We start from the raw sequence: 57,671 nt of genomic DNA, 5'->3' as shown, positions 1-57,671 counted from the left end.
CCAATCCGCAGGTGACGGTGGTCGACACGCGCCGCCACCAGCGCATGGAAAAGGCGCTGGACGCCTTCCTCGACGCGCTGGCCGAGCGTCCGCCGCAGGACGAGGCCACGCGCCGCGCGCTCGATGCGCTCACGGCCGCGCTGTCGCAGCCGGAAAGCGTGGATTACTGAATGGGCCTGCTCTCCGACCTGGCCGCGCGCTTCCGGCACGAACGCGCGACGCTGGCCCTGGACGACATCCAGGCGCTGATCCTGCGCAGCCGCCCCGAACCCTACGTGGGCCTGCACGCCATGCTGCGCTTCGACGATGCCGCGCGCGGGCGCGACCTGGTGCGCCGCCTGGCCGGCCACATCCCCTCGGCCGCGGGCTGGACCGGGGACCGCGCCGCCTGGATCGGCGCCGCCTTCAGCCACCAGGGCCTGCAGGCGCTGGGCGTGCCGCAGGCGTCGCTGGACAGCTTCCCGCTGCCCTTCCGCCAAGGCATGGCGGCGCGCGCGGCGCAGCTGCGCGACGTCGACGGCAACGCGCCCGCACACTGGGAAGCGGCCTTCGAGCCGGGCAACTGCCACCTGGCGCTGACCATCTATGCGCGCGACGAGGCGGCCCTGGCCGAGGCGCGTGAAAAAGCGCTGGGCGAACTGGCGCGTTCGCGCGGCGTGACCCTGGTCGGCAGCCACGCCTTCGGCGCCGACGCCGATGCGAAAAACCCGTTCGGCTTCCGCGACTCGATCTCGCAGCCGGCCGTGGCCGGCAGCGGCGTCGATCCGCTGCCGGGCCAGGAACGCGCCATCGCCGCCGGCGAATTCATCCTGGGCGAAAACAGCGAGACCGGCGCGCCGCTGGCGATGCCGCAGCCGCCCGAACTGGGGCGCAACGGTTCCTTCGTGGTGCTGCGCAAGTACGCCAGCCGGCCCGGCGCCTTCAACGATTTTGTGCGCGACCATGCCGACGGCGCGGATGCGCAGGAACGGCTGGCGGCCAAGATGGTCGGGCGCTGGCGCTCGGGCGCGCCCTTGAACCTGGCGCCGGAGCGCGACGATCCGGACCTGGGCGCCGACCCGGCGCGCAACAACGCCTTCGACTTTTCCGGCGACGCGCGCGGCTTCATCTGCCCGCACGCATCGCACATGCGCCGCCTGAACCCGCGCGACGGCAAGCTGACCATCCTCACCGACGTCAACATCCACCGCATCATCCGCCGCTCCTCCACCTTCGGGCCGAAGTGGCGCCCGGACCTGACGGCGGCCGACGACGGCAAGGAAGAACGCGGCATCTTCTTCATCTTCATCAGCGCGCGCGCCTACGACACCATCGAATTCCTGCAGCAGGAATGGATCAACCGCGGCAACTTCATCGACCTGGGCGAGGAGCGCGATCCGCTGGTCGGCCTGCACGAGGCGCCGGGCACGTTCACCATCCCGCAAGACCCGGTGCGGCGGCGCGTGGACGGCATCACCACCTTCAACCGGCTGCGCGGCGGGGAGTACCTGTTCATGCCGTCGCTGGCCGCGCTGCGCTGGATCGGCGCGGGCGGGTGGGCTTGAAGTCGGCGGGCGACTGAGGTAAGACGTCCGGCGGCGCAATGCCGTGACATTTCGTCATCACGGCGTCACATGGCGTGACTACAGTGGCGGCTTTCGCATTTACCGAGAGCCCCATGCAAGCGATTCCGCGCCGCCTTCCCCGACCACGCATCCTGGCCCTGGCGGTCTGCTGGGCGTGTGCCTGCCAGGCCCAGGCCCAGCAGGCGCCCGCCGACAACACCGTCACCGTCACCGGCCAGCGCGCCAGCATCCGCAAGGCCATCCTGCAACAGGAAGGCGCGGACAACATCGTCAGCGTGGTCAGCGCCGACGACATCGGCGCCCTGCCCGACATCAACGCCTCCGAAGCGGCGGCGCGCCTGCCCGGCATCTCGGTGCAGCGCGACCAGGGCGAAGGCCGCTACGTGACGGTGCGCGGCCTGGGGCCGGACCTGAACGCGGTCACCATCAACGGCGCGCTGGTGCCGGCGCCGGAGAACGGCCGCCGCGGCGTGTCGCTCGACGTGCTGCCGGCCGGGATGGTACGCTCGCTCGAAGTGACCAAGACCCTGACGCCGGACATGGATGCCAATTCCCTGGGCGGGACCGTGGAAGTCAAGACCATGTCCGCCTTCGATGTAAAAAACCCGCTGCTGAACCTGAGCCTGGGCGACGGCTACAACACGCTGGCGAAGCAGCATAGTCCGCAGGCCGGGCTGCTGTGGGCCGACCGCTTCGGGGGTGGGCGATTCGGCATCGCCATCGGCGCCAGCGCCGACCGGCGCAAGCTGGCCTCCAATGACGTCGAGACCGGCGGCGCCTGGAGCAACGGCCGCCTGGCCGGCGTCGAGCTGCGCGACTACCGGCCGACGCGCGAGAACAAGTCCGCTGCCGTCAACCTGGATTACCGCCCCGGACGCGATACGAGCCTGAGCCTGAAGACCTTCCACAGCAGCTTCAGCGACGACGAGATCCGCGACCGCCTCACCATCGGCAACATCACGGGCGGCTCGGCGGCCGAGGGCGCCACCTTCAGCGGGCGCGCCGAGCGCCGCCTGCGCCAGCGCAAGTACGTCCGCACCATCGATTCGGCCGTGCTGGCCGGCGAGCGCAGCGCCGGCGACTGGAAATTCGCCGGCAGCGTTGGCGTCAGCCACGCCGACGAAGACCAGCCGAATGCCCTCAACGACGTCCAGTTCCGCCAGAACGGCGTGGCTGGCCTCTCCTTCAGCGGCACCGAACTGCCGCTCATCGCCGGCCCGGCGGGCTTGTACGACGCCAGCCGCTACAACCTGAACGCGATCACGTACCAGAGCCGCGCCAGCCGCGACCAGGAAAAGCATGCGCAGTTCGACCTGAGCCGCCGCTTCGCGCTGGGCGAGCTCGAATCCACGCTGAAGTTCGGCGCCAAGGCGAGCCGCCGCAACAAGACCAACGACACCGACCAGTGGGCCTTCACCAGCGCCAGCGCGTCCAGTCCCAATTACTGGGGCGCGGGCGCCGCCACGCTGGCGAATTTCACCAGCGCTTCGCCGGTCGACTTCCCGCAACGGATCGGCTTGGCCATCGACCCGGAGCTGGTGCGCGCGCGCGTGGCCGGCCTGAACGCAGCCGCGGCGCGCAGCCTGTCGGCATCGGTCGTCAACGACTGGGCGCTGCGCGAAAACATCCGCGCCTGGTACGTGCAGGACGCCACGACCTTCGGCGACTGGCGCCTGCTGCTGGGCGTGCGCGGCGAGCACACCAGCTTCGGCGCGGACGGCAACCAGGTGTCGAGCACGAACGCAGTCACGCCGATACGCAGCAGCCAGTCGTATTCGAACCTGCTACCCAACCTGCAGTTGCGCTACCGCTTGGACGGCGACACCAGCATCCGCGCCGCGCTCACGCGCGCCGTGGTGCGCGCCAACTTCGGCCAGCTGGCGCCGGGCATCGCCTACGCCAGCCCGACCGAGGCCACCATCGGCAACCCGGACTTGAAGCCGCTGCGCGCGAACAACCTCGACCTCGGCATCGAGCGCGTGTTCGGCGCCGACGGCACGCTGTCGCTGTACGGTTTCAGCAAGGAGATCAAGGATTTCACTTACCAGACCAACCTGGCCGGCAGCGGCGCCTGGACCGGCTTCACCACCGCCACCGGCTTCGTCAACGGCGACGACGCTTCGGTGAAAGGCGTCGAGATCAACTACAACCAGGCGCTGCGCTTCCTGCCCGGCCCGTGGAGCGGCTTGATCGTCGGCGCCAACGGCACCCTGACCAGTTCCGATTCGCGCCTGTCGCGCTTCGACAAGAGCAGCGGCGCGCCGCGTTCGCGCTCGGTTTCCCTGCCGGGCCAGTCGGACCGCATCTGGAACCTGATGGTCGGCTACGAGACCGGCCCGCTGAGCACCCGCATCGCCGCCAACATGAAGTCGCGCTACCTGCTGCAGACCGGCGCCGACGTGCTCGACGCCGGCCAGGACAACTGGGTCGATGCCCAGACCCAGGTCGACTTTTCGCTGCGCTACCAATTGACGCCACGCGTCAAGCTCGGTTTCGAGGTGCTCAACCTCACGCGCGAACGCTACTACGTCTACCTGGGCAGCAAGCAATACAACGTGCAGAACGAGCAGTACGGGCGCACCTTCCGCCTGAGCCTGGTGGGGACCGTGCTGTGAGATGCACTGCCGCGGCCCGTGCCGCCTTGAACCGGAGCGCGCTCGCCGCGGCGCTGCTGGCCTGCCTCGGCACGGCCGCGGCCGCGCCTTCGTCCGCGACCCTGCGGGACACCGTGGGCGGCACCAAGCTGCCCTACGCGCCGCGCCAGGACCCGGCCACGTACGAGCCTGCGCCGGCCGGCTTCGTACCGGTGCAGCTGCAGCTGGTGGCGCGCCACGGCGCGCGCGGCCTGACCGGCATGAAGGGCGAGCTGGCATTGCTGAACCTGTGCCGTCGCGCGCGCGACGACCGGGCGCTGACGCCGCTGGGCGCACGCCTGCAGGCCGACCTGGAAGCGCTGATCCGCGCGAACGCGGTGCTGGGCGCCGGCGTCGACGGCGTCGCCAAGCCCGGCTACGGCAACCTGTCGCTGATCGGCATCGACGAGCACCGCGGGCTCGCCCGGCGCACGGTCGCGCGCCTGCCCGCGCTGTTCGACGGCGCCGGCGCCGGCGGCGGCGCCATCGTGGTCGAGCACTCGGGCGTCGACCGCGCCCGCGACAGCGCCGCCGCCTACGTCAAGGCGCTGCTGCAGGCGCGGCCGGCGCTGGCGCCGCAAGTACAGGAAGCCGGCGCCAACCGCTACACGCTGTACTTCCACAAGCTGAACGCGAAAACGGACAGCGGCGCCGGCGGCGACGCGCAGCAAGGCTGGCGCGCCGAGGTGTTCCGCGCCAGCCTTGCCTACCAGGCCTACCTCGCCGGCCCCGCGCTCGCCGCCAGGCTGGACGTCATCGAGGCCGACCCGCGCCTGCAGCCGGCCGCGCACGCGGTGCTGGGCCGCCTGTTCCGTCCGGCCTTCCTGGCGCGCCTGGAACGCGGCGCCATCCGCACCGCCAACACCGGCAGCGTCACCTTCACCGGCGCCGGCGGGTTCGATACCACGCTGCAGGGCGACGGCAAGGCCGTGATCGCGAATGCCGTCGATGCCCTGCAGGCGCTGGGCGAGGTGCACGACATCGCGCCCGGCCTGGCGCGCGAACTGGATGGCCGCGACTTCGGCGCCTACCTGCCGCCGCAGCACGCGCGCCTGCTGGCGCGCCTGAAGGATGCCGAGGATTTTTATGAAAAAGGACCGGGCCTGCGCGAACAGGACGGCGTCACCTGGCGCATGGCCGCCGGCCTGGTCGGCGAACTGCTGCGCGAACTGGATGGCGACGAGCCCGGCGTGCACCTGCGCTTCACCCATGCCGAGATCATGATCCCGCTGGCCGCCGCGCTCGGCCTGCCCGGCAAGTCCGAGCCGCTGCCGCAGGCGGCCACGTACGGCGCCGCCGCCCACCGCTGGCGCAGCGCCGACCTTGCTCCGTACAGCGCCAACCTGCAGTGGGACGTCTACCGCCACCCGGATGGCCGGCGCATCGTACGCATGCTGTGGAACGAGGCCGAGACCGACTTCAAGCCGGCCTGCGACGGCGCCCGCATCGCGCCCGCCAGCCACTACTACGACGTCGCCTCGCTGCGCGTGTGCTACGCGCGCTGAGCGGCGCTGCCGTCAACCGTTCAGTCCCAGCAGGTGGCCCAGGCGGTTCAGGTCGCCCTCCTCGCGGATGATCTCGGCCATCAGTTCCGGCAGCGGCATGCGGCCCCAGTTGACGGCGCGCCGCAGCAGGTAGGGCGTGGGGCTGTGCGGTTCGATCCGGTTCAGGTAATCGGCGATCGCTTCCAGCGCGGCGTAGGCTTCGTCGCGATTGCGCCAGCCGGCCTTGACCGGCGCCGGCGCCGCAGCCGCGACGCTCCCGGGCTGCGCATCCGGCGCCGCCGTCTCGTCCTGCTGTTCCATCGTGTCACCTCCGGCGGCGGGCGCCATCTGTTGCAGTACGCGCTCCATCGCGCGCAGCGTGTCGCGCAGTCTCGACATGTTCGGCGCCTCCATGCCGAGGCGGTCGTCGGTGAAGCCGGAAATCGACGAGAGCGCTTCCAGGCAGCCGCGCACCAGCCGGGTGCTGCGCCCGACTTCGGCGCCCAGGCCGGCCATGGCGCTGGCGATCAGGTCGGCGCGCGTCAGCTGCGCCTCGCCGCCCGCGGCGATTGCCTTGCGCGCCTCTTCCTGGCGCGCCGGCGACAGCTCGTCGCTGGTCAACCTCTCCCAGTCGGCCAGGGTGAAGCGGCTGGCCGGCGCTAGGTCGCGCAAGACCGGAATCTGCACGCGCAGCGTCGACGCCAGCGACGCATTCATCCACTCCAGCGGCGCCACGCGCAGCTCGGCGTCGCCGTCGTCGTCCAGCCGCGGATGCAGCGTGTCCCAGAAGCGCACCAAGAGGCGCTCGACCAGCACCAGCCCGCGGAACAGGCCGTCGAAGCCGTGCTGGCGCGTCCACGCCTCGGCCAGCCAGGCGGCGATCTGCAGGTCCTTCGAATGGTGCATCAGGGTGGTCTTGCAGCGCGCTTCGATCTGGGCCCAGTCGGCCCGCTTCAAGGGACGCTCCCACACGCCCATCGGCAGGTTCGGGTCGTCCTCTTCGCGCGCCAGGCGGATTTCGGTGAAGATCGGGTCGAAGCGGATCGGCGGTCCGCACGGCGCGTCCGCATCGATCGGCTGGCACAGCGCGTCGAGTTCGCCGAGCTGCGCGCTGCTCAGCAACCCGGTCGGCGGCAAAAAGCGGGAATCGTTCATGGGATGGCGGCGGCGGCGTCGATGGCGCGAGCAGCAGCGGCAGCGGCGCGGGCGCCGTCGCAGGCGGCCGCGTCCAGCAGTTTTTCCAGTTCCTGCATCGCGAAGCGGGCGGCGGCCGGCGACGAGATGCGGTGCAGGTCGACCACTGTGGCACCGGGCGGAATCCAGACCGGTTCCGACAGCGCCAGCAGCTTGCCGGTGTCGAAGCCGTCGTCGACGGCATGCATGGCGACCACGCTGTGGTCGGCGCCGGCGTCGATCAGGGCCTGGTACGGATTCGGGCCGGCGAAGGCGGACGGCCAGCCGTCGTCGATACAGGGATGCAGGTTATAGAAGCCCAGGCGCGGATAGCCGAACAGGCGCGCGTCGTAGCGCTGGCCGAACGTGGCGGACAGGCACACGTCGGGACGCCATTCCTCTTCGTAGAGGCGGTAGAACTCGGCCGTCTTGACCTTGCCCTTGTAGGCGCTCAAGCCATGCGCCGCGGCCAGCCGCTCGACCATGGTCCGTTCCTCGGGATAGTGCGGATACGACCACACGCGCCGCTCGCGGCTGACGAAGGCCGCCTCGATGTCGTCGGTGGCCACGCCGACCACCCGTACCCGGGCGCTCAGCGGTCCCTTGAGCAGTTCGCTCAGCACGTGGAAGCCGCGGTGGAAGCTGCCGAACACGGCGACGCGCACCGGTCCGCTCTTGTCTTCTGTATCTACCATGTCGGTACCTTGACGGGAAATGCGCTGGGCCAGGCCAGCGCGGTGCGTTTGCCCGGCGCGCTCAGCGTCAGGCGGACGAAAACCCTGGCGCGGCCGTCGCGCACCTGCACGCGGCCGCCCTCGCCCACCTGGCTGGTGGGGAACTCGAAGCGCAGCAGCTGCGCGCGCGCGCCCGAGTCGCCGTCGCGGTGGGCCGCGACGAAGCCGAGCAGCGCCCACGGGTCGTCGAAGCGGAAGCTGACGGTGCGCTGCTCGACCGCCAGGTCGGGCTGGGCCGGGTCCGCCTTCGGCACGGTCGGGCCGTCCTGCGCCAGGCGCAGCGTCAGCGTCACCGGCATGCCCGGCTCCCAGCGCAGCAGCCGCGCCGGATCGCGCTGGCGCAGTGTCTGGGCGCCGATGGCGAGGCTCCAGTCGATGATCTTGTTGCCGTCGACTTCCGCACCCTGGTTGGCGCGAAACTCGGCGGTCACGTCGATGCCGGCGGCCTGGCCGTCCTCGGCCGGATACAGCGGCGCCAGCAGGTCGTGCACCGCCTGCATCTGCTCGCTCACCTTGCGCAGGTTGGGCGGCGCGCCGGCGCGGGCGGCATTCGCCTGCACCGATGCCGGCACGCGCTCGAACAGCTTGAGCGCGCTGCCGACGTCGCCGGCATCGGCGGCGGACGCGCGCTCGCCCCTGGCAGCGGCGTCGAACGACGCCGCGCGGAACGGACTGCGGTTGGACAGGTCGCGGTTGAAGGCCGTGGCGAAGCGGTTCCAGGCATCGTCGAAACCGGCCTGGCCCAGTTCGCGGCAGCGCGCGGCCAGGCCGGACTGCAACGCCTGCAAGCGCTCGGCAAACAGGTCGGCGCCGCGCTGCTGGGCGGCGCGCGCCGACAGCTTGTCGAGGCAATTGCCGGCGTCGATGTCGACGGCGCCGTTCAGCACGAACTGTTCCAGCCCGAGCAGGCTGCTGGTCGGGCTCTTCAGGCGATAGCGCTGCAGGTCGGCCACCGTGGCCTGCCAGCGCGCCACCAGCGCATTGCCCGGCTGTACATTTCCGATCTGCAGCAGCAGCACTTCGGCATCCTTGCCGGCCGCCTCGATGAAGCTCTGCTGCTGCGCCACGTAGCCGTTCAAGCCGGCGGCGTCGACGGCGCCGAAGGCGTCCAGCAGCGGCCCCTTCTCGCCGCTCCAGCCGCGGAACGCGCGGTCGCGCGGCACGAACGGCTGGGCGCGCGCCAGCATCTCGTCCAGCACCTGCAGGCGCGACAGCGCGTCCCTGACCAGCACGCCGTTCAATTCCTCGGCGGCGGCGCCGGCCCCCATGTCTTCGAGCCAGCTGCGCAGGCGTAGCGCGCGTCCGCGCCCGGCTTCGCTGGCCGGCGCCTGGATCTCGCGCGCCGAGACGAAGTACGCCTGCGACAGCAGGTCGCGCGCGCTCTGCACCAGGCCCATGTCGGCCAGCGTGGCGGCGCTTGCCTGCAGCTGCGCCGGGAACCTGGGCAGCAGGTCGGTCTGGAAGCGCTTGCGCGCATCCGCCAGCGCCAGCGCCTGGTCCAGGCGCGTGGCGTCCCACGACACGGTGGAGCCGGGCGCCACCTCGGGCAAACGCACCGCCGCGTTGAATTTCATCCAGGGCTGGCCGAGCACGCCGGACAGGCCGTCCAGCAACGCCTTGCGGTCTTCCGCGAACGCCCAGCCGTGGGCGGTCTCCGACCATTCGATGCCGGACCCCATGCCGCCGATCAGCGGATCGGCACCGAGCGCGGCCTGCCATGCGGACTGGAACTGCAGGAAGCCGGCCGCGGCCTGCCGGCGCGCCTCATCGGCGGCCGGCTTGCCCAGCAGGGCCAGCTGCTCGGTGCGCAGCAGCATGTTGTCCCAGGCCGGGCCCGGCGCCAGCGTCTCGCCGCGCATCCAGGCGCCCTTGCCGCCGGCCATGTAACGTTCCTGCACGCGCAGGCCGATGCGTAGCTGCTGCCACGCCTGCAGCACGGCGCCCGGGTCGGCCGGACGCGGCCCGGCGTCGAGCAGCGTGCGCGCGTTTTCGCCGATCTGCTGCTCGGCGGCGAGCATGCCGTTCTCGGCGAACAGGCGGCGCGTGGTGGCGCGCATGGCCTGGCGGAACGAGCAGGCCGCGGCCTCCTGCAGCGGCTCGATGGTCAACGAAGGGACGCTCTGCGCCACCTGGCGGAACAGGGCCGCGGTGCGCGCCGGGTTGCCGCTCAGGTCGACGCCCAGCAGCATGTGCACCACCAGCGCCAAATCGTCGCCCGAGGCCGGGCCGGTACGCGGCGACTTCAGGCGCATCATCGCCGCCAGCAGTTTCTCGGTCTGTTCCAGCTGCGCCAGGTATTGCAGCGTGGCGCCGAACTCGGGCAGGTCTTCCACGTTCAGCGCGCTGGCGCCGCCGCTGGTGTTCTGGGCCCAGTTCTGCGGGAGCGTGCACTGGGCGCCGACGATCAGGCCGCCCGATACCGGATCGACCGGCACCCCGGTCAGGTCGCTCATGCGCTGGTAGGTGGCGCGCCGCAGCGGGTCGAAGGCGTTGTCGGCGAAACCCTTTTCCATGCGCTGCTGCAGGCGGTCGTGCAGGCCGTCGAACCAGGACCAGGAACCCGGCATGAAGAACGAGCCCACGTGGGCCGCGTCCATGCGCTCGATGTTGACCAGCGCGTCGACGGCGCGCTGGCGGCTGCGGGCCGGGTCGGCGCTGCGCCCGAGGCCGGCCTGCAGGGTGCCGGCGGTGTCGCGGTTCAGGGACTTCAGGTAGACCACCATCTGGTCCGACATGGTGTACAGGCGCGCGGTGCCGAAGCCGAGGCCGGCCAGCCACAGCGCCGGCAGTGCCAGCGCGCCCCAGCGCAGCGCGCGGTTGATGGCGGGACGGCGCATGCGCTGCGACGAGGCCGAGCGCACCAGGCCGGTCTCGGCGAAGATCTTGCGCTCGAAGATGTCGCGCAAAAAGGCCGGCACCGTGCTGGCCTGTCCCGGCTGGCCCGGCGCCAGGATGGCGCGTTCGTCCAGTACCGGCTCCAGCGCGCCGTCCGGCAGCGCCGCCGGCAGGCCGTCCAGGGGCAGCAGGCCGTCGCCGGGCAGCATGGCGGGGGCGTCGGCGTCCGTGCCGGCACTGGCGCCGGCGCCGGCCAGCACGGCGGCGTCGCTGCAGTCGCCGGTCAGGTAGATGCCGCGCAACAGGAACGGTTCATGGTAGGCGCTCGGGCGCATCAGCTCGTCGGCGAACAGCTTGACGCCGGCGCGCAGGCGCTCGACCTGCGCCGGCAGCAGGAAGTAGGCGCTGCTGTCGGCGCCGGCCGGCTCCAGCGCGCACAGCTCGGCGCCGGCGTCGGACAGGCTGCGCCCGATCTCGTTGAATGCCGTGTCGATCCAGTGCGCCTGGTACGGCGCCGCCAGTTCGTGCGGCGACGACCAGCCCAGCATCGAGCGGCGCAGCGCTTCCGGCAGCGCGGCGGCGAAGCGCGCAAAGCCGGGAATGGCCTCGCAGTCGGCGATCGCGATATAGATCGGGAAGCGCAGCGCCAACCGGTTCTGCGCCAGCCACAGGCGGCGGTGGATGGCCTTGGCGCGCGCGATCACCTCGAGCTGGCCCTGGCCTTCTTCGCCCTCGCCGCCGTCGCCGTCGGCGCCGAGGAACAGGCTGGCCGGCAGCGCCAGCACGATGCCGTCGAACGGGCGGTCCGGACGGTAGCTGCGGCACAAGCCGAGGAATGCGTCCCAGGTGCCGTTGCTGCCGGCGTCCGCAGGGTCGGGCGAACCGAGGTACTGGGTCTGCAGCTGGATCGCCACGCCCTGGTCGAAGAAGTTCCAGCTGATGCCCTGGCCGCTGGCGGTCAGGGTGCTGTCGGCGCTGAGCGCGCTCGGCAGGCCGGACTGGGTCAGCGGCAGCTCGCGTCCGTGGCTGCCCTCGTTCAGCACCAGCGTCCAGTTCAGGTTGTAGCGTTCGGCGCGCGCCGCCAGGTTGGCTTCGATCAGCTCGACCGCCACGCGGAACGACTGGCGCAGCGAATCGCTGCTGATGCGGCGCTCCTTGGGCGCGGCCGGCTTGCCGGCCTGGCCGGCGCCCTTCATCGCCGCCCACACCACCACCCCCAGCAGCAGCAGCACCAGCAGCGTCAGCGCCAGCAGCGTGACGATCGCAATGTTATCAGACAAGAACCCCATGCTCAGCCTCCCTCCAGGGCGCTGCGCACCGGCCACGAGACCCACAGCCACAGCAGTTCGGACAGGCCGAGCAGGATCAGCATCCCCAGCAGCACCAGCAGGCCGAAGCGGTTCAGGCGCGGCAGACGGCCGGCCGTCAGGTGCAACAGCGTGCTTTCATAGGCCTGGGCCGACAGCGTGCGGTCGCGCCCCTGCAGGTCGGCCGGGCGCTGGTAGACGAACTGGAACAGCTCGCGCCGGTACTCGGCGATCTTGTCCTGCGCCAGTCCGCGGTAGCGCCCCTGGAAGCCGAGCGACAGCAGGTACAGGTACAGGCGCCCGACGTTGCGGCGCGCCGGCTCGCGCTCGCGCAGCAGCTGGTCCAGGTCCTGGAACACGCGCTCGCCGGCATAGCTCGACTTGAACAGGGTGGCCTCGACCAGCACGTGGCGCCAGTAGTCGCGTCCGGCCCAGTCGGTGCTGAGCAGCACTTCGTCGGCCAGCGCCGCCTTCAGGAAGCGGCCCTGCAGGTCGGCCTCGGCGCCGCCCTTGCCGCCCACGCGGCGCGCTTCCAGCGACTGCAGCTCGATCAGCTGGCACAGCTGGCGGCTGAGCGCCTCGGCCGCGCCCCTGGCCTCGTCCTCGCCGAGGCGGACGACGGCGTGCGCCGCGCGCGCCAGCACGTCGTAGAAATCGCGGAACTGGCTCGACGCCAGGTCCACGCCCTCGTTCGCCGCAGCGCCCGCCGGCGCCCTGACCCGTACTTCGGTGGTGTGCCGGCTCATGCGCTCACCCCCGGACGAACAGGACGATTTCCTGCGGGCGCCGGGCCTGCAGGGTGTCGTTGGCATTGCTGATCAGGAGCGCCTGCCCCGCCACGATGAAGGCGTCCGACGCTTCGATGGCGAACAGGGTGTAGCCGGCGCTGCTGCGCACGCCCAGCTCGGCGGCCTCGTCGATCTGGCTGCGCGCGGCGCCCAGCACGCGGCGGTCGGTGAGCGAAGTCCATACGGTCTGCGAACCGATCACCGCGCCCGCCATCCATTGCGCCGCCTCGCGCTCGGGCTGTCCGCGCAGGCCCACCACCAGGCGCCCGCCCAGCCATTCCTGCTGCAGCGGCAGCGCGAAGGCGCGTCCGTCGAAGCCGAAGGTGACGGTCTTCCATTCCTGGCTGACCTCGGCCACCAGGGCCGACAGCGCCTCCAGCACGGCATCGAACAGCGGGCCGCTGTCGGCGTGGTCGTAGGCCGGCGGCAGCAGCGGCACCGCACCGGGCCGCAGCGTGGCCAGCGGTCCTAGCTGGGCGCACAGGGCCAGGTACAGCGGCAGCGGCTGCACCACCGGGCAGCGCAGCACGGCCTCCAGCCACGGCAGGTTGAGGGTCAGGCTGGCCAGCCGGCCTTTCTGCTCCAGCATGGCCAGGCGGTCTTCGGTGCGCGAGGAAGGATGCGCGGTCTGGCGCGCCAGGAACAGCGCCTTGTTGCGCATCTGCGTGGCCAGCACCTGGGCGCGCTGGCGCAGCGCCGCCTCGGCCGGCACCTCCAGCATGGCCGGCAGGTAGGCGCCGCGGCGCACCACCTCGTTGACCTTGTTGACGGTCGCCAGGCGCAGCGCGGTGTACGCCGCCGGCGGCAGCTTGCCCGCCATCAGGCCGAGGTTGACCGCCATGCGCGGCACGTCGGCCGGCAGGGCCTGCGAAATCTCGTCTTCCACCGGCGCGCTTTCCACGCCGCGGAACATGGCCGGCTGGCCCGGCTGGTTGAGCGAACGGGTATTGCCGAGCACCAGGTAGACGTCGACCTCGCCCTGCGCCATGGCCTCGTCCCACGGCGCCAGCGCCAGCTCCAGCGCATGGCCCTGCGCGCTGGCGCTGTCGTAGGCGACCGCCATCCCGTTCGGCAGGACCGCTTCCAGCTGCAGCACGCGCAGCAGGCCGGTGTTGAGCAGCGCCTCGTCGATCGCCAGGCGGCGCACGCCCCAGCCGTACGGTTGCGCCGCGAGCGACTGCCAGGCCAGCAGCGCTTCCAGGCGCGCCCCTTCCTGCTGGAAGTGCTGGGGGGTGAGCAACAGGCCTTCATGCCACTGGATGCGGTCTGGGAGCTTGGTATGCGTCATGGGCTTGGTTCGGTCTATTTGGTGGCGCCGGGCGTCGGGTCGGTAGCGCTGAAATCCTGGGCGCGCAGCTCGATCAGGCAGGCGCGCGCATCCAGCATCAGGCGCGCCCGGTGCTCGCCGGGGCCGGCGTAGCCGGCGAAGGCCAGCACGCCCCAGCCGGCGGCGTCGCGCCAGAGCGCGTCCTGCACCTTGACGGTCTGGCCCGGCACCAGTTCGAAGGACAGCACCGTCAACGCCCCGGGAAAGCTGCGCTGCAGGTCGGCCCGGCCGGCGAACCATTTGTTGGCGGGCATGACCGCCATCGCATCCAGCGCCGCCGTGTCGCGCACGAATACGATGTCGAGCGCGATGGCGCTGTTGGCGTTGGCGTCGTCGTCGGCACGCAGCACCAGCGATTTCCAGTCCGGCGTGGACGGCTTCGGCCCCAGGCCGACCATCGAGCGGGCGCCGTCGACCGCGCCCGACACGGTCTTGCAGCCGGCCAGCAGGCCGGCCAGGCCGAGCGCCAGCATGGCGCGGCGGCGCTTGCCCGGTGCAGTCATGATGAAAGCCGTTTCATTCCAGTTGGTCATCGCCACAATGATCAGATCGCTTTATGCAAACCGAACCCGACGCCGGCGCAGAAGATGCTCGCCAGCGCAATGCACATCAAGACGGAAAGCGCCGCGAGCTGCCTGCGGCTGAAGACGAAGCGAATGGGTTCAAGAGGTGTCTGAGGGAAATCTTGCGCTCGATTAATATACAGTCCCTCCGCGACGAGCGCAATCAGCGCGGACGATATGAGCAGCGAAAGCAGGTTGCGTGCGCCTTCGCACAACACTTCGACCAGCATGAACACCGGCAGGACCGCTTCCAGCGGCAAGCCCAGCGGCGCCAGCACGAAGCCGCCGAGCGCCACCGACCTGGCCCCCGTCACCCCCACCGAGAGCAAGGCGGCGGCGAACGACAGCGCGCCGATGCGCGCCACGACGACCGCGTCCAGCGGCGCCCCGTACAGGTTGGCGACGAAGATGGCCAGCACCGCGAAGAACATGGCTTCGCCGGCGCGCATGAACACCGGCGCGATCGGCCCGCACAGTTCGACCAGGCCGCGGCTGTAGCCGAGCCGCTCGCTCATGCCGGCGATCAGGCCCGGCACGGCGGCCACCGCCAGCGGCGAGAACAGGCACACCGCGATCGGCTCGCGCAACGCCGCCAGCACCTTCAGCGGCGAGGTCTGCAAGCGCCAGCCGATGAGGCCCAGCGCCAGCGCGCTGACGGCCAGGACGCCGGCCAGGAAGGTTGCCAGGAAGCCGCCCAGCAGCACGATCGCTTCGACACCGGCCGCGGCGGTCGCGGTGGCGGCCAGCATGAATGCCGTCACCGGCAGGTAGTAGTTGACGTAGTGGACCAGCGATTCCAGCGCGCGGTAGCTGGCTTCCAGGATCGCGCCCAGCGAGCGCGTCGACCCCGGCGCCTGCGCCGCCACCGCCGCGCCGAAGCACAGCACGCCGATCAGGATCGACGGCATCGAGCCGTGCGACAGCACGCCGAACAGGTTGTCCGGCACCAGCGCGCCGATGTCCCAGGGCAGCGCCGCCGCGGCGTCGGCGCCGTAGCGCGCCATGGACATGCCGCCTTCGGCGCGCAGCGTCAGGCGGCCGAAGGCGGCGGCCTGCTGCGCCGTCATGTGGCTGCCGGCGCCGCCCGCGCCCGCAGCCAGGATGCCGACCACGGCGCACAGCAGCATGCCCAGCAGCGACAGGCCGGCGACCGTCGCCAGCAGCCGGCGCGCGTGCGCAATGGCCGGCACCCGCTGCAGGCCGAAGTACACGGCCAGGATCACGAACGGCAGGGCCGCCATCTGGATCAGCAGCAGGTACAGGGCGGCGCAGGCGGCGAACAGCGACTGCCCCTGCGGCAGCACGGCCCCGGCCCAGCCGCCCAGCAGCACCATGCCCAGCAACAGCGCGGGGTGCTGCAGCATCTCTCTGGCCTGGAAGGCGGCGGGTTTGGCGAGCTGGCGCATGGCCATCCTAGAGCTTGACCGGTTCGTCGCACACCGACGCCACCGCGGCGCAGCCGGTGACCACGGTGACGGCGGTGCGCGCCATCGCGCACAGCGGATCGACCGCCGCCAGCAGCACGAACACTGCCTCGAACGGCAGCGCCAGGTAGGCCGCCGTGGTGCCCACCAGCGACACCGTGACGATGCCGGTCATGCCGGCCGAGGCGAAGCCGGACAGCATCGACACCAGCGCCAGCAGCAGCACATCGCCCGCGCCCAGCGGCCGGCCGTACAGCGCCGCGATGAACAGCGTGCCGCACACGCAATAGGCCACCGAGCCCATGCGCAGCAGCGAGATCGTCAGCGGCACCAGCAGCTCGACGCGCGCACGAGAGAACTGCAGCTTGCCGGCCAGGCCGTCGATCATGGCCGGCATGCAGGTGGCGCTGTTGCTGGTGGCCACGCCCAGGGCAAACGGCTCGCGCAGCGCGCCCAGCACGGCCCCGTGCGCCACCCCGGCGCGGCGCGCGATGACCAGCACGCCGGCGCCCAGCAGCAGCAGCGACAAGCCCAGGAAGGTGGCCACGAAGCCGGCCATCACCTGCAGCGGTTCCAGCCCGCTATGCGCGATCTGCGCCGCCGCCATACAGAACAGCACCGCCGGCAGCGGCAGGTTGACCCAGCGCGTCAGCGTCTGGCAGGCGTGGTAGATGGTGCCGAGCGCTTCGTGCAGGCCGCTCGACAGCCGGGTCGGCACCTGCCCGGCGGCGAAGCCGAACAGCAGCGCGAACACCAGCGCCTTGAGCGTCTCGCCGTTGGCCAGGGCGGCGAAGATGTTCTGCGGGATCAGCGATTCCAGCACCTGGCCGATGCTGCGCGATGGCGGCGGCGCCGCTTCCTCGCGCATCGACATCACGGTATTGCTGCGGTCGCCGTCTTCGTTGACCAGCTTGCCCAGCGCGGCGCGGGTGTCGGGCGACAGGCCGCTGCCCGGGTTGAACAGCAGCGAGGTGCAGGTGGCCAGCAGCGCGACCGCGACCGAGAACGCCGCGAACACCAGCGCCATGCGCTTGAATATGCGACTGGCGCCGCCTTCGCGGTACAGGTTCTGCAGGCTGAAGATGACGGCCGAGATCATGAACGGCAGTACGATCATCTTCAGCAGGTCGACATACACCACGCCCACCGGTCCCAGCGCCCGCGCCGGCGCCGGTGCGGCCCAGCCGAACACGCCGCCGGCCAGCACGCAGGCCAGCACGGTCCACGGGCTCAGCGCCCAGCGGTGATAGCGCCGCACGGTGCGCGGCAATTCGGCAACGGTGTTCATTTGATCGCCTTCAGGACGCTGCTCACGGTCGGCTTGTCGACCCACTGCGCGATCACTTCGTTGACGAAGGAAAGCAGGGTCGGGTCGCCGATGCCGACCATCATCGCCAGCGGCGACTCGAGGTCGTCGAAGGTGACGGTGCGCAGGCTCAGCGCCAGGCCCGGCTCGTTCCTGACGATCTGCTGGACCTCCAGCTCGTCGCGGTAGGCGGCCACCACGGCCCCGCTCCTGGCGGCGGCGACCGCTTGTTCCCAGGTCGCGAAGCGCACCAGCTGCGCGCGCGGAAAGTTGCGGCGGCCGAACTCTTCCCAGGAAGAGTTGGCGAGCACGCCCAGCTTGCCGTCGAAGTTGCGGATCACCTGCTGCAGCGGACGGTCGCCGGCCATGGCGGCGAATTTCACCCGGTTGATCAGCAGCGCATGGCCGAGGCGCATGTAGGTGTTCGAGAAATGCACGTACTGGCCGCGCCGCAGTGTTCTCGCCAGCCGGCTGATGCCGAGGTCGGCGCGCCCGGCCGCCACCGCTTCGGCCACGCCGTCGAAGGTGGCCGGGCTGCGGTCGAAGCGCAGGCCCACGCCCAGCTCGTTCGCCACGCGCCTGGCCATGTCGACGTCGGTGCCGACCAGGACGCCCTTCTTCACCGAAAAGAACGGCGGATTGTCTTTCGCCAGCATGGCCACCACCAGTTCGTTGCGGTTGACGATGCGCGCGATGTCCGGCGCCAGCAGGCGGCCGTCGGCCGCCTTCACCAGCCGCGCCTGCGCCTCCGGCACGGCGACGGGGGCCGCCGCCGGCGCCGCCGGCGCTGCCCATGAAGGCGCGCCGGCCAGCAGCGCGCAGGCCAGGGCGAGGAACGCCGGCGCCTTCATTGCAGCGCCTTTTTCAACGGCGACACGGCGTCGGCCGCGCCGGTGTCCGCCTTGCGCAGCAGGCGCGCGCCGGCGGCTTCGGCGGCGGCCGTGCGACCTTCCTCGCGCCCGCCCGCCGCCATGCCGCGGCCGACCTGGTAGCCCAGCGCGAACAGCAGCACCATCAGGGCCACGCCGCCGAACAGCGCCAGCCCGATCAGGCGCGGCGTCAGTGAAAAACGGTATTCGGTACTCATCTCGTGTGCACGACCAGTGGAGTGGATGTCAGGGGACCGCGACGGTGAACTGGCCGGGAGCGTTGATGGCGATCACGCCGCCCCAGGCACATATCAGTTTCGAGGCATCGTTCAGCGCCGGCATATTCCCCAGCAAGACCGTGGGCGAACCCGGCACCCACGGCGCCATCGTCATCGGGATGCAGGGCATCGGCGTGAGCACGCCCAGCGCCGCGGCGGTGGCGGCGGCCACCATCGGGTTCGCCAGCGACATGCAGGTGCCGAACGGCAGGATGTTGACCATCGGCTTGTTGTCCATGATGTTGGCGTCCGGCACGCCGGTGAGCGTCCGGTTGAGCGGCAACACCATCAATGCGCCCGGCGCCGCGCCGAAGCTGCACTTGATCATCGCGCCCATGCAGGCATGCTGTCCCATCAGCTTCCCCTCACCAGTTTTTGCAGCCGTTCCAGGAGCGCCGGCTCGGCCTGCGCGACGCCGACGGGCTTGCCGCCGGCATCGTAGCGTGCCGGCGCGCCTACCGGCTTGCCGTTGCGGTAGATCGTTTCTTCCATCAGTTCCCCGTCCGGCCAGTAGCGGCGCAGCGGACCGTGCAGCAGGTTGGCCTTGTAGACGCACGACTGCACCACGGTGCCCTCGGCATCGAAGTCGATCGACTCGCCGTCCAGCAGATTGGCGCGGTACACCGACTTGCGCACCCGCAGGCCTTCGTGGAAGAACTCGGCCGGGCCGTGGATCTGGCCCTTCAGCAGCGTCAGCCTGGCGGTCAGGTGGCCGGCCTCGTCGTAGGTCTGGGTCACGCCCTCGGGCACGCCGTCCACCATGGTCTGCTGCGAGATGCAGCGGCCGTTGGCATAGATCTGCATGATCCCGTGCGGCTGGCCGAGGCGGAACGGCGCCTTCTGCAGCAGCTTGCCGTCCTCGGTCCAGGCCGTCATCGGCCCGTGCATCTTGCCGTCCTCGAAGCCGGCCTGGAACAGCAGGCGGCCGTCGGCGGCGAATTTTTCCAGCACCCCGTGCAGCAGCCCGCCGCGCATGTGGCAACGCTGCACCAGGCGGCCGGCGTCGTCGTGCTGCTCGATCAGGCGGATCGCGGCGTCGTCCATCAGTTCACCTTGGCCAGCGCGCCCTTGAGCGTCAGGATTGCGCCGGCCTCGACGGTGTGCATCGCATCGGCCTTGCTGTTGATCATCGGCGCCTTGTTGTCGAGCTGGACGCCGCCCTGGTTGACCAGGTTCAATCCGGCCTTGTTGGTCAGGTTGGTACCGGCCTCGTTCTTGAGCTCGGTGCCCGACTTGTTGTTCAGCGCCGTGCCGGCGGTGACGCCGAAGCCGGTCCCGCTCTCCAGCGCCACCGCCGCGCTCGATTTCATGGTGATGCCGCCGGTGACGGTGATGGTCAGCTTGCCGTCGATCGTCAGCGCATAGTCGCCGGTCACCTTGTGCGTGAACTTGGCGCCGTTGGTATGGCTTTCGTCGCCGCCGACGTCGAGCGTGCGCGTACCCTTGACGTTGTGGGTTTCCTTGCCCTTCTGGACATCGACGGTGCGGTCGCCCTCGGTCAGCGTATGGGTCTCGGCGCCCTTGGCGATGGTGGTCGTCAGGGCATTCTCGATCTCGACCAGCATGTCCTTCTGCGCATGCAGGTACAGCTGCTCGGCGTCCTTCTTGTCCTCGAAGCGCAGTTCGTTGCCGGCTTCGCCGCCCTTGGACGACCAGGTGCGCAGCACGCTCTGGGTCTGGTTGGCGGGCAGCGCGACCGGGGTGGCGTTCTCGGCGTTGTACACGCAGCCCGTCACCAGCGGCCGTTCCGGGTCGCCGTTCAGGTAGCTGACCACCACTTCCTGGCCCACGCGCGGCAAGAACAGCGCGCCGAAGCCCTTGCCGGCCACCGACTGCGCGACCCGGATGAAGGGCGAACTCTTGTCGTCCTTGGCGCCGTCGCGGTCCCACGGGAACTGCACCTTGATGCGGCCGTGGCTGTCGGTCCAGATCTCTTCGCCGCTGGGGCCCACCACCAGCGCCGTCTCGCAGCCGACCGCGCGCGGACGCGGCGTCAGCAGCGGCGGGCGGAACGGCACGGCGGCCGGGAACGCCTCGAAGGAATTCGTGTACAGCTCGTCGCGCGCCGTGTGGTGCACGCGGCGCAGCACGAAGGCGGCGTTCAGGGCGGCGACGAAATGGTCGGACAGCGTGAACCTGGTGCCGGCCCCGAACGGGTAGCAGAAGCTGTCGCCGCGCAGCACCTCGGCATTCGCCTGGCTGGCTTCCACGCGCAGCTTGGCGATCGCGTTGGCCGCCGCCACGGCCAGGTGGCCGGTGCCGAATTCCACCAGTTCGCCCTGGCCGCCGGTGGCGGCGTGGGTGCCCTGCAGGCTGGTGCTCGGCTGCAGGAAATCGTAGTCGTTGACGGTGGCGGTCCTGATCGCGATGGTGTTCTCGTGCGCGAAGCGCGACACCGTGTCGATGGCGTTGTGCATGCCGGTGCGCGGGAAGAAGCGCACGGCGGCGGCGCCGTCGCAATCCGCGAACGCGCCGTTGGCGTCGGCCAGCACCATCGTGTGGGCGCTGCTGGTGAAGGTGAAGAAATAGCAGATGCCGTTCTGCTCCATCAGCCGGCAGATGAAGTCGAACGCGGTCTCGTCGTATTGCACGCAGTAGTCCAGCGCGCTATAGGTGGCGCTGGTCTTGTCCTCGAACGTGATCGAGAACGCCCCCAGCACGGCGGCAACGATCTCGGTGACCGACTTGCCCTGGTAGATCTTGCGGTCGCGCGACAGCGTCAGCAGCCACAGCATCGGCACCAGTTCGGCCTCGTAGGTGGCAAAGTCGCGGTCGAAGCCGCTCTGCACGAAGCGCGCCACCATGCCCGAGATGTAGCGCTTGCTGCCGCCCGGGATCGACATGGTCACGGTCATCGGCTGGCCGACCGCGCTGGCCGCGCTCAGGCTGGTGCTGCCCGAGCGCATGTGCAGGTTGAACTTGAACAGTTCCGAGATGCCCTCGCTGCCGTCGACGGCGTCCAGCAGCAGGTCGTTGGCGCCGAACGGCGACGACACCGAGAGAAACGCCCCGGCCTGCTCGAAACCGGTCCTCATGGTCCACGCCCCAGCGGATCGTCGCGGAAGGCAAAGCGGAACGACGCGTCGGCGCCCACGCTCATGTGCACGGCGCTGAACGCGGTCTGCATCGCCATGCGTTCCAGCACCAGCGAGGACAGCTGCGGCAGCACCGTCTGCGTCAGGATGTAGTCGATGTTGCGGGCGCCGCTGTCGGTTTCGGTGCAGCGCGCGGTCACCACCTCGGTGACGCGGTCGTCCCAGGTGAAGCGCGCGTTGTGGTTCTCGCCGAAGCGCGCGGCCAGGCGCGCCAGCTTGAGGTCGACGATGTTGCGGATCTGACGGTCGCCCAGCGGATAGTACGGCACCAGCACCAGCCGGCCCAGGAAGGCCGGACTGAACTGCTGCAGCAGCGCCGGGCGCAGCCGTTCGACCAGCTGTTCCGGATCGGGCCGCGCCCCGTGCGCGCAGGCCTGGGTGATGACGTCCTGCGCGGCGTTCGAGGTCAGCAGGATCAGCGTGTTCTTGAAGTCGATCGGGATGCCTTCGCCGTCTTCCATCGCGCCCTTGTCGAACACCTGGAAGAACAGTTCGAGCACGTCCGGGTGGGCCTTTTCCATCTCGTCGAGCAGCACCACGCAGTACGGGCGGCGGCGCACCGCCTCGGTCAGCACGCCGCCCCTGCCGTAGCCGACGTAGCCGGGCGGCGCACCCTTCAGGCTGGAAATCGAATGCGCCTCCTGGAATTCGGACATGTTGATGGTCACCATGTTCTTTTCGCCGCCGTACAGCGTATCGGCCAGGGCGATCGCGGTCTCGGTCTTGCCGACCCCGCTCGGGCCGACCAGCATGAACACGCCGACCGGCTTGCCCGGGTCGTCCAGTTCGGCGCGGAAGGTGCGCACCCGGCGCGCGATCGCATCCAGCGCCTGGTCCTGGCCGACCACGCGGTCGGCCAGGTGCTCCTTCAATTGCAGCACGGTGTGGATCTCGTCGGCCATCATCTTGCCGACCGGGATGCCGGTCCAGCCCGAGATCACGTCGGCCACGATGCCCGGATCGACGCAGACCGGCACCAGCGGGTCGTCGTCCTGGATCGTTTCCAGTCCCTTCTGCAGGCGCTGCAGCTGGTCGCCGCCGGCGCGATGCTCTTCGAGGTCGGCCTCGGCGCCCTCCTGCTCGCGCGCCGCCCTGGCCGCGATCTCGCGCCGCAGCGCCAGGATTTCCCCGACCGCGCGGCGTTCCTCGCCCAGCTTGTCGCGCAGGCGGGCCTGGCGCGCGCGCAGCGCCGCCAGCTGCGCTTCCAGTTCGGCGATGTGGGCGGCCTGGTCCTCGCCGCGTGCGCGCCTGCGCAGCGCCAGCGCCAGCGCCTCGCCGGCCAGCACGATCTCGTGCTCCAGCGCCTCCAGCTGCGGCGGCGCGCCGGCCTGGCCGATGGCGACACGCGCGCAGGCCGTGTCGAGCACGCTGATCGCCTTGTCCGGCAGCTGGCGCCCGGAGATGTAGCGATGCGACAGGCGCACCGCATCCACCACCGCCTCGTCCAGGATCTCGACGCCGTGGTGCTGTTCGAGCGTCGCGACCATGCCGCGCAACATGCCGACGGCAGCGTCCGGCGCCGGCTCGTCGACCTTGACCACCTGGAAGCGGCGCGCCAGGGCCGGGTCGCGCTCCACGTACTTCTTGTATTCGGCCCAGGTGGTGGCGGCGATGGTGCGCAGTTCGCCGCGCGCCAGCGCCGGCTTGAGGATGTTGGCGGCGTCGCCCTGCCCTTCGGCGCCGCCGGCGCCGATCAGCTGGTGCGCCTCGTCGATGAACAGGATCACCGGGGTGGCCGAGGCGCGCGCTTCGGCGATCACCGACTTCAGGCGGTTCTCGAACTCGCCCTTGATGCCGGCGCCGGCCTGCAGCAGCGCCAGGTCGAGCGAGCGCACCACCGCGTCGGCCAGCGCCGGCGGCACCAGCCCCTGGGCGATGCGCTGGGCGAAGCCCTCGACCACGGCGGTCTTGCCGACGCCGGCCTCGCCGGTCAGGATCGGGTTGTTCTGGCGCCGCCGCAGCAGGATGTCGACGATCTGGCGGATCTCCGGATCGCGGCCGCGGACCGGGTCGATGGCGCCGGCGCGCGCCTGGGCGGTCAGGTCGACCGTGTACTGGTCGAGGGCGGGCGTCTTGGCGCCCGCGCCCTGCGGCATGGCGCCGGGCGCGCCCGGCGCGGCCGGCACGCCCGCGGACGGCGCCGCCGTGCCGCCGTCCTCGCTCGATGCCGCCAACAGCCCTGCCAGTTCGCGGCGCAAGTCATCGCGCGGTATCTGCAACAGCGCAGGCGCGGTTTCCAGCAGCACGCCGCGCAGTGCGTCGACCTCGAGCAACGCCAGCACCACGGTACCCGAACGGACTTGCTGGCTGCCGAGCAGCATCGAGCCGATCAGCCATGCTTCCTGGAACAGCGCGATGAAGCGCGCCGACAGCGCCGGGGTACGGCCGTTGCCGCGTCTGAAACCGTCCAGGCTGGCCTGCAGCTGCGCCGCCACGGCCGACTGGTCGATGCCGAAACGTTCCAGCACCAGCGCCAGGTCGGGCGCGCGGTTCTCGAGGAGGACCAGCAGCAGGTGTTCCAGCTCGACGTTGAAGTGGGTCTGCTTGACGCACAGTTCGGCGGCCTGCCCCATGGCGCGCTTGCATTCGGGGTTCAGCTTGCCCAGCAGCGTGCGGATATCGATGTCCATCTTGCTCAAGTCCTTTCGGGTGCTGCGCTCGCCAGCCCGAAGCGGGCCGGCCGGTAGGTTGCCGGCCGCGCGCCCGCGCCGGGACTGCACAGCCAGGCGCTCAGGCCGAGGCGCGGCGCCAGCGCCGGCGTTTGTCCTTGCGCGGAGGCCGGCACGCCCAGCCGGGTGACGGGACGCGCCGCCGGTTCGAGCCGTACCTGCACGTCCATGTCGCGCTGCAGGTGGCGCCCGACCAGCCAGCCCAGCAGCGCGTGGTCCGGCCCGCCCGGCAGCAGCGCGGCGAAGCGCGCCGGCGCCAGCGGCGGCGCATCCAGCGCCAGGCCGCCGCCCTGGTCCCAGGCGCGCGCGCCCAGGCTGGCGCCCTGCCCCAGGCGCGACTCGGCGCCGGCGCGCCGGCCCTGGCTGGCCAGGCGCGCGCGGTCGCAGCGCGCCAGCGGGTGCCAGCCGCCGACGAACTGCCTGCCGCGAAACGGCACGCCCATGCGGTCGCGCACCACGGCCAGCAGCGACGCCATCGAGCGCGGCGCCGCGCCCTGCACGGCGGCATGGCGCAGCCAGGCCTGCTCGCCATCCGGCCCGCGCGCACCCTCGGCGCGGCCCAGGCTCGACAGCGCGTCCAGCGCGCGCACCAGCGGCGCGCCTTCCACGCTGCCGCCCGCCAGCGCCAGGTGGTGCTTGCGCCGGCTGCGGTACAGGAAGCCCAGCAGGCGCTGGTTGAAGATGTCGAGGAAATCCAGGCCGCTCGGATCGCGACCGCGGCGCAGTTCGAGCAGCGCCTCGGTGAACGGCGCCGGCAGCGGGCCGTGCGCGCCGGCCAGCGACAGCACCGGCGAGCGCAGCGTCAGCGGCGGGCCGGGTTGCGTGCTGTCGACCAGGGCCGCCAGGTCGCTGGCGGCAAAGCCCTGCGTCACCTGGGCCGCCAGGCGCACGCTTTCGTCCAGGCCGAGCGAGGTGCCGACCGGGGCGCATGCCGGGCGGCTGCGCTCCAGCAGGCTCAGGGCCTGGAACAGGTCGAAATCGTGCGGCGCTTCCCGCAGCTGCGCGATCAGATCAGGCATTGGCGTCCGCTCATGGCCGGCCATTGCATCCACGGTTCGCCGTTGCGCGTGACGCCCAGGCGGACGAAGGAATTGACCGAGGTGTACAGCGCGAAGAAGCGCGACAGCACGCCCGCCAGCACCAGCGGCGAGGTGCCGATGAAGGCGTCGGCATCGAATTCCAGCACGATGTCGGTACCGCGGCAGTGGCCGCGCCACAGTTCGCGGCCCAGGCGCGCGCTGGCCGGCCTGGCCGTCATGCTCTTGATGCCGCGCACCTGCGCCTGGTCGCGCGCGCTGTCGCCGGCGAACAGCAGCAACATCTGCTGCAGCGTCTGCACGCCGGTGGTGCCGTCCACCAGCGAACGGTGGTTCAGGCGCAGCAGCGCCACCAGCGACCACAGCGCCTTCGCTTCCAGCGCCGGCGGGCGCTGCAGGCTGGGCTGGTACAGGGCGCGGATCGTGGTCGAGGTCGAGACGCCCTCGCCGTAGAAGCGGGTGCCGGGGCCGACCTGCTCGGCCAGGTTGCGGTTGGTGCACAGCAGCTGGGCATACACCACCGGCGAACCCGGCTGGGTGTGCACGTCGCTGCGGTCGACGAAGCTCAGGTAGGCGTCGGTGCCGCCGATACCCTTGCGCAGGCTCATCTCGCGGCGCAGCGACCAGAACACGCCGGGGCCGTCCGGATTGTCCGGCGCGGACTCCGCGAACACGCTCGGGATGGTCAGCGTGCCTTCGGCGCGCGGGTCGGACGCGGTGACCGCCAGCACCGAGTGCACTTCGGTGGTGGCGTCGCGCTGGTAGTCCGGCACCAGCAGGTATTCGTAGCGGCGCCGGTCCATGCGGATCGGCTCGCTGGTCAGGCGGAACAGGTTCACCGCCGGCATGCAGCCGAGCAGGAAGGTGTGGCGGCCGACCCGGGACAGCGCGGCGACGCTGCGGTCGAACACGAAGCGCACCGAAAAGCCGGCGCCGCTGCCGAGCCGGCCGCGCAGGCCGCACAGGTCGAAGAACTGGAACTTGCGCGGGAAGGCGAAGTATTCCTGCAGCAGCGCATAGGCCGGATGGGCGTGGTTCGGCTGCGCCAGGATCGCCTCGTCCTCGGCGAATCCGACCTCGGCCAGGCTGGCCGGTCCCAGGCGGTGCAGGCGGCCGTCGCCGCCCAGCAGTTCGATGCGTTCCAGGCCGCTCACCAGCAGTTCGTGCAGCGGCATGGTCGTCATCAGGTCGCCGGACAGGTGCAGGCGCAGGCTGTCCAGTTCCAGCTCGGCGACGTCGACGCCACCCTCGCAGGCCAGGTCGAGACGCAGCGTGCGCCCGTCTTCCAGACTGGCCGAATCCACCCGCAGCGGCCACAGGGTGGTGCCGGCCGCCACCTGGAAGCGGCAGTTCTCGCCGCCCGCCGCGGTGGCCGACAGCATGGTGCCGCGCGCCACCGGCATGCCGGCCATGACCTTGCCCTGGGTCGGATCGAGCGTCATCTGCACCACCGTCATGGCGGGCACGGGCTGGGTCAGGCTGGGGCACAGGTTGTCCAGCAGCGCGCCGGCGACGGTGGGAAAATCGCGGTCCAGGTCGCGGTGCACGCGCGCCGTCAGGAAGGCCACCGATTCGATCAGGCGCTCGGTGTGCGGGTCGGCCGATTCGCCGCCGCTGAGCACCAGGCGCTGCGCGACCTTCGGATAGCGCGCCGCGAAGTCGGCCGACTGGGTGCGCAGGTAGGCCAGCTCGCGCCGGTAGTACTCGAGCAGGTCGTCGCTCACGCCGCGGCCTTCATGCCTGCGCTGCGCCCGTCCAGCGCCATGTCGAAGTCGACCCGGCACAACTGCTGGCCCAGGCGCACCGCGGCGACGATGACGGCGCGCGCCGTGCTCGGGCGCGTGCGGTCGGGGGTGACCGTCACGCGCACGTGCGCCAGGCGCGGTTCGTACAGGGCGATGCTGCGCTCGAGCACGCCGGCCCAGGTCAGCAGGTCCTGGTCGGACTGGGCCGACAGCGACAGCATGTCCGGCAAGCCATAGTCGAGCACCGTGGGATCGCCGTCGAGGAATTCGCGCACCGTCATCGCATTGCGCACGTTGAACAGGCGCATCAGGTCCAGCTGCAGCGACTGCTGCAGCCCGCCGCCGTCGAGCAGCCTGCCGTCCGGGGAGGCGCAGGCGCCGCCGGCAAGGCGGTCGAACAGGGGAACCAGCGCTGCGGTGATGGTTTTCGACATAGTGACATTATGGACCGGACACGGCGAAACGCGAAGCCTCGCGCCGCGCCGCGCCGCGCCGCCGCGGACATCAGTCGGCCTTCATCGTCTCCAGGTTCCAGTTCCAGGTGCCGGTGCCCTTGGCGGTCGAATCCGACTGCTGCTGGGTGTAGTCGCACTTGATCTTGGTGAACGCGATGGTGAACGAATCGGACGGGATGCCGCCGCCGCCGGACGTCGAGATGCTGGAAATCATGGCGTTGGTCATTTCGTACTTGAAGAAGCTCATGTACTTGCCGTTTTCCACGCGGCCCACGTACAGGGTGGCGGTGCCGATCTTGGTGCCCTGGGTGCAGGCCTTGTACAGCTCGGTGGTCGACAGGTCGGACATCTTCGAGAAGCTCAGTTCCGAAAAGACCGGACGGCCGGCGGTGCGCTCGGTGTTGGCCGAGTCCATCTGCATCGGGATGGAAGCGCTGTGCGAATACGACAGCACGATGATCTTGCCGGCATAGCCGGTGACCTGGCAGTTGCCGACGATGGTGGTGCCCAGGTCGAGGATGAGTACGTCAGACATGCATTGCTCCAGAATGTAGGGCGCTGTCCGGCGGCGCCATGCCGCCGGACAGCGCGAAGACTATCGAAAACGATCAGGCGGCGGCGGCCGGCAGTTCGGCCACCAGGCGGATCGACGCGGTCAGCTCTTCCATCTGGAAGTGCGGACGCAGGAACACGGTGGCCGAATAGGCGCCCGGCTTGCCGGCGATCTCGGTCACGTCGACACGCCCTTCGGCCAGCGGGAAGCGCGCCTTCTCTCCCTGCGTGGCGTTCGGGCTCAGCAGCACGTACGAGCTCAGCCAGTTGTTCAGGTAGGCCTCGACCGACTGGCGGGTCTGGAAGCTGCCGACCTTGTCGCGCATGATCACCTTGATGTAGTGCGCGAAGCGCGACGCCGCCAGCACGTATGGCAGGCGCGCGGACAGCGCCGCGTTGGCGTTGGCCGCATCGAGGTTGTATACCTTGGGCTTGTTGACGGTCTGACCGCCGAAGAATGCGGCGAAATCGGAACCCTTGGAATTGACGGCGGCGATGAAGCCCAGGTCGTTCAATTCCTTTTCGCGGCGGTCGGTGATCGCCACTTCGGTCGGGCACTTCAGCGCCACGTCGCCTTCGTCGGTCTTGAAGGTGTGGGCGGTCATGCCGGAAATCTTGCCGCCGCCCTCCACGCCGCGGATCGCGGTGGTCCAGCTATGCTTGGCGAAGGCGTCGGTGATGCGCAGGCCGAGCTGATAGGCGGAGTTGGCCCACAGGTACTTGCTGTGGTCGCGGCCGTCGACGTCTTCCTCGAATGCGAAATTTTCCACCGGCACGGTCTTGGCGCCGTACGGCAGGCGCGCCGCGTAGCGCGGCAGCACCATCGCCACGTAGCGCGAATCTTCCGAATCGCGGAAGCCGCGCCAGGTCGCCATCTCGGCGCTTTCGAAGATCTTCGAGAGGTCGCGCGGCACGCCCAACTCGGTGTACTCGCTCATGTCGAACAGCGACGGCGCGGCGGCGGTGACGAAGGGCGCGTGCGCGGCGGCAGCCACTTTCGACAGGCGCTGCAGCAGCGCCATGTCTTGCGGATGGCGGCCGAAATAATAGTCGCCGATCAGCAGCGAATACGGCGCCCCGCCGAAGGTGCCGTATTCTTCTTCGTAGACCTTCTTGAACAGCACGCTCATGTCGTGGTCGACGGCGCCTTCCAGGTCCTTCAGCAGCTCTTTCTTCGAGACGTTCAGCAGGCGCAGCTTGAGGTTGGCGCCGGTCTCGGTGCCGTACACCATGTCGCGCAGGCCGCGCCAGGAGCCTTCTAGCTTCTGGAATTCCGGGTCGTGCATGATGGCGTTCAGCTGGTCGCTCAGGATCTGGTCGATCTCGGCCACGCGTTCGTTGATGGTCGCCACGACGCCCTTGTCGGGCGCCGTCTTCATGCCCTCGTCGAGCACCTGGGTGGCGAACTGGCCCAGCAGTTTCTTGGCGTAGGCGCCTTGCGACGGCTCGATCGCCATCTTGCCTTCCTGGACGATGCGGTCCAGGAGGCCCAGGTCGCCGCTCTCGGTCGACGTGACGGCGCCGCTCGGCGCGGATTGGGTGGTAGCCATGATTAAGCTCTCTGTGTAGACGGTTGTGGAATCAGGTCGGCGACGCTTCCGGTCCGGCATCCGGTGCAGCCTCCGGGGCGGCGCCTTCCGGGGCGGCGGCGGCCGCGATGGCGGCAGCCGCGGCGGCCGCGGCCGGTCCCTGTTCCTTGAGCTGTTTCAGTTCGTTGGTGTTCTGGACGATGTTCTCGAGCAGCGCGTCGAGTTCGTCATTGCCGTCCAGCTTGCTCAGCAGGTCGCGCAATTGCTGGCGTGCTTCCAGCAGCTTGGCCAGGCGCGGCACCTGGGCGACGATCGCTTCCGGATGGAAGTGATCGAATTCGGTGAAGTTCAGTTCGACCTTCAGGTTGCCTTCGCCCTTCAGCGTGTCCGGCACCGACAGGTCGAGGCGCGGCGCGATGTTGGCCATGACCTCGTTGAAATTGTCGCGATCGATATCGATCAGGCGGCGCGCCTTCAGCTTCGGCGGCGGCACCAGCGGCTGGCCCGACAGGTCGGCCAGCAGGCCGACGACCAGCGGCAGCTCCTTCTTCTCGATGGCGTCGCCGATTTCGACGTCATAGGTGATCTGGACGCGCGGCGGACGATTGCGGCCAACCCATTTTTGCAAACTATCTGACATTCCTACCTCGTTGAGTGACAAGCTGCTGACGATTCGCAGGTTGGGACAACCAGGAAAAGCTCGCCCCGCCGGCCGGATTCGGCCCTTCCTGCACCAGGTACTACGCAAATCATTTCCAGCAATCAACAAAGGATAGTAGGTTATTTTTTGTGCCGCCAAGGTTTTTTGAATCCGGCAAAGAAAAAAGCGCGACGGTCTTTTTTTCGCCACATTTTTCTATCCAATATGCTAATTGGCGATAAAAAAATGGAAATACCGCTCAGCGCGGAGGTGGCTTCGACCCGGCCAGCATGTGCCTGAACTTGCCGAGCCAGCGACCCAGCCTGGAAGACCCGGCCACCGCCGCGGGGGGCGCTGCGACATCGGCGCCGGCGGGCGGCGCCGGATTGGACGGGAGCGCCGCTGCAGGCTGCGCCACGTCCTCGACCCCGCTGGATGCATGCCGCAAGGCGTCGCCGACGGGGGCAGGCGGATACAACTCGACGCCAGGCGTGGCGGACGTGGTCGGCGGCGCTTGCGAGGAAATGGTGCGCGTAGAGGCGGTCGACGCGGCGTCTGGCGGTGCCGCTGCAGGCGCGGTGCCTGCAACTTCCCGGGCGGAGCGGGCGCCCGACGCCGGATCCGCTTGCACTGACGGGAGGGGGACGCCGCCGGCCTTCTGGTCCCGGCGCGACGCAGCGACGCTGCCCGTACCGGCATGCGCAGGCTGCGACGCGGCCGCGAGCACGTGTTCCGGCGCCGGCGCCGCACCGGCCGCAAGTACGCGGTCCTGCCCGGCAGCGCGCCCGGCGACGTCGTCCTGCACGGGCCGGCAGTCAGCCGCCGGTCCCACATCCTGCGCCGATGAAGAAGCGGCGGCAGCCGCATCGTTGCCCGCCGGCGGAACGGCAGCGGCAGCCTCGTCGTCCGCCGCGGGTGAAGCGCCATCCGCACTGCCGTCGTCCGCACCGCCGTCATCCGCGGCAGCCGGAACGCGATCGGCAGCGATCGCGTCCGCAGCGGACGAAGTGCCGCCGGCACCGCCGTCGTCCGACCTGGCAGACGCGCGCGCTGCCGATACGTCATGCGCTGCAGAAGGAGCGCCATCTGCATCACCATCATCCGCCGCGGCCGGTGCGCGCTCCGCAACCACCTCATCCGCTGCGGACACAGCCGTGTTCCCGGCCGCGTCCCCTCCAGATGCGGCGACGGCGCCGGCAGCACCGTCCGGCGCCGCCGACGCCTGGCGGCCGCCCGCATCGCCGTGCGCCGCTTGCGCATCCTGGCGCAGCGCTGCGTCCGGCGGCGCCGGCGTTGCCGGCCCCTGCTGCGGCACGGAGGATACGCCGCCCTCGCCGCTTGCCGCCACATCCGCGGACGCTTCGCCGGCCTGCCCGGCCGGGGCGGGAGCGGCGGCGGCCGGCGCCGCCACGGCGGGCACACCGGGCGGCGCCGCGGCGGCGTTCGCTGCGCCTCCGCCCGCACGTTCCTGCGCCGCCGTGCCATCGGATGCGAGGTCGCCTGGCGCTGCGTCGCCGCCGGTATTGCCGCTGGCAGACGCTTGCACATCGGCGCCCTCGCCGGCCGCGGCAGGCGCAGACGCATCGCTGCCGGCGTCAGTAGCGGCAACTGCATCCTCACCGTCGGCGGCGGCAGCCGCGCCCGCGGCCGCCGTCGCACCTGCGTCCGTGTCCGCATCTGCATCTGCATCGCCCACCGGCTCCGGCCGCCCGGCCGAGCCGGGCGGCTCGCCGGAATCCACCGAAACCGTGTCCGGCATGGCGCCTGCATCTGCGACGGCGGACGCTGCTGCGGGACCGGCCGCAGGCGTGGCGGCAGCCGCCGCGGCGTCGGCGCCGGCAATGACAGGCATCGCGCCGTCATCGGCCGCTGCGGGCAGCTCTGGCCCGAGCTCTCCGGCATCGCCGAAAACGACAGCGCCCGCCGCCTCGCCGCCCGCACCGGTTGCAGGTGAGGCAGCTTGCGCAGCGGCGGCGCCGCTCGTTTCCGCGCCCGATGGCGTGTGCATGGCATCCACGCCGGAAGCGGCTGCGGCTGCGGCTGCGGCTGCGGCTGCGGCTGCGGCACTGTCTGCGGCTGCGGCACTGGCTGCGACCGTGTCCGGCGGTATGGCACGGCCGCCGTCCTCCACCGCGCCGACAGCCTCCGCCGCGCCGGCATCCGTTGCAGCCGTGCGCCTGCCCGTTGCGGCGGACCGCGTTTCCGCGTGGGCCGCCGTGCCCGCGCCATCCGCGCCGGCAATGCCAGCGCCATCCGCAGCGGCGCCGTCCGCGGCCGCAGCGCCAGCGGCTGCCGCGCCGGGTCGGCCGGCGGGCGCGCCCGCCTCGCCGGCGCCATCCGCTCCCCTGCCCGCGGCATCGTCTCCGGCGCCCGTGGCATCGCCTGCCACGGCGGACGCTCCTGCCACACCGGCAGAGGCCGCGGACGCTCCGGGGAAAGCGCCGGCGGCCGCCGCGGTCCGGGTCGCCTCCTCGCCGTCCGCGCCGCCCGCCGGATCGGCGCCACCGTCATCGGCGGCCGCATCGGCCGATCCTCCGGCCCCGGCCGCGCCGGCAGCGGCGCCGGCATCCGCAGCCGCGATTGCCTGGGCACGCGAACCCGCCCCCGCGGCCGCGCCCGTATCCGCCTCCGCCTCAGCTCCCGCCTTCGAGCCCGCCGCCGCGCTCGCGCCGGCGGCATCCGCCCTGCCGGACGCGCCGCCATGCTTGACCACCTCGGCGTCGACGATCGCCTCGGCCTGGATGGCATCGGCGCGCGCCGCATCCACCGCGGCGCGCGCCGTTCGTACCTGCGCCTGGGCCTTGGCGATGCCGGCCTGGGCCTGGTCCTTCGACGCGTTGGAGCGGGCTTCGGCATCCCGGGCGGCGGCCGCCACCTGTTCCTGCACCGACGCGATGCCGGCGCTCACGCCCTGCTCGGCCCGGCGCGCTTCCTCGGCGCTGGCCGCGGCGGCGTCCGCCTGCGCGCGCAGCTCGGCGAGCTCCGCCTCACCCGTTGCCGGGTCGACGTCGCCCACCGTACGCGCCTGCGCCTCGGCCTCGTCCAGCGCCGCCGCCATGGCCTCGAGCGCCGCGTCCGCGTGGTCGGCCACGCCCTGGGCGTCGGCGCGCATGGCATCGAACGCCGTTTGCACCTGTGCGCCGGGCGCGGCCTCCGCCGCCAGCGCGTCGCGCTCGGCGGCAGCGCCGGTGGCCGCCTCTTCCCCGGCCGATTGCAGGTCCTGCAGCGCCTGCGCCGCACGGTCGCCGGCGTCCGCCGCGCCGGCACCCTGCTGCAAGCCGGTGCGCCAGGCATGCACATCCTCCAGCGAGGCGGCCTGCGCCGCCCGCGTCCGTACCGCCTGGAACGCGGCGCCGAAGCCGTCGGCATGGGCGGCCCAGGCCGCCGCGGGTGCGCTCATGCGACGCACGTCGAGGCCGGCGATGCCCTGCGCCGCACCGTCCAGATAGGACAAGGCGGCGTCGGCGGCCCCGCGGCCGGTCCGGCGCGCGTCGGCGCCCACCATCTCGACCCGGCGGCGCAGCGCGGCCAGCGCATCCTGCAGCGCGTCGACCGGCGTACGCGCCCGCTGCTGCGCGGCGGTAAGCGCGCCTGCCAGCGTTTGCAGGCCATCCTGCGCCGCGCCGGATGCCTGCTGCACGGCCGCCTTGCCCTGTTCCACCACCTTGCGCAGCGGACCGCCAGCGGCGTCGATCTGCGCCTGCAGCGGCGCGAAGACACGCTCCACCAGCTCCGCCAGCCGGGCGCGCAAGCGCTGGACCAGGGCCTGGCACTGCAACTGGTCCAGGCAATCCTCGGCCGCGCGGCGCACCTTGGCCAGCACCTCGTGGACGCCGGCCATGGCCAGGTCCACCGCCGCCTGCAGCGCCGGCGGCACCGCCTCGGCGGCGGCCATCACCAATGCCAGTGCATCCTGCATCTTCTGCAGCAGGGCCAGCAGCGCGTCGATCGCCTTCTGCAACAGCGCCAGCGCCTGGTCGAGCAGCGGATTCAACGCGTCCACCACGCCGATGGCCGTATCCATCAGGGCGCCGGCCTGGGCGCCGGCCGCCTGCACCGCCTTCATGGCGGCGGCGATGGTCGCATGCAGGCCGGGGATGCTTGCCTTGATGCCGACGAACAGCGTGCGCGCCAGCATCAACGGCGGCGCCTTCATCTGGTACAGGGTGCAGATCTCGATGGCGCGGGTGCACAGGTCGTCGGCCTGGTTCAACTCGCTGTCGGCGCTCAGCAGCGCACTCCTGGCCTGGTTGACGAAAGGCTGGATGGTGTCCTTTACCTGCACCAGCATGGCGATCGCCGCCGCGATCCCGGTGCGCACCGGATCGAAGCGCCCCGGCAAGGCACCCACGACCAGCTTAACCTGCTCGGCCTCCTGGCCGAGTTCGCGCATCAGTTGCGCCACCTGCGCCACGTCGTCCTCGACGGTCTCGACCACGGCGCCCAGGGCGGCGCCGACCTGGTCGACGCACGGGCCGAGCGCGTCGACCGGCGCCAGCGCCTTGCGCGCCATGGCGTCGATGTCGGCGCCCGCCGCTGCGATCGTGGCACCGACGGCGTCGGCCCGGGCGCGCGCCTCGCCCAGCGGCTGCGCCAGGAGATCGCCCAGGTGGTCGAGCTGGACGCAGCCCTGGTCGAACAGCGCCGCGCAGGCCGCGCCCTCCCGGCCCAGCGCGGCGGCGGCGGCGGCCAGCAGGCCGGCCTGGTCCTGCAGCGGCTGCAGCAGCGCAGCGGCCTTCGCCTCCAGCAGTTGCGCGCCGGCGTCGATCGCCGCGGTCGCCAGCGCGATGGCGCCGTCCAGCTCGCGCTCCAGGTCGCCCGCGCCGGCGTCCAGCAGTTCGCGCAAGGTGCGCAGCTGCGCCTGGGTCGCGTCCTGCAGCTGCCGCGCCTCGGCCAGTATGCCGTCGGCGCGGCCGCTGGCGGCCGGGTCCTGCAGCGCACGCGCCAGCGGCAGCAGTGCGGCGCCGTAGCGGTCCACCAGTGCGCCGCCCTGCGCCGCCAGCGCGGCCAGCGCCTGTCCGCGCGCCGGCAAGCCTTCGAAAAAGGCCAGGTGCGGGGCGATGTCCGGCGCCAGGCCGGCCAGTTGCGGCAGCAGCGTCGCCATGGTGCCCAGCGCGGTCCTGGCCGAGGCCACCAGGTCCTGCGCGCCGGCCGCCTGGTCGAGCAGGCGCTGCGGGATCGCCGCGGCGTCGGCGGCGAGCCGGCGCAGGTCGGCGGCGGCGTGTTCCAGCACGCCGGCGCAGGCGTCGACGATGGGTTGCGGATCGAGCAGGCCGGGAATGGCGCGCATCCTGGCGGCGATGGCCGGCAGGTCGGCCGCCAGCGCGGCGGCGCAGCCGGAAACGTCGGCGGCGAAGCCCTGTCCTTGCGCTGCGATGGCCTCGACGGCGCCGCCGACCGCGGCGGCGACGCGCCCGGGACACGGCGGCAGCACTTCCAGCGCGCGCTCGAGTACCTTCATCAGAGCCGGCCGAGGTCGGCGCCGGCCTGCGTGGAGGCGTCGCCGAGGGCGGTCCGGATCGCCGCCACCTTGCTCGGCGCCGGGTCGAGCGAGAGCGCGGCGGCGGCGACGCTGGCGGTCGCGCTTTCCACCTGGGCCAGCGACTGGTTCAGCTCGGGCAGCACTTGCGCGCCTTCGATCCTGACCTCTTCCAGCGCGGGCAGCAGGTCGGGCGTGGCGGCGACGGCGGGCGCCACCGCGCTCAGCGGCGGCAGGGCGGCGACGGCCGCCGCCGACATCGCGGCCGACGGCGCGGCCACCAGCCGGCCCGGCATGGCCCGGCGGCTGTCTTCCTCCAGCACCACGATGGCGCCGCCCACCAGCCGCGCGGCCAGCGCGTGCAGCCAGCCTTCCGCGCCGCCCGTACCGACCAGCGACGGGCCGGAACGCTGCAGCACCCATTTCAGTTCGGCGCTGGCGGCCGGCTCGCCCAGCCAGTAGCGCAGGTAGTGAAAGGCGGCGTCGGCCGACGTGAAGCGCCGCCGTGCGCCCGCCGCATGCGCCTGGCCGGCGTCGCCGTGCCGGAACAGCGCATGTCCGGCCTGGCCGCCCGCTTCGTAGAACGTGACGCGCACGGCATGGCGCCAGAGACTGGCCAGGGGATGCAGCATCGGGATCGGATTCCAAGACAATGGTTGGCCGAAAATAGCATGCCGGTTGTGTTCGTGCAATGTGGCGTAATGTGGCATATCCGCACGCCGACCGCCGTGGTTATTGCATGCCAGCAACCGGTCAGGTAGCATGAAGCGTTGAGTTTCCCAGAGAAAACAATAATGTCTTCACAGTCTGCCTTGACGAGATTCCTGGGGCTGGCAATCGGTCTTTTCCTATCGTGGAACGCGTGCGCGCAACAGGCGCCGCACAGTCCGACCCTGGACGCGGTGCGCAAGAGCGGCGTACTGCGCGTGGGCGTGAAGACCGACTTCAAACCGTTTAACTATCTCGACAGCAACGGCGAAGTGGTCGGTCTCGAAAGCGACGTGGCGGCACTGGTCGCCCAGCGCCTCGGCGTACGTTTGAAGAAGGTCAGGATCACCACCGAGAACCGCTTCCAGAAGCTGGCGCTGGGCGAGGTCGACCTCTTGATCGCCACCGTCGCCGACACCCCGGAACGGCGCAGGAGCGCCGCCGCCGTCGAACCGGGCTACAACGAAACCAGCGTCAACGTCCTGTTCGGACCGGGTCACGCGGTCGACGACTGGGGCAAGATCCGCAACCGCACGACCTGCGCGGTACAGGGCAGTTATTTCAACAAGCCGATGTCCGAGCGCTACCTGCTCAAGCTACAGACCTACAAGACCGTGCGCGACGCCCTGCTGGCGCTGCGCGACGACCAGTGTTCCGGCTTCCTGTACGCCACCGCCGTACTGCAGAACACGCTCAAGCTGCCCGAGTGGTCGGGCTACAGCATGACCTTGAGCAATGCCATCATCAAGCCGATGACGATCTTCATGGCCCGGGACGAGCGCGGCACCCGTCTCGACGTGGCGCTGGGCGACATCACGGCCGAGCTGCACCGCAGCGGCTGGCTGCTGGAAGAAAACCGCAAGTGGGGCATCACGTCGAACGAATGGCTGACCCGGCAGCACGAGCTGTGGTCGGCCACGGACGCCACAGGCAAACCGGTCTGCACCCGCGGCGCCAACGGCTTGTGGACCGCCGCCTGCCGCAGCAGCGAATACGTCGCCAGCAGCGAGGTCGGCGGCATCCAGGCGCTGGGCCTGCGCCTCAAGGAGCACTTGGGGATCGACCTGAACTTCGTCTACGACCCCTACGACCGCACCCAGTTCCTGCGCGGCGTGGCCTATACCATGATGCTGATCGCCAGCGGCATCGCGATCTCGCTGGCGCTGGGTACGCTGGCCGCCACCGCGGTGGACGCGCGCGCCGGCCTGGCGCCGCGCCTGTTGCGCGGCTTCATGGCCTACGGCCGCCTGACCCCGCCGCTGATCATGATGTACCTGATCTTCTTCGGCATCGGCGGCTGGAGCCAGCGCGAGTTCGGCGTCAAGCTGCCCGCGTTCGCCGTCGCCACCTTTTGCTCCGGCTACTACACGGCCGGACTGGTGATGCGTGCCCTGCTGGAGGCGGCGCGCCACATCCGCGGTTTCGAGCCTGCCTTCGCGCTGCGCCTGCACACCCTGTACCGCAGCGCGCACTACGCCAGCTGGCCGGTCAAGCAGGCGCTGATCAACCTGACCAAGCAGACCATGCTGGCCTCGGCCATCGCGATTCCCGAGCTGCTGAGCGCCAGCAGCCTCCTGATCGCGGAAAACGGCAACATCTTCATGACCATGACGGTGCTGCTGATCACCTTTTACCTGACTACCCGCCTGTGGACCCTGATCATCGAGCGGGTCGAACGCCTGATCCTGGCACCGCCGGCAAAGCCATGACCGATTCCCTCCACCTGCTGCTGACCTGGACGCCCTTCCTGCTGGAGGGGTTCGCCTGGAACGTCTTCATCGCCGTGTGCGCCGTGGCGCTGGGTTCCAGCCTGGGCGCGCTGCTGGCCTGGCTGCGCGTGGGCGCGCGCGCCAAGCCGGCCGCCATCGCCACCCGCATCTCCACCATCCTCGGCTCGGTGCCGACGCTGGCGCTGATCTTCTATGCGGTGTTCGTGCTGCCCAACGAGATCGTCCTCCCCGGCGCCGGCATCGTGCTGCAGGTGCCGCCCTGGGCCAAGGCGGTGCTGGGGCTGGCGGCCTCACCGCTGTCGTTCACGGCCGAAAGCCTGGTGGTTGCGTACCGTAACTACCGCAAGGGCGACATCGACGCCGCCATGCTGTTCATCCCGACCTGGATCAACGTGTTCCTGATTTCCTTCGTCGCCTCCAGCGCGGCGTCGCTGGTCGGGGTCAGCGAACTGGTCAGCCGTTGCAACACCGTCATCGCCGCCAGCGAGACCAACGTCATGGTGCCGGTGTACCTGTACTGCAGCCTGTATTTCGTGGCGACCTCGCTGCTGTTCACGGCGATGATCAACCGCCTGAAGCGGTCGCGCTTGATGGTGCGCACGCACCGCAGGATGGCGCTGGCGCATGCGGCGGCGCACGGCTGAGCGATGCGCCAGACGCAAACCGGGTTCATCCGCCCACTTACTCCGGCCTGGCATAGGCTGATTCCCAGGAACCGATAACATGCCTTCCCCAAAGCAGCTCGATCTCGACACCTACACGTGGCTCAAGACGCATGCCACGACCCCGTTCACGCCATTCGAGAGCGCGATGCTGGACGACCGCTTCCGCGCCATCGAACATTTCCAGCCGCCGCCGACCTACAACGATTGGCTAGCCGCAACCGACGTCAAGGGCAAGCTGTTCGGCACCAAATCACGCGGCGACCGGCTACAGGCGGTCGATCGAGCCTACAAGGCGTGGATCGAATATGCGGGTCCGGAAGGCATCATGCATTGGCGCAATGCCGAAAACCTGGCGAACGCCTTGGAGAAATACAGCGGCGTCGTCTATAACATGGGCAACCAAGTGTCGGGCCTGAGCCGTGACTACCGTAACGAACGCGACAACAACATGGTCATGAGCAAAACGCGCTCGCTTTGCCGATTGCTGCAAAGGCTATGCGTGGACAGCCCCGTTTCGAACGCGGCGAAACGGCGCATGGACCGGCGTGCGCTGCTGACCTTGATCGCCAACATCAAGGTCGAGTGGAGCGCGACCAGTACCGTACTGCTCGGCTTGCTCGGCATGGGGGGCAGCGCCCACAGCCTGTTGTCGAAAAGCGGTCTGGAGGAAAACATCATCCAGATCTTTCAAGACAAGGTTGTCACTTACAGCAGCATTGGCGTGGGCGTCGTCGGCACCGGCGTCGGCACCGGTGTCGCGGTATACAAACGCGAGAGCATCCAGGAGAAAGTGGCGGCGCTCCTGCAGGAAAAATGGGCGGACTTCAAGGAGTGGATGATCAAAATCTTCAGAAATCATTTTGGTCTTGAAACGGCGTCGGACCTGCTGGAAAAGGCCGCCAAGGCGTTCGCCCTGGTAGCGGCATTCGCATTGAAAGAGGTGGCCAAGTTCGCATCGGGCGGGGCCGACATCTATGCCGGCCTGCGCAGCCTCATCAGCGATGCCTGGACCCGCACCGCGCTGTCGCTGCAGCAGGCAGAGCTGGTGACCAGCGAAGGCGCGTTCGCACTGATCCGCAAGGGCATCGACGTCGGCATCCGCAACCGCCAGGTGGTCGCCGCATGGACCATCGCCAAGGGGGTCAACACGACGGTGATGGCAGCCACCGCCAGCGCGGCGGCGGGCAGCATCGCCAGCCTGGTATTGGGCGCATTCCAGATGATCTTCAAGATCGTCTACAACTATATCGAAGTCAAACGCATCAATTCGTTCATCGATGAAGCCCGGATGATGTGGGCCAAGGTCAGCAAGGCGGCGAGGTCGGAGCCGGCGGAGCCCGTCACCGTGCCCGAGGATCTCGTGCCAAAAATGACCACCGGCTACATGCCGGCGTTCAAGGCGACCTACTACACGGCCGCCGAATTCCTCGACGACGGCAAGGCCGCCTACCTCAATTTCCTGCACTCGCTGGTCGAATCCAGCCCAGTCATGGCCGCGGTCGTCATGAACTCGGACGCATTCAAGAGTGTGCACGACGTGATGCATGCCGCCACCCCGCGCAGCACCGACGACGACGTCCGCGCCGCCGACCATATCAAGTCGCTCAAGATCCAGGCAAAGCGCCTCTATAAGGAATCCGGCTTCAAGATCTTGCCGAACACGGTCCAGCTCGATGACGGGGACCAGCGCATCTTCAACGCCAGATTGAACGCGGCGCTGTTCGTCACGCCCGCCTGAAACCGGCCACTTCAGCAAGGTTCGGACAGGCCCCGGCAGCGCCGGCATGTCCACGGTGCCGGGAGGCACCATCAGGATAGTACGAGCGCGTTGCTATGCATCGTTGACCATCGAAAGGTCTTGCATCGCATTACTTTTGGCAGTATTACATTTGGAACAATACGGACGCAGGTTGAAGGCGGAATGCATGCATGCATCGTACACCTGGTTCAAGCTGGTTGCCGCCGCCAGTACACTGAGCACGGTGATGCCCTTATCGGTCAGGGTGTACCTTTCCGCCTTTCCTTCATGCATTGGCGCGCTGTTGCGTCCCGCTTTCGTGTGCAAAGGTGCGGACGTGCCGTCACGGTGGGCGGTAGCGAGTTGTCCCACGCCTGGATGATGCGTCAGATCGTAATTCAGGTTTCGCAACACCTTCAGGACGGCATGATCTCCACCGCCAGCCTGAGGCTTCGAATGGTCGATCGTGATGAGGTCCGCCGGCAGCACCAGCCCGCACTGAAAACATGGCAAGGACGCGCGCGGCCGGGCCTTCGTGGCATCGCCTTCGATATACGTAAAATCCCGTTCCCGGACATGGAAGAACTGTTGCCAATACGGGTCGTCGAGCACGCGCCTGTAGCCATTGATCGTCATGTAAGCATTGCCCAAGTCCTTCCCGATCTTTGCCAGGTCGTCGAACTTGATCGTGAAGATCTTTCGTGCATCGTGTCCGGCTGCCCTCAACTGGAACTGGTCCATCCCGAACATACCTTTTGATTTCAGGAAAACCAGCGTCGCGTTTCTTTCCTCATAAATCTGGGCACCATTACTGTTATAGACAGGAAATTTTCGTCCATCCATAGATAGCGTGCACAAGCTTTTTATCTTGGTTTCAAAGTTCACGACACGTTCAATAATTTACCTAGGGAAATATAAGTATAGTCTGGAACCATTACGGTAGGAATCTGGCGGCGACGTTCTCGCGCAACAGGGCAAACCATTTTTTTGAGAGAAACATGCGGTCGGCCCGCGTTCGCAATCGACTGCGGAACCGGTGCCAATCGGCAATATAACGGATGGCTGCGGCGCGTCTCCAGCCTGACAACCCGAGCTGCGGCAGCCGGACGCCGGCCCGATGGAGGGCTGCAAACGAGGCGGTCGGCTACGCATGTTCACGAACGTCCCCTGAGAAATTAAAAAACCATTATTATGCAAACAGCAAGGTGTCCGATGCGGACCGGTGCCCGGCATGCGTCCTGTCATGCACCGACCCACGCGACCCGGCATGCCCGAGCAATGCCGGTTCCGGATCCGAAAGAAAAATGTTGGCCATGTTGTGTCGTCGAGACTGCATCCGGATTTCTCTTTCGACCTTTCAAAACATTTTTCGGGACACCCATGACATTTGATCAGGCCAGCGTCGCGGCGCTGATGCACGGCGACCACCACGATCCCTTTTCCGTCCTCGGCATGCACCGCAACCATGGCGAACTGGTCGTGCGCGCCCTGCTGCCCGGCGCGGCCGCGGTCGACCTCATCGACGTCAAGAGCGGGCGCCGGCTGGCCGCCCTCAAGCGCATCGACGGCAGCGACGTGTTCGCAGCAAGCGTCCCGCGCCGCAAGAATCCGTTCGCCTACCGCCTGCGCGTCGACTGGGGCAGCCACACGCAGGAGCTCGACGATCCCTACCGCTTCGGGCCGCTGCTGGGCGACCTGGATGTCTGGCTGCTGTCGGAAGGAACGCACCACCGCCCCTACGAACAGCTCGGCGCCCATCCGGCCGCGATCGGCGGCGTGGCCGGCGTGCGCTTCGCGGTGTGGGCGCCGAATGCCCGGCGCGTGTCGGTGGTCGGCGATTTCAACAACTGGGACGGGCGGCGCCACGCGATGCGCGCGCGCGGCGCCTCCGGCGTGTGGGAAATCTTCGTGCCGGGACTGGCCGCCGGCGACCGCTACAAGTTCGAGATCAAGTCGCAGCAGGGCGAGCTGCTGCTGAAAGCCGACCCCTTCGCCTTCCGCGCCGAGCTGCGGCCGGATACCGCATCGCGGGTCGGCGCCTTGCCGGCGCTGGTGCCGTCCTCGAGCATGCGCCGGGCCGCCAATGCCCTGGGGGCGCCGGTCAGCATCTACGAGGCGCACCTCGGCTCCTGGCGCCGCGTGCCGGAAGACGGCGACCGCTGGCTCGGCTACCGCGAACTGGCCGAGCAGCTGGTCGCCTACGCGAAGGATCTCGGCTTCACCCACATCGAGCTGATGCCGGTCAGCGAGCACCCGTTCGACGGCTCGTGGGGCTACCAGCCGACCGGGATGTACGCCCCCACATCGCGCTTCGGCACGCCGGAGGATTTCCGGTATTTCGTCGAGACCGCCCACGCCGAGGGCATCGGCGTGCTGCTCGACTGGGTGCCGGGGCACTTCCCGGCCGATGCCCACGGCCTGGCGCGCTTCGACGGCAGCCACCTGTACGAGCATGCCGACCCGCGCGAGGGCTTTCACCAGGACTGGAACACGCTGATCTACAACTACGGACGGCGCGAAGTGCTGAACTACCTGGCGGGCAACGCCCTGTACTGGATCGAGCGCTTCGGCATCGACGGGCTGCGCGTGGATGCGGTGGCCTCGATGCTGTACCGCGACTACAGCCGCAAGGAAGGCGAGTGGATTCCCAACCGGTTCGGCGGGCGCGAGAACCTGGAGGCGATCGATTTCCTGCGCCGGGTGAACGAGGTCGTCTGCGCCGAGCGTCCCGAAGCCGTCATGATGGCGGAGGAATCGACCAGCTTTCCCAACGTGTCGCGCCCCCTGGAAATGGGTGGCCTGGGCTTTCACTACAAGTGGAACATGGGCTGGATGAACGACACGCTGCGCTACATGCAGGAAGATCCGGTCAACCGCCGCTACCACCACGACAAGATGACATTCGGGCTGGCGTACGCGTTCACCGAGAATTTCGTGCTGCCGCTGTCGCACGACGAGGTGGTGCACGGCAAGGGGTCGCTGCTGGCGCGCATGCCGGGCGACGACTGGCAGCGCTTCGCCAACCTGCGCGCCTACTACGGCTTCATGTGGGGGCATCCCGGCAAGAAGCTGCTGTTCATGGGCGGCGAATTCGCGCAGGAGCGCGAGTGGAACGCCGAGCGCAGCCTGGACTGGCACCTCCTGGAACGGCCGCTGCACGCCGGCGTCCAGCAACTGGTGCGCGACCTGAACGCCGTCTACCGGCGCTATCCCGCCCTGCACCAGCTCGACGTCGAGGCGCGCGGCTTCGCATGGATCACCCACGAAGACCGCGACAATTCGGTATTCTCCTTCATCCGCAAGGCCGCCAATGGCGACGCGGTGGTGGTGCTGTCGAACTTCACGCCGGTACCGCGCCACGGCTACCGCATCGGCGTGGACCAGCCGGGCCGCTATGCCGAGATCCTGAATACCGACGCCACGCGCTATGGCGGCAGCGGCTTGTGCAACGAACCCCTGCAGACCGAGGCGGCGGGTGCACACGGCCGTCCCTGCTCGCTCAGCCTGACGGTACCGCCGCTGGCGACGATCATGCTGGCATTGGAGCACTGAGAGATGAGTGCAACCACGACATTGCGCGCCGGCGCCGCCTATCCGCTGGGCGCGCGCTGGGACGGCCGGGGCGTGAATTTCGCCCTGGTGGCGCCGCATGCGCAAGCGGTGCAACTGTGCCTGTTCGACGCCGACGGCACGCGGGAACTGGCGCGCCTGCCCATGCCGGCCTGCGCGGACGGCGTCTGGCACGGCTACCTGGACGGCGCCGCGCCGGGACAGGTGTACGGCTACCGCGTGGCCGGCCCGTACGCGCCCGGGCGCGGCCAGCGCTTCGATGCGAACAAAGTGCTGCTGGATCCGTACGCGCGCGCGCTGGTGGGCGAATACCGCGCCCAGCCGGGCTTCCACGACGCCGGCGACAATGCCGCGGTGGCGCTCAAGGCGCGGGTGGTGCACGAAGACTACGACTGGGGCGGCGATGCGCCGCCCGCGGTGGGCGCCGCCGACACCGTGCTGTACGAGGTACATGTGAAGGGGTTTACGCAGCTGCACCCGGACGTGCCGGAAGCGCTGCGCGGCAGCTATGCCGGCATGGCGCAGCCGGCCGTGCTGGACTACCTGCAGCGGCTCGGCGTGACCACGGTCAGCCTGCTGCCGGTGCATGCGCGCGCCGACGAGCAGCGCCTGCAGCAGATGGGCCTGTCGAACTACTGGGGTTACTCCAGCATCGGCTTCTTCGCGCCCGAGCGGCGCTACTGGTCGAGCCGGCCCGGCAGCACGCCGATCGCCGAGTTCCGCGACATGGTCAAGGCGCTGCACGGACGCGGCATCGAAGTCGTGCTCGACGTGGTCTACAACCACACCGCCGAGACCGACGAGCATGGGCCGACGCTGAGTCTGCGCGGCATCGACAACCAGCTGTATTACCACCTGCGCGCCGACGATCCGGCCACGTACGAGAACTGGACCGGCTGCGGCAATTGCCTGAACCTGGCCGAACCGCGCGTGCTGCAACTGGTGATGGATTCGCTGCGCTACTGGGTCGAGGAGATGCACGTCGACGGCTTCCGCTTCGACCTGGCGCCGATCCTCGCGCGCGACGCCGCCGGGTTCTCGCGCCGCGCGGCCTTCCTGGCGGCGCTGCGCCAGGACCCCGTGCTGGCGCGGGTAAAACTGATCGCGGAACCGTGGGACATCGGTCCGGGCGGCTACCAGCTCGGCAACTTCCCGCCCGGCTGGCTCGAATGGAACGACAAGTACCGCGACACCATGCGCGCCTTCTGGCTGCGCCCTAGCGAGCCGGCGGGAGCGCTGGGCGCATTCGCGCGCCGCTTCGCCGGCTCCAGCGACCTGTTCCGCCACGATGCGCGCCTGCCCACGGCCAGCGTCAACTTCGTGACCGCGCACGACGGCTTCACCCTGCGCGACCTGGTCAGCTACGACCACAAGCACAACGAGGCCAACGGCGAACAGAACCGCGACGGCCATGCGCACAACCTGGGCTGGAACTGCGGCGTGGAAGGCGACACCGCCAATGAAGAGGTGCTGGCCCTGCGCGCGCGCCTGCAGCGGGCGCTGCTGGCGACGCTGTTCCTGTCGCAGGGCACGCCGATGCTGCTGGCCGGCGACGAGATCGGCCGCACCCAGCGCGGCAACAACAATGCGTATTGTCAGGACAATCCGCTGTGCTGGTTCGACTGGCAAGGCGCCGACCTTGCGCTGGCCGAATTCACCGGCACGCTGAGCGCGCTGCGCCGGCGCCAGCGCGCGCTGCGCCGCGCCGGCTGGTATGACGGTACGATCGGGGCGGACGGCCACCCCGACATCGCCTGGCTGAAGGCCGACGGCGGCGCCATGGACGAGGCGGCGTGGAACGGCGGCGGCGCCTGCATCGGCATCCGCATGAGTGCGCCGCCGGACGAGGCGATCGTCACCCGAGAGGACGGGCAAGCGGACGGACCGGCAGGTGCGCGGCCGGGCGGGGAGACCTGCCTGCTGCTGGTGAACGCGGAAAACCAGGCGGCCGCCGTGACCCTGCCCGCGGGCGCCTGGCGCGTCGTCATGGACAGCGCCTTTCCCGACCGGGCGCCGCGCGATGCGGACGGCACCCTGGAGGTGCCGGCGCACGCCGTGCTGCTGTTGCTGGCGGCGCCCTGGACCTGACCCTCGATTACTCTTACCACGCGCGTCATCGATCATAAAAAGCAACGGAGGCAACATGACTGAGTTCACCCAACGGCAACCCGAAAGAAGGAAGTCCTATCTCAACCACCGCCTGCCGGAACGCGCGGTCACGCTGGTGCTGGCCGGCGGGCGCGGCTCGCGCCTGCAGCAGCTGACCGACAGCCGCGCCAAGCCGGCCGTCTACTTCGGCGGCAAGTTCCGCATCATCGACTTCGTGCTGTCGAACTGCGTCAATTCCGGCTTCCGCCGCATCGGCGTGGTCACCCAGTACAAGTCGCACTCGCTGCTGCGCCACCTGCAGCGCGGCTGGAGCTTCCTGCGCGGCGACCAGAACGAATTCATCGACCTGCTGCCGGCGCAGCAGCGCGTCAACGAAGAGCACTGGTACCGCGGCACCGCCGACGCGGTCTACCAGAACGTCGACATCCTGCGTTCCTACAATCCGGAATACGTGGTGATCCTGGCGGGCGACCACATCTACAAGATGGATTATTCGCTGATGCTGCGCGACCACGTCGACACCGGCGCCGACTGCACCGTGGGCTGCATCGAGGTGCCCAAGGCGGAAGCCTCGGCGTTCGGCGTGATGGCGGTCGACACCCAGCGCAGGATCACCGACTTCGTCGAGAAACCGGCCGATCCGCCCACCATGCCGGGCAAGCCGGACACCACGCTGGCAAGCATGGGCATCTACATCTTCAATGCGGAGTACCTGTACAAGCTGCTGGAAGACGACATCGCCCTGCCCGAATCGAGCCACGACTTCGGCAAGGACATCATCCCGCGCGTGGTGGCCGAGGGCGGCGCGGTGGCGCATCCGTTCAGCATGTCGTGCATCCCGAACGGCGACGGCGTGCCGGCCTACTGGCGCGACGTCGGCACCGTCGACGCCTTCTGGTCGGCGAACCTGGACCTGGCCTCGATCTCGCCGGAACTCGACATCTACGACGCCGACTGGCCGATCTGGACCCACCAGGCGCAGCTGCCGCCCGCCAAGTTCGTGCACGACACCAGCGGCAAGCCCGGCATGGCGGTCAACCTGCTGGTCTCGGGCGGCTGCATCGTGTCCGGCTCGCACGTGTCGCAATCGGTGCTGTTCTCGAACGTGCGGGTGCACTCGTACTGCCACATCGACCAGGCGGTGATCCTGCCGAATTCCGAGATCGGCGAAGGCTGCCGCCTGAGCAGGGTCGTGATCGATCGCGGCTGCAGGATTCCCGCCGGGATGGTCATCGGCGAGGATGCCGAACTGGACGCGCAGCGCTTCCACCGCAGCGCCAGCGGGGTCGTGCTGGTGACCAAGGACATGCTGAACAAACTTTGAACGGATAGCCGGACACGAAAATCATGATGCGCGTTCTACACGTTTGTACCGAAATTTATCCGTTGCTGAAAACCGGCGGCCTGGCCGACGTGGCGGCGGCCCTGCCGGCCGCGCAAGTCGAGGCGGGCGGCGATGCGCGCGTGCTGGTGCCGGGCTTCCCGGCCCTGCGCGCCGGCGTCGCCGGGCAGGAACTGGTAGCCGAGCTGGCGCCGGCGTTCGGCGCCGGGCCGATCCGCTTGTATTGCGGCACCCTGCCCGGCAGCGCCGTCCCTGCGTACGTGATCGACGCGCCGGAACTGTACGACCGGCCCGGCAATCCGTATGCCGACGCCGGCAACCGGCCCTACGCCGACAATGCCCAGCGCTTCGCGCTGCTGGGCTGGATCGCGGCGCAGCTGGCGCAGGGACTGGACCCGGCCTGGCAGCCGCAGGTGGTGCACGCGCACGACTGGCATGCCGGGCTGGCGCCGGCCTATTTGAAGGCGGCCGAGCAGGCGGGCGGGCGGCGCCTGGCCGGCAGCGTGCAGACCATCCACAACCTGGCCTACCAGGGCAACTTCCCGAGCCACGTGTTCGGCTACCTGCGCCTGCCCGCCCACTTCTTCGACATCGAGGGCATCGAATTCCACGGCCAGTGCTCGTTCCTCAAGGCCGGGCTGTACTTCGCCGACAAGATCACCACGGTGAGCCCGACCTATGCGCGCGAGATCCAGCACGCCGAGCAGGGCTGCGGCCTGGACGGCCTGCTGCGCACGCGCGCGCACGACCTGGCCGGCATCCTGAACGGGGTCGACGACGCGGTATGGAACCCGGCGACGGATGGGCTGATCGCACGGCACTACACGATCGGGTCGCGCGCCGGCAAGCTGGCCTGCAAGAACGCGCTGCAGCGCGAGGCCGGCCTGGCCATCCGCGACGACGGCCCGCTGTTCGTCGTGGTCAGCCGCCTGACCGAGCAGAAGGGCCTGCACCTGGTGCTGGCGGCGCTGCCCGAGATCGTGCGGCGCGGCGGCCAGATCATGCTGCTCGGCAGCGGCGACGCGGTGCTGGAAAGCGCCTTCGCCGCCGCCGCCGCCGCCCATCCGCAATCGGTGGCGGTGCGCATCGGCTACGACGAGGACCTGGCGCACCGCCTGGTCGCGGCCGGCGACGCGATCCTGGTGCCGTCGCGCTTCGAGCCCTGCGGCCTGACCCAGTTGTACGGATTGAAATACGGCGCCCTGCCGCTGGTGAGGCGCGTGGGCGGTCTGGCCGATACGGTGGTAGATTGCTCGCTTGAAAACATGGGTGACGATCTGGCAACCGGTTTCGTGTTCGACAGCTTCGACGAAGCCGGCATCGAAGCCGCCCTGCGCCGCGCCTTCGCGCTGTACGCGCGCGGCGCCGACTGGGATGCGGTGCAGGAGCGCGGCATGCGCCAGCAGTTCGGCTGGGATACGGCGGCGGCACAGTATGCCGCGCTGTACCGGCAGATCGCCACCTGAACCCACGAAGAACACGACGGCCCACGCGGCCGATCATCACCACGGACCGCACGGAATCAATGAATCTCACCGACCTCAAGCAAGACGACGCCGCCGACGGCGTCGCCACCCTCAAGCGTTCGATCGCCAGCAAGCTGACGTACACGATGGGCAAGGACCCGGCCGCGGCGCAGCCGCAGGACTGGCTGCACGCCACCGCCCTGGCGGTGCACGACCGCCTGCTGGAACGCGGCATGCAGACCGAGGCCGCGCAGGCGCGCCAGGACGCCAAGCGCGTCTATTACATGTCGATCGAATTCCTGATCGGCCGCAGCTTCACCAATGCCCTGCTGGCGCTGGGCATCCAGGGCGACGTGCGCCAGGCGCTGGTCGAACTGGGCGTCGACGTCGCGCGCCTGCCCGACCTGGAACCGGATGCCGCCCTCGGCAACGGCGGCCTGGGCCGGCTGGCGGCCTGCTTCCTCGATTCGATGGCCACGCTCGGCCTGGCCGGCATGGGCTACGGCATCCGCTACGACTACGGCATGTTCAAACAGCGCATCGTCGACGGCCGCCAGGTGGAGACGCCGGATTACTGGCTGGCGCGCGGCAACCCGTGGGAAGTGGCGCGGCCGGACGTGCAATACCGCGTGCGCTTCGGCGGCCGCGTGGAGGCGGACGGCGAGCGCATGAACTGGGTCGACACCCACGACGTGCTGGCCATGGCCTACGACACCATCGTGCCCGGCTACGCCACCGACGCCACCAACACCCTGCGCCTGTGGTCGGCCAGGGCCGACCGGGAATTCGACCTGGCCGCCTTCAACGGCGGCAACTACGTGGCCGCGGTGGAAGCCAAGAACGGCGCCGAGAACATCTCGCGCGTGCTGTACCCGGACGATTCTACGCTTGCCGGACGCGAACTGCGCGTGCGCCAGGAATACTTCTTCTGCGCCGCCAGCCTGCAGGACATCGTCGGGCGCTTCCTGGCCAAGTACGACGATCTCGACCTGCTGCCCGAGCACGTCGCCATCCACCTCAACGACACCCACCCGGTGCTGGCGATTCCCGAGCTGATGCGCATCCTGATCGACGAGCAGGGGCTGCCGTTCGCGCGCGCCTGGACCATCGTGCAGAAGGTGTTCTCGTACACCAACCACACGCTGATGCAGGAAGCGCTGGAGACCTGGCCGGTCGACATGCTGGGCCGGCTGCTGCCGCGCCACCTGCAGCTGATCTTCGACATCAACGCCATCTTCATCGAGAGCATCACCGAAGAGTACGGCGCCGACGTCGACCTGATGCGGCGCGTATCGCTGATCGACGAGCACGGGGAACGGCGCGTGCGCATGGGCTACCTGGCGGTGGTGGCCAGCCACAAGGTCAACGGCGTGTCGGCGCTGCACTCGGACCTGATGAAGCAGTCGATCTTCGCCGACTTCGCGCGCATGTATCCGCAGCGCTTCAACAACAAGACCAACGGCATCACGCCGCGGCGCTGGCTGTCGCAGGCCAACCCGGCGCTGTCGGCGCTGATCGACGAGCGCATCGGCCGCGGCTGGCGCCGCCACCTCGAACAGCTGGCCGGCCTGCGCGAGAGCGCCGCCGACCCGGTGTTCGGCCTGCGCTTCCGCGCGGCCAAGCTGGTCAACAAGCAGCGCCTGGCGCAGTACGTGCAGGAACACCTCGGCTTGACGCTGGATCCGACCTCGCTGTTCGACGTGCAGGTCAAGCGCATCCACGAATACAAGCGCCAGCTGCTCAACGTGCTGCACGTGATCACGCGCTACAACCGCATCGTCGCCGATCCGCACGCCGACTGGGTGCCGCGCACCGTGGTGTTCGCCGGCAAGGCGGCTTCGGCTTACCACATGGCCAAGCAGATCATCAAGCTGATCAACGACGTCGCCACGACCGTCAACAACGACCCGCGCGTGGGCGACAAGCTGAAGGTGGTGTTCATCCCGAACTACAGCGTCAGCCTGGCCGAAATCATCATGCCGGCGGCGGACCTGTCGGAACAGATCTCCACCGCCGGCACCGAAGCCTCGGGCACCGGCAACATGAAGTTCGCGCTGAACGGGGCGCTCACCATCGGCACCCTGGACGGCGCCAACGTCGAGATGCGCGAAAGCGTCGGCGCGGACAATATCTTCATCTTCGGCAATACCACCGAGCAGGTGGATGCGCTGCGCGCGCAGGGTTACCGGCCGGGCGCGATCGTCGAGCAGGACGCCGAACTGCGGCAGGTGCTCGAACAACTGCGCGACGGCGCCTTTTCGCCGGACGACAAGGGCCGCTTCCAGTCCATCTACGACGTGCTGGTGCAATGGGGCGACCACTACCTGCTGCTGGCCGACTACGCCGCCTACGTCGCCGCCCAGGACCAGGTCGACCGGTTGTACCGCCAGCCCGAGGAGTGGACGCGCAAGGCGATCCTCAACGTGGCCGGCATGGGCGGCTTCTCGTCCGACCGCACCATTGCCGAGTATGCCGAGGATATCTGGCATGCGCGCCCGGTCGACCTGGCACCGCCGCCCGAGCGCCGCGGCGGCGACCGGCGCGCGCCGGATGTCAGCGGTGCCTGAGTCGTAGGGTGGACGGGGGCGCCTAGCCGGCTTCGCCGTCCACGCGTTCAACGGTGCATGCGTTGGTTGAACGGGTGGACGGGAAACCCGTCCACCCTACGTCACGGTGCCGTACCAGGCGCCGTAAGGCGGCAACGTTATCCGTGCACCTTTGCGCGTGCCCGGCAAGCCGTGATCATCGCTCTCCCTGGCATCGGCGGCATCCGGCCACGCAAACGATACGTCCCGATCCGACAGGTTGAACGCGGCCAGCATGTCCGGCGCATCCCCCTCCTTGCCCAGGCTGCGCCGCAACGCCAGCACCGGCTCCGGCGCATCGAAAAAGGCGATGTCGCCGCGCGTGAGCTGCGGCTGGCGGCGGCGCCAGGCGATGAAGCGGCGCGCGAACTGCAGCGGCGAATCCGCATCCTCCTCCTGGCGCGAGACCGCCATGGCCAGGTGCGGCGCCGCCACCGGCAGCCACGGCGTGCCGGCCGTGAAGCCGGCGTTCGGCGCCTCGTCCGTCCATGGCATCGGCGTGCGGCAGCCGTCGCGGCCCTTGAATTCGGGCCAGAAGGCGATCCCGTACGGGTCCTGCAGCAGTTCGTAGGGCACGTCGGCCTCGGTCAGCGCCAGCTCGTCGCCCTGGTACAGGCAGGGCGTGCCCTTGAGCGACAGCTGCATCGCCAGCACCAGCCTGGCCAGCGCCGGCGCGGGGTCGGCGCCGCCCCAGCGCGTCATCACGCGCACGCTGTCGTGGTTGGCCACCGGCCACGAGGCCCAGCCGCCGCGCACGCGCGCCTCGAATTGCTCGACCTGGGTGCGCACGTGCGCCGCCGAGAAATCCGGCGTGAGCAGGTTGAAGCTGTAGGCCATGTGCAGCTTGTCGCCGCCCGAGGTGTAGTCGGCCATCACGGCCAGCGCATCGTCGGCGCCCACCTCGCCGATCGAGATGGCGCCGTATTCGTCGAGCAGCGCGCGGATGCGGCGCAGGAAGTCGAGGTTTTCCGGCCGGGTCTTGTCGTACAGGTGGGCCTGCATGCCGTACGGGTTGACGTCGGTCGCCATCATGTTGTCGGCGCGGGTGGCGGGCGGATTGCTGCGCAACTGGCGGTCGTGGAAGTGGAAGTTGCAGGCGTCCATGCGCACGCCGTCCACGCCGCGCGCCAGCCAGAAACGCAAGGCGTCGAGCTGGGCCTGCTGCACCTCGGGGTGGTGGAAATTCAGGTCCGGCTGCGAGGCCAGGAAGTTGTGCAGGTAGTACTGGCGGCGGCGGCTGTCCCACTGCCACGACGAGCCGCCGAACACCGACAGCCAGTTGTTGGGCGGATTGCCGTCGGCGCGCGGGTCGGCCCACACGTACCAGTCGGCCTTCGGATTGGCGCGGCTGGCGCGGCTTTCGACGAACCACGGGTGGCTGTCGGCGGTGTGCGACATCACCTGGTCGATCATGATCTTCAGCCCGAGTTCATGGGCGCGCGCCACCAGCCGGTCGAAGTCGGCCAGCGTGCCGAACAGCGGATCGACGTCGCAATAGTCCGAGATGTCGTAGCCGAAGTCCTTCATCGGCGAGGTGAAGAACGGCGACAGCCAGACGATGTCGACGCCGAGGCCGGCGATGTAGCCGAGCTTTTCGGTGATGCCGGGCAGGTCGCCGACGCCGTCGCCGTCGGTGTCCAGGTAGCTGCGCGGATAGACCTGGTAGATGATGGCTTCGCGCCACCAGGGCGTGGTGTTGTCGGCTGGGGTCGTGCTCACACTGGGTCCGTTCGTAATGGTAGGAAACATCAAGGATTGCATGCCGGTGTGCTGCAAGGCGCACGTTATGTGCCGGCATCCAGTATTCCATAGCCAATTAAATACCAGTTTTTTGCGCACCAGCTTGCACAGGCGCTTTCAGGATGCCGACCCCGTCGACAACGCGGCCGATGATAATACCTGTTAGATACCGGTTGACAAGCAATCCGGCCCTTACTATAGTTGCCCGGCAAGGCATGCGCCGAACGCGTCCGCGTTCCCGGCCGCTGCCGCCAGCCATTTCATCCGAGGAGAACAGCGTGACCTCACTGATGCTCGAAGAAGCCCTGTCCGCCGCCGACCGCGTCGCCCTGCAGCTGTCCGAAGACGCCGGGCGCTATGCGCAACTGGGCCGCCACCTTCGCGCCACGCCCTTCCACAACGCGGTGACGGTGGCGCGCGGCAGCTCGGACCACGCCTGCGGCTACCTGGCCTACCTGATCATGGCGCGACTGGGCCGGCTGGTGACCTCGCTGCCGATGTCGCTGCTGACGCTGTACAAGGCGCCGCTGCGCTGCGAGGGCCTGCTGGCGCTCGCGGTGTCGCAGTCCGGCCAGAGTCCGGACGTGGTCGAGCCGATGCGCTACTTCCGCGCCGGCGGCGCCACCACGGTGGCGCTGGCCAACGACATCGCGTCGCCGCTGGCCGCGGCCGCGGAATGGGCGCTGCCGCTGCGCGCCGGCAGCGAGCGCAGCGTGGCCGCCACCAAGAGCTTCATCGCCAGCCTGGTCGCGGGCGCGCGCCTGGTGGCCGAGTGGCAGCAGGACGCCGCGCTGCAGGCCGGCCTGGCGGCCCTGCCCGACGCCCTGCGGCGCGCTGCCCGAGCGGACTGGTCGGCCGCCATCGAGGTGCTGGCGCCGGCGCGCAACATCATGGTGGTCGGGCGCGGCATCGGCTTTCCGGTGGCGCTGGAAGCGGCGCTGAAATTCAAGGAAACCTCGGCGCTGCAGGCCGAGGCCTTTTCCGGCGCCGAGATCAAGCACGGCCCGATGGCGCTGATCGAGGATGGCTACCCGCTGCTGATCTTCGCCACGCGCGGTCCGGCCCAGGCCGGCCTGGTGACGCTGGCCGACGAGATGCGCGGGCGCGGCGCGCGCGTGCTGCTGGCCGCGCCGCCGGACGTGGCGGGACGCGACCTCGACCTGCCGCCGGCCGCCCACCCCGACCTCGACCCGATCGTGGCGATCCAGGCCTTCTACGTGATGGCGGCGCACCTGTCACGCGCGCGCGGCATGGACCCGGACCAGCCGCGCCACCTGAGCAAGGTGACGCGGACCAGCTAGATCGTCCGCTTCAGTTCCTGCAATCCGGCGCCCTTCCTGCGATACAGGTCCGGCGCCCGGTGCTGCCCGCCGGTGCGCCGCTGCCCGGTCGGCTCGATCATGCCTTCGTCCAGCACCTTCTTGCGGAACGCCGCGATGTTGGTGTTCGAACCCGTCACCTGCTCGTACACCGCATGCAGTTCGGGAAGCGTGAACGCCTGCGGCAGCAGGAAGGTCAGCAGCGACGAATAGGTCGACTTGCCGCGCAGGCGCCGGATCGCCATGGCGGCGATCGCATCGTGGTCGAACGGCAGCTTCGGCAGAGCGTCCACCGGCACGAATTCCAGCCCCTCGATGTGCGTCGCTTCCAGTACCTGCTGCGGCACCAGCGAGTAATAGGCCACCGAGAGCGACCAGCGGCGCGGATCGCGCAGCCGGCCCGAGAAGGTGTACAGCTGCTCCAGGTAGGGCGGATCGATGCCGAGCTTGGTGCGCACGACGCGGCGCGCGGCATCCTGCGCATCCTCGTCCTCGTCGACGTGGATGACGCCGCCCGGCAGCGCCAGGGCGCCGCAATACGGCTCGTCCCGGTTCCTGCGCGTCGCCAGCAGCAGCGCCAGGCGCCCTTCGCGGATGGTGAACAGCGCCACGTCGACCAGCGCCAGCGGGTCCGGATAGTGTTTCATGATGATTGCAGGTTGCGATGAACGCCGCGATCATACGCCAGCGCGTCGCGCTTGCCACGAACAAGCAGCGCCATCTCTGTTAGTTGTTTATTGCATTTTACGCTTAACATGCTAAGATGAATGCATCGATGCGGCAACGGCACGCCTGACCGCACGACAGCGCCGGCGCATGTCGCTTCGCCGGACTGCCGCTCACGCAAAGCGACATTCACCGTCAAGGAGAACATCATGGGATCGGCACGTTGGGACGCAGACGACTGGAAACGCGCGTCGGCAAGAACGGTCGGCAAGCGGACCGAGGACATCTTCACCGCGGCCGGCATGCACCCGGCCCTGAATCCGTACGGCGTCGAGCGCGAGTCGTGCGATTCCGCGCTCAACCCGGCGTCGAACGCGATCATCATCGGGCTGGACGTGACCGGTTCGATGGGCATCATCGCCGACGCCATGGCACGCGAGGGCCTGGGCACGCTGGTCGAGGAAATCCTGCAGCGCCAGCCGGTGACGGACCCGCACATCCTGGCCTGCGGCATCGGCGACGCCTATTGCGACGAGGCGCCGCTGCAGGTGACGCAGTTCGAAGCCGACATCCGCATCGCCGACCAGCTCAAGATGATCTGGCTGGAAAAAGGCGGCGGCGGCAACCGCCACGAGAGCTATCACCTGCCCTGGTATTTCGCCGCCCAGCACACGCGCATCGACTGCTTCGAACGGCGCGGCAGGAAGGGTTACCTGTTCACCGTCGGCGACGAGGAACCGCCGGAAGAACTGCTGGCCGCGCACGCCGCCGCCATCTTCGGCGATACGCTGCAGCGCGACCTGTCGGTGCGCGAACTGCTGGCGCTGGTCTCGCGCAGCTACCACGTGTTCCACGTCGTGGTCGAGGAAGGCAACTACGCCCGCTCGCACCTGCCGCGCGTGCTCAAGAAGTGGAATGCGCTGCTCGGCCAGCGCGTGCTGCGCCTGAAGGATTACCGCAGGCTGGCCGAGGTGGTGGTGTCGGCGATCGAGGTCAACGAGGGGCGCGACCGCGACAGCGTGGCCAGGAGCTGGCCGGGCGACACGGCCGCGGTGGTGGCGCATGCGCTGGGCGCGCCGGCGGCCGGCCCGGTCAGGGCGCTGCTCGGACGGGTGGGGTTCTAGCCATGGCAGGCACCGCCACGGCCGTCATCGGCGCCGGCTACGGCGACGAGGGCAAGGGCCTGATGACCGACTACTTCGCCGCCCGGTCCGGCACGGACGGGATCGTGGTGCGCTTCAACGGCGGCGCCCAGGCCGGCCACACCGTCACCGCGCCCGGCGGCCTGCGCCACGTGTTCTCGCACTTCGGCAGCGGTACCCTGGCCGGCGCCGCCACCTTCCTGGCGCGCCGTTTCGTCTGCCACCCGAGCCTGTTCCTGAAGGAGGCCGAGGCGCTGGCGGCGCTGGGCCTGGCGCCGCCGCCGGTGTTCGTCGACGAGCGCGCGCCGCTGTCGACCCTGTACGACATCCTGCTCAACCAGCTGGCCGAACGGCGGCGCGGCAATGCCCGCCACGGCAGTTGCGGCATGGGCTTCGGCGAGACCGTCGAGCGCAGCCTCGATCCGGAGTTCGCCCTGAGCGTGGCCGACCTGCGCCACGGCGCCGGCTGGCTGCTGCGCCGGCTGGCGGCGATCCGCGACGGCTACGTGCCGCGCCGGCTGGCAGCGCTCGGCATTCCGGCACCGGACGGCGAAGCCGCGGCGTGGCTGGCCAGCGACGCCGCGCTGCAGGGCTACGTGCACGCGGCCATGCGGTTCCGCCGCATGACGCACACGGCGCACCCGGCCATGCTGGCGGAACAGGAGGGGGTGGTGTTCGAGGGCGCGCAGGGCCTGCTGCTGGACCAGGAACGCGGCGCCTTTCCCTACGTGACGCGCTCGCACACCGGCATCCGCAATGCGCTCGAGGTGGCCACGGAAGCCGGGATCGGCGCGCTGGACGTCACCTACGTCACGCGCGCCTACCTGACGCGGCACGGCGCCGGGCCGCTGGCGCACGAACTGCCAGGTAAACCGTATGCCGGCATCCGCGACGACACCAACCTGCCGAACGCCTACCAGGGCACGCTGCGCTTCGCGCCCCTGGACCTGGACCTGCTGGTGCGGGCCGTGCAGACCGACTTCGCCGACGCCGCGGCCCGGCCCGGGATGAGCGCGCGCCTGGGCCTGGCGGTCAGCTGCCTGGACCAAGTCGGCCAGGCGGTGTCGTACGTCGAGGATGGCGCGTCGAAGAGCGCGGCGCCGGAGGCGCTGGCCGCGCACCTGGCCGGCCGGCTCGATGCCGGCGCGGTGTACACGGCGTGGGGGCCGGGCCGCACGACGGTGAAGGCGCAGCGCGGCGGATGGAACAGCGCGACGCCCTCCCCGGCCACCGCTCAGGCAGCCGGCGCCCGCGCGACGGCGCCGTAACGCCGCTTGCACTCCTCGACCGAGCTTGCCAGGTCGACGATCGGCGCCGGGTAGTCCGGGATCGGCGCTTTGCGCTTCCACGGCTCGTGCAGGTGGCGCGCCTCGATCGGCGCCAGCGCCGGCAGCCAGTGCTTGA

Annotated in this window: 42 protein-coding genes (2 of these 42 running past the window's edge); 15 read left to right on the top strand and 27 right to left on the bottom strand. The window is 69.7% G+C overall.

The window, feature by feature from the left end:
* From HH212_RS17360 to HH212_RS17345, 4 genes are all read left to right on the top strand, one after another.
* Positions 1 to 170: the 3' portion of a hypothetical protein gene (locus tag HH212_RS17360; RefSeq protein ID WP_170203617.1), read on the top strand. Its footprint begins 529 nt before the window's first position; only the last 170 of its 699 coding nucleotides appear in the window; its start codon lies off the left edge, out of view; the stop codon is at positions 168 to 170.
* Complete coding sequence (locus tag HH212_RS17355; protein ID WP_170203616.1) at positions 171 to 1,544, top strand: Dyp-type peroxidase; 1,374 nt, start codon at positions 171 to 173, stop codon at positions 1,542 to 1,544.
* A 113-nt stretch (positions 1,545 to 1,657) separates the two neighbouring features.
* Positions 1,658 to 4,180 (top strand): TonB-dependent receptor, encoded by a 2,523-nt coding sequence (locus HH212_RS17350; protein WP_170203615.1) that lies wholly within the window; start codon positions 1,658 to 1,660, stop codon positions 4,178 to 4,180.
* Between the two features lie 26 nt (positions 4,181 to 4,206).
* Positions 4,207 to 5,703, top strand: a complete 1,497-nt coding sequence (locus HH212_RS17345; RefSeq protein ID WP_170203614.1) for a histidine-type phosphatase — start codon at positions 4,207 to 4,209, stop codon at positions 5,701 to 5,703.
* Between the two features lie 12 nt (positions 5,704 to 5,715).
* On the opposite strand, the gene tssA is transcribed toward HH212_RS17345, so the two are convergent.
* From tssA to HH212_RS17235, 22 genes are all read right to left on the bottom strand, one after another.
* Positions 5,716 to 6,837 carry a type VI secretion system protein TssA gene (tssA, locus tag HH212_RS17340; protein ID WP_170203613.1) on the bottom strand — a complete coding sequence of 374 codons (1,122 nt, stop codon included), beginning with the start codon at positions 6,835 to 6,837 and terminating at the stop codon, positions 5,716 to 5,718.
* Positions 6,834 to 7,550 carry a formyltransferase family protein gene (locus tag HH212_RS17335; protein WP_229217323.1) on the bottom strand — a complete coding sequence of 239 codons (717 nt, stop codon included), beginning with the start codon at positions 7,548 to 7,550 and terminating at the stop codon, positions 6,834 to 6,836. Before HH212_RS17335 ends, tssA begins: the two co-directional genes overlap by 4 nt.
* The gene (locus tag HH212_RS17330; protein WP_170203612.1) at positions 7,544 to 11,713 is read right to left on the bottom strand and encodes a type VI secretion system protein; all 4,170 of its coding nucleotides are present in this window, start codon (positions 11,711 to 11,713) and stop codon (positions 7,544 to 7,546) included. Before HH212_RS17330 ends, HH212_RS17335 begins: the two co-directional genes overlap by 7 nt.
* 2 nt (positions 11,714 to 11,715) lie before the next feature.
* Positions 11,716 to 12,477 (bottom strand): DotU family type IV/VI secretion system protein, encoded by a 762-nt coding sequence (locus tag HH212_RS17325; RefSeq protein ID WP_170203611.1) that lies wholly within the window; start codon positions 12,475 to 12,477, stop codon positions 11,716 to 11,718.
* Positions 12,478 to 12,481: 4 nt separating this feature from the next.
* Entirely contained in the window at positions 12,482 to 13,807 is a 1,326-nt protein-coding gene (gene tssK, locus HH212_RS17320; protein WP_170203610.1) for a type VI secretion system baseplate subunit TssK, read from the bottom strand.
* A gap of 14 nt (positions 13,808 to 13,821) precedes the next feature.
* Positions 13,822 to 14,349, bottom strand: coding sequence for a hypothetical protein (locus tag HH212_RS17315; protein ID WP_229217322.1), 528 nt, complete (start codon positions 14,347 to 14,349; stop codon positions 13,822 to 13,824).
* A gap of 41 nt (positions 14,350 to 14,390) precedes the next feature.
* Positions 14,391 to 15,815 carry a dicarboxylate/amino acid:cation symporter gene (locus tag HH212_RS17310; protein WP_170203608.1) on the bottom strand — a complete coding sequence of 475 codons (1,425 nt, stop codon included), beginning with the start codon at positions 15,813 to 15,815 and terminating at the stop codon, positions 14,391 to 14,393.
* Between the two features lie 7 nt (positions 15,816 to 15,822).
* A complete protein-coding gene (locus HH212_RS17305; RefSeq protein ID WP_211172356.1) occupies positions 15,823 to 17,121 on the bottom strand; it encodes a dicarboxylate/amino acid:cation symporter in 1,299 nt (432 codons plus the stop codon).
* Positions 17,118 to 17,990, bottom strand: coding sequence for a substrate-binding periplasmic protein (locus HH212_RS17300; RefSeq protein ID WP_170203607.1), 873 nt, complete (start codon positions 17,988 to 17,990; stop codon positions 17,118 to 17,120). The genes HH212_RS17305 and HH212_RS17300 overlap by 4 nt, the downstream gene beginning before the upstream one ends.
* Positions 17,987 to 18,226: a hypothetical protein gene (locus HH212_RS17295; RefSeq protein WP_169433515.1), complete on the bottom strand. Its 240-nt coding sequence runs from the start codon at positions 18,224 to 18,226 to the stop codon at positions 17,987 to 17,989. Before HH212_RS17295 ends, HH212_RS17300 begins: the two co-directional genes overlap by 4 nt.
* 28 nt (positions 18,227 to 18,254) lie before the next feature.
* Positions 18,255 to 18,641, bottom strand: coding sequence for a DUF4280 domain-containing protein (locus tag HH212_RS17290; RefSeq protein ID WP_170203606.1), 387 nt, complete (start codon positions 18,639 to 18,641; stop codon positions 18,255 to 18,257).
* Entirely contained in the window at positions 18,641 to 19,330 is a 690-nt protein-coding gene (locus HH212_RS17285) for a toxin-antitoxin system YwqK family antitoxin (RefSeq protein ID WP_170203605.1), read from the bottom strand. The genes HH212_RS17290 and HH212_RS17285 overlap by 1 nt, the downstream gene beginning before the upstream one ends.
* Positions 19,330 to 21,321, bottom strand: coding sequence for a type VI secretion system Vgr family protein (locus tag HH212_RS17280; RefSeq protein WP_170203604.1), 1,992 nt, complete (start codon positions 21,319 to 21,321; stop codon positions 19,330 to 19,332). The genes HH212_RS17285 and HH212_RS17280 overlap by 1 nt, the downstream gene beginning before the upstream one ends.
* The gene (gene tssH, locus HH212_RS17275; protein WP_170203603.1) at positions 21,318 to 24,011 is read right to left on the bottom strand and encodes a type VI secretion system ATPase TssH; all 2,694 of its coding nucleotides are present in this window, start codon (positions 24,009 to 24,011) and stop codon (positions 21,318 to 21,320) included. The genes HH212_RS17280 and tssH overlap by 4 nt, the downstream gene beginning before the upstream one ends.
* A 5-nt stretch (positions 24,012 to 24,016) precedes the next feature.
* A complete protein-coding gene (tssG, locus tag HH212_RS17270) occupies positions 24,017 to 25,069 on the bottom strand; it encodes a type VI secretion system baseplate subunit TssG (protein WP_170203602.1) in 1,053 nt (350 codons plus the stop codon).
* Positions 25,057 to 26,811, bottom strand: a complete 1,755-nt coding sequence (gene tssF / locus HH212_RS17265; RefSeq protein ID WP_170203601.1) for a type VI secretion system baseplate subunit TssF — start codon at positions 26,809 to 26,811, stop codon at positions 25,057 to 25,059. The genes tssG and tssF overlap by 13 nt, the downstream gene beginning before the upstream one ends.
* Positions 26,808 to 27,266, bottom strand: coding sequence for a type VI secretion system baseplate subunit TssE (tssE, locus tag HH212_RS17260; protein ID WP_170203600.1), 459 nt, complete (start codon positions 27,264 to 27,266; stop codon positions 26,808 to 26,810). The genes tssF and tssE overlap by 4 nt, the downstream gene beginning before the upstream one ends.
* Positions 27,267 to 27,336: 70 nt before the next feature.
* The gene (locus HH212_RS17255; RefSeq protein WP_170203598.1) at positions 27,337 to 27,822 is read right to left on the bottom strand and encodes an Hcp family type VI secretion system effector; all 486 of its coding nucleotides are present in this window, start codon (positions 27,820 to 27,822) and stop codon (positions 27,337 to 27,339) included.
* A gap of 73 nt (positions 27,823 to 27,895) precedes the next feature.
* Positions 27,896 to 29,389, bottom strand: a complete 1,494-nt coding sequence (gene tssC, locus HH212_RS17250; RefSeq protein ID WP_170203596.1) for a type VI secretion system contractile sheath large subunit — start codon at positions 29,387 to 29,389, stop codon at positions 27,896 to 27,898.
* Positions 29,390 to 29,420: 31 nt separating this feature from the next.
* Complete coding sequence (gene tssB, locus HH212_RS17245; RefSeq protein ID WP_170203595.1) at positions 29,421 to 30,008, bottom strand: type VI secretion system contractile sheath small subunit; 588 nt, start codon at positions 30,006 to 30,008, stop codon at positions 29,421 to 29,423.
* A 259-nt stretch (positions 30,009 to 30,267) separates the two neighbouring features.
* On the bottom strand, positions 30,268 to 35,469 hold the full coding sequence (locus HH212_RS17240; RefSeq protein ID WP_170203593.1) for a hypothetical protein: 5,202 nt from the start codon (positions 35,467 to 35,469) through the stop codon (positions 30,268 to 30,270).
* On the bottom strand, positions 35,469 to 36,119 hold the full coding sequence (locus HH212_RS17235; protein ID WP_170203592.1) for a hypothetical protein: 651 nt from the start codon (positions 36,117 to 36,119) through the stop codon (positions 35,469 to 35,471). The genes HH212_RS17240 and HH212_RS17235 overlap by 1 nt, the downstream gene beginning before the upstream one ends.
* Before the next feature lie 180 nt (positions 36,120 to 36,299).
* Here HH212_RS17235 and HH212_RS17230 point away from each other — a divergent pair, with 180 nt between their 5' ends.
* The 3 genes from HH212_RS17230 to HH212_RS17220 all read left to right on the top strand — a co-directional run bounded on the left by HH212_RS17230 (position 36,300) and on the right by HH212_RS17220 (position 40,328).
* Positions 36,300 to 37,904 carry a transporter substrate-binding domain-containing protein gene (locus HH212_RS17230; RefSeq protein WP_229217321.1) on the top strand — a complete coding sequence of 535 codons (1,605 nt, stop codon included), beginning with the start codon at positions 36,300 to 36,302 and terminating at the stop codon, positions 37,902 to 37,904.
* A complete protein-coding gene (locus HH212_RS17225; protein WP_170203589.1) occupies positions 37,901 to 38,569 on the top strand; it encodes an ABC transporter permease in 669 nt (222 codons plus the stop codon). Before HH212_RS17230 ends, HH212_RS17225 begins: the two co-directional genes overlap by 4 nt.
* Before the next feature lie 79 nt (positions 38,570 to 38,648).
* Complete coding sequence (locus HH212_RS17220; protein WP_170203587.1) at positions 38,649 to 40,328, top strand: hypothetical protein; 1,680 nt, start codon at positions 38,649 to 38,651, stop codon at positions 40,326 to 40,328.
* Between the two features lie 93 nt (positions 40,329 to 40,421).
* On the opposite strand, the gene HH212_RS17215 is transcribed toward HH212_RS17220, so the two are convergent.
* Positions 40,422 to 41,213, bottom strand: a complete 792-nt coding sequence (locus HH212_RS17215; protein ID WP_170203585.1) for a hypothetical protein — start codon at positions 41,211 to 41,213, stop codon at positions 40,422 to 40,424.
* A 495-nt stretch (positions 41,214 to 41,708) separates the two neighbouring features.
* Here HH212_RS17215 and glgB point away from each other — a divergent pair, with 495 nt between their 5' ends.
* The 5 genes from glgB to HH212_RS17190 are packed head-to-tail and all read left to right on the top strand — an operon-like array spanning position 41,709 to position 51,382.
* On the top strand, positions 41,709 to 43,880 hold the full coding sequence (gene glgB / locus HH212_RS17210; protein ID WP_211172355.1) for a 1,4-alpha-glucan branching protein GlgB: 2,172 nt from the start codon (positions 41,709 to 41,711) through the stop codon (positions 43,878 to 43,880).
* A gap of 3 nt (positions 43,881 to 43,883) precedes the next feature.
* The gene (gene glgX, locus HH212_RS17205; protein ID WP_170203584.1) at positions 43,884 to 45,986 is read left to right on the top strand and encodes a glycogen debranching protein GlgX; all 2,103 of its coding nucleotides are present in this window, start codon (positions 43,884 to 43,886) and stop codon (positions 45,984 to 45,986) included.
* 55 nt (positions 45,987 to 46,041) lie between these two features.
* On the top strand, positions 46,042 to 47,331 hold the full coding sequence (gene glgC / locus HH212_RS17200; protein ID WP_170203582.1) for a glucose-1-phosphate adenylyltransferase: 1,290 nt from the start codon (positions 46,042 to 46,044) through the stop codon (positions 47,329 to 47,331).
* A 20-nt stretch (positions 47,332 to 47,351) separates the two neighbouring features.
* Complete coding sequence (glgA, locus tag HH212_RS17195; RefSeq protein ID WP_170205497.1) at positions 47,352 to 48,815, top strand: glycogen synthase GlgA; 1,464 nt, start codon at positions 47,352 to 47,354, stop codon at positions 48,813 to 48,815.
* A gap of 59 nt (positions 48,816 to 48,874) precedes the next feature.
* The gene (locus tag HH212_RS17190) at positions 48,875 to 51,382 is read left to right on the top strand and encodes a glycogen/starch/alpha-glucan phosphorylase (RefSeq protein WP_170203581.1); all 2,508 of its coding nucleotides are present in this window, start codon (positions 48,875 to 48,877) and stop codon (positions 51,380 to 51,382) included.
* 96 nt (positions 51,383 to 51,478) lie between these two features.
* On the opposite strand, the gene HH212_RS17185 is transcribed toward HH212_RS17190, so the two are convergent.
* Positions 51,479 to 53,149: an alpha-glucosidase gene (locus HH212_RS17185; RefSeq protein ID WP_170203580.1), complete on the bottom strand. Its 1,671-nt coding sequence runs from the start codon at positions 53,147 to 53,149 to the stop codon at positions 51,479 to 51,481.
* Between the two features lie 281 nt (positions 53,150 to 53,430).
* Here HH212_RS17185 and HH212_RS17180 point away from each other — a divergent pair, with 281 nt between their 5' ends.
* The gene (locus tag HH212_RS17180) at positions 53,431 to 54,441 is read left to right on the top strand and encodes an SIS domain-containing protein (protein WP_211172530.1); all 1,011 of its coding nucleotides are present in this window, start codon (positions 53,431 to 53,433) and stop codon (positions 54,439 to 54,441) included.
* Here the strand turns inward: HH212_RS17180 and HH212_RS17175 are convergent.
* Positions 54,438 to 55,106 carry an NUDIX hydrolase gene (locus HH212_RS17175; RefSeq protein WP_170203578.1) on the bottom strand — a complete coding sequence of 223 codons (669 nt, stop codon included), beginning with the start codon at positions 55,104 to 55,106 and terminating at the stop codon, positions 54,438 to 54,440. The genes HH212_RS17180 and HH212_RS17175 overlap by 4 nt on opposite strands.
* Entirely contained in the window at positions 55,103 to 55,336 is a 234-nt protein-coding gene (locus HH212_RS17170; RefSeq protein WP_170203577.1) for a hypothetical protein, read from the bottom strand. The genes HH212_RS17175 and HH212_RS17170 overlap by 4 nt, the downstream gene beginning before the upstream one ends.
* Here HH212_RS17170 and HH212_RS17165 point away from each other — a divergent pair.
* Together HH212_RS17165 and HH212_RS17160 are read left to right on the top strand one after the other, a co-directional pair.
* Positions 55,335 to 56,249, top strand: a complete 915-nt coding sequence (locus HH212_RS17165; protein ID WP_170203576.1) for a hypothetical protein — start codon at positions 55,335 to 55,337, stop codon at positions 56,247 to 56,249. The two genes, HH212_RS17170 and HH212_RS17165, sit on opposite strands and share 2 nt — an antisense overlap.
* A gap of 2 nt (positions 56,250 to 56,251) precedes the next feature.
* Complete coding sequence (locus HH212_RS17160) at positions 56,252 to 57,535, top strand: adenylosuccinate synthetase (protein ID WP_170203575.1); 1,284 nt, start codon at positions 56,252 to 56,254, stop codon at positions 57,533 to 57,535.
* Here HH212_RS17160 and HH212_RS17155 read toward each other — a convergent pair.
* Positions 57,502 to 57,671, bottom strand: partial view of a cryptochrome/photolyase family protein gene (locus HH212_RS17155; protein WP_170203573.1) — the 3' end only. 1,261 nt of this gene lie beyond the right edge of the window; 170 of the gene's 1,431 nt are visible here — the last part of the coding sequence; its start codon lies beyond the right edge, outside the window — the gene reads right to left on this strand; it ends in the stop codon at positions 57,502 to 57,504. The two genes, HH212_RS17160 and HH212_RS17155, sit on opposite strands and share 34 nt — an antisense overlap.

The sequence above is a fragment of the Massilia forsythiae genome (genome assembly GCF_012849555.1).
In the GTDB taxonomy this organism is placed as follows: domain Bacteria; phylum Pseudomonadota; class Gammaproteobacteria; order Burkholderiales; family Burkholderiaceae_D; genus Telluria; species Telluria forsythiae.
Note: the sequence above shows the minus strand (reverse complement) of the source record. Positions and strands in the feature narration are given on the sequence as shown.

What these genes read in the sequence shown, in the direction of transcription:
- tssB (WP_170203595.1), bottom strand. Translation starts at nt 30,008, where the DNA reads ATGTCAGATAGTTTGCAAAAATGGGTTGGCCGCAATCGTCCGCCGCGC.
- HH212_RS17290 (WP_170203606.1), bottom strand. Translation starts at nt 18,641, where the DNA reads ATGGGACAGCATGCCTGCATGGGCGCGATGATCAAGTGCAGCTTCGGC.
- HH212_RS17310 (WP_170203608.1), bottom strand. Translation starts at nt 15,815, where the DNA reads ATGCGCCAGCTCGCCAAACCCGCCGCCTTCCAGGCCAGAGAGATGCTG.
- tssH (WP_170203603.1), bottom strand. Translation starts at nt 24,011, where the DNA reads ATGGACATCGATATCCGCACGCTGCTGGGCAAGCTGAACCCCGAATGC.
- HH212_RS17335 (WP_229217323.1), bottom strand. Translation starts at nt 7,550, where the DNA reads ATGGTAGATACAGAAGACAAGAGCGGACCGGTGCGCGTCGCCGTGTTC.
- HH212_RS17225 (WP_170203589.1), top strand. Translation starts at nt 37,901, where the DNA reads ATGACCGATTCCCTCCACCTGCTGCTGACCTGGACGCCCTTCCTGCTG.
- glgC (WP_170203582.1), top strand. Translation starts at nt 46,042, where the DNA reads ATGACTGAGTTCACCCAACGGCAACCCGAAAGAAGGAAGTCCTATCTC.
- HH212_RS17325 (WP_170203611.1), bottom strand. Translation starts at nt 12,477, where the DNA reads ATGAGCCGGCACACCACCGAAGTACGGGTCAGGGCGCCGGCGGGCGCT.
- HH212_RS17305 (WP_211172356.1), bottom strand. Translation starts at nt 17,121, where the DNA reads ATGAACACCGTTGCCGAATTGCCGCGCACCGTGCGGCGCTATCACCGC.
- tssE (WP_170203600.1), bottom strand. Translation starts at nt 27,266, where the DNA reads ATGTCGAAAACCATCACCGCAGCGCTGGTTCCCCTGTTCGACCGCCTT.
- HH212_RS17295 (WP_169433515.1), bottom strand. Translation starts at nt 18,226, where the DNA reads ATGAGTACCGAATACCGTTTTTCACTGACGCCGCGCCTGATCGGGCTG.
- HH212_RS17220 (WP_170203587.1), top strand. Translation starts at nt 38,649, where the DNA reads ATGCCTTCCCCAAAGCAGCTCGATCTCGACACCTACACGTGGCTCAAG.
- tssC (WP_170203596.1), bottom strand. Translation starts at nt 29,389, where the DNA reads ATGGCTACCACCCAATCCGCGCCGAGCGGCGCCGTCACGTCGACCGAG.
- HH212_RS17300 (WP_170203607.1), bottom strand. Translation starts at nt 17,990, where the DNA reads ATGAAGGCGCCGGCGTTCCTCGCCCTGGCCTGCGCGCTGCTGGCCGGC.
- HH212_RS17180 (WP_211172530.1), top strand. Translation starts at nt 53,431, where the DNA reads ATGCTCGAAGAAGCCCTGTCCGCCGCCGACCGCGTCGCCCTGCAGCTG.
- HH212_RS17315 (WP_229217322.1), bottom strand. Translation starts at nt 14,349, where the DNA reads ATGACTGCACCGGGCAAGCGCCGCCGCGCCATGCTGGCGCTCGGCCTG.
- HH212_RS17240 (WP_170203593.1), bottom strand. Translation starts at nt 35,469, where the DNA reads ATGAAGGTACTCGAGCGCGCGCTGGAAGTGCTGCCGCCGTGTCCCGGG.
- HH212_RS17235 (WP_170203592.1), bottom strand. Translation starts at nt 36,119, where the DNA reads ATGCTGCATCCCCTGGCCAGTCTCTGGCGCCATGCCGTGCGCGTCACG.
- HH212_RS17280 (WP_170203604.1), bottom strand. Translation starts at nt 21,321, where the DNA reads ATGAGGACCGGTTTCGAGCAGGCCGGGGCGTTTCTCTCGGTGTCGTCG.
- HH212_RS17165 (WP_170203576.1), top strand. Translation starts at nt 55,335, where the DNA reads ATGGGATCGGCACGTTGGGACGCAGACGACTGGAAACGCGCGTCGGCA.
- glgX (WP_170203584.1), top strand. Translation starts at nt 43,884, where the DNA reads ATGAGTGCAACCACGACATTGCGCGCCGGCGCCGCCTATCCGCTGGGC.
- HH212_RS17190 (WP_170203581.1), top strand. Translation starts at nt 48,875, where the DNA reads ATGAATCTCACCGACCTCAAGCAAGACGACGCCGCCGACGGCGTCGCC.
- tssG (WP_170203602.1), bottom strand. Translation starts at nt 25,069, where the DNA reads ATGCCTGATCTGATCGCGCAGCTGCGGGAAGCGCCGCACGATTTCGAC.
- HH212_RS17285 (WP_170203605.1), bottom strand. Translation starts at nt 19,330, where the DNA reads ATGGACGACGCCGCGATCCGCCTGATCGAGCAGCACGACGACGCCGGC.
- HH212_RS17350 (WP_170203615.1), top strand. Translation starts at nt 1,658, where the DNA reads ATGCAAGCGATTCCGCGCCGCCTTCCCCGACCACGCATCCTGGCCCTG.
- tssA (WP_170203613.1), bottom strand. Translation starts at nt 6,837, where the DNA reads ATGAACGATTCCCGCTTTTTGCCGCCGACCGGGTTGCTGAGCAGCGCG.
- HH212_RS17160 (WP_170203575.1), top strand. Translation starts at nt 56,252, where the DNA reads ATGGCAGGCACCGCCACGGCCGTCATCGGCGCCGGCTACGGCGACGAG.
- HH212_RS17330 (WP_170203612.1), bottom strand. Translation starts at nt 11,713, where the DNA reads ATGGGGTTCTTGTCTGATAACATTGCGATCGTCACGCTGCTGGCGCTG.
- HH212_RS17355 (WP_170203616.1), top strand. Translation starts at nt 171, where the DNA reads ATGGGCCTGCTCTCCGACCTGGCCGCGCGCTTCCGGCACGAACGCGCG.
- HH212_RS17170 (WP_170203577.1), bottom strand. Translation starts at nt 55,336, where the DNA reads ATGATGTTCTCCTTGACGGTGAATGTCGCTTTGCGTGAGCGGCAGTCC.
- tssK (WP_170203610.1), bottom strand. Translation starts at nt 13,807, where the DNA reads ATGACGCATACCAAGCTCCCAGACCGCATCCAGTGGCATGAAGGCCTG.
- glgB (WP_211172355.1), top strand. Translation starts at nt 41,709, where the DNA reads ATGACATTTGATCAGGCCAGCGTCGCGGCGCTGATGCACGGCGACCAC.
- HH212_RS17255 (WP_170203598.1), bottom strand. Translation starts at nt 27,822, where the DNA reads ATGTCTGACGTACTCATCCTCGACCTGGGCACCACCATCGTCGGCAAC.
- HH212_RS17185 (WP_170203580.1), bottom strand. Translation starts at nt 53,149, where the DNA reads ATGTTTCCTACCATTACGAACGGACCCAGTGTGAGCACGACCCCAGCC.
- HH212_RS17175 (WP_170203578.1), bottom strand. Translation starts at nt 55,106, where the DNA reads ATGAAACACTATCCGGACCCGCTGGCGCTGGTCGACGTGGCGCTGTTC.